This window comes from Rhodococcus sp. 5A-K4 (assembly GCF_046097995.1).
GTDB classification, from domain to species: domain Bacteria; phylum Actinomycetota; class Actinomycetes; order Mycobacteriales; family Mycobacteriaceae; genus Rhodococcus_F; species Rhodococcus_F erythropolis.
This window is the reverse complement of sequence record NZ_JBJURM010000006.1, coordinates 168,457-223,917: the sequence shown is the minus strand read 5'-3', so window position 1 is coordinate 223,917 and position 55,461 is coordinate 168,457. Positions and strand designations below refer to the sequence as shown.

The 55,461-nt window shown below is 62.6% G+C and carries 58 protein-coding genes and 1 pseudogene (2 of these 59 cut by a window edge); 29 read left to right on the top strand and 30 right to left on the bottom strand.

Features of this window, described 5'->3' with window-relative positions:
- The 6 genes from ACKAMS_RS10840 to ACKAMS_RS10815 form a co-directional block, all read right to left on the bottom strand.
- Positions 1-956 carry the 5' portion of an isopenicillin N synthase family oxygenase gene (locus tag ACKAMS_RS10840; RefSeq protein WP_223304565.1) on the bottom strand. The gene continues 103 nt to the left of window position 1, outside the view, so 956 of the gene's 1,059 nt are visible here — the first part of the coding sequence; it begins with the start codon at positions 954-956; the stop codon falls past the left edge of the window.
- Between the two features lie 170 nt (positions 957-1,126).
- Positions 1,127-2,230 carry an inositol-3-phosphate synthase gene (locus ACKAMS_RS10835; protein WP_003945979.1) on the bottom strand — a complete coding sequence of 368 codons (1,104 nt, stop codon included), beginning with the start codon at positions 2,228-2,230 and terminating at the stop codon, positions 1,127-1,129.
- Positions 2,223-2,786, bottom strand: a complete 564-nt coding sequence (locus ACKAMS_RS10830) for a PadR family transcriptional regulator (RefSeq protein WP_408989022.1) — start codon at positions 2,784-2,786, stop codon at positions 2,223-2,225. Before ACKAMS_RS10830 ends, ACKAMS_RS10835 begins: the two co-directional genes overlap by 8 nt.
- A gap of 116 nt (positions 2,787-2,902) precedes the next feature.
- Complete coding sequence (locus ACKAMS_RS10825) at positions 2,903-3,673, bottom strand: DUF1707 domain-containing protein (RefSeq protein ID WP_205907123.1); 771 nt, start codon at positions 3,671-3,673, stop codon at positions 2,903-2,905.
- Between the two features lie 8 nt (positions 3,674-3,681).
- Complete coding sequence (locus ACKAMS_RS10820) at positions 3,682-4,503, bottom strand: DUF1707 domain-containing protein (protein ID WP_408989021.1); 822 nt, start codon at positions 4,501-4,503, stop codon at positions 3,682-3,684.
- A 9-nt stretch (positions 4,504-4,512) separates the two neighbouring features.
- On the bottom strand, positions 4,513-5,352 hold the full coding sequence (locus tag ACKAMS_RS10815) for a DUF1707 domain-containing protein (protein ID WP_408989020.1): 840 nt from the start codon (positions 5,350-5,352) through the stop codon (positions 4,513-4,515).
- A gap of 128 nt (positions 5,353-5,480) precedes the next feature.
- On the opposite strand from ACKAMS_RS10815, the gene ACKAMS_RS10810 reads away from it, so the two are divergent.
- From ACKAMS_RS10810 to ACKAMS_RS10800, 3 genes are all read left to right on the top strand, one after another.
- On the top strand, positions 5,481-5,900 hold the full coding sequence (locus ACKAMS_RS10810) for a DUF5318 family protein (RefSeq protein ID WP_042448217.1): 420 nt from the start codon (positions 5,481-5,483) through the stop codon (positions 5,898-5,900).
- A 577-nt stretch (positions 5,901-6,477) separates the two neighbouring features.
- The gene (locus tag ACKAMS_RS10805) at positions 6,478-8,625 is read left to right on the top strand and encodes a transglycosylase domain-containing protein (RefSeq protein ID WP_019746057.1); all 2,148 of its coding nucleotides are present in this window, start codon (positions 6,478-6,480) and stop codon (positions 8,623-8,625) included.
- A 39-nt stretch (positions 8,626-8,664) separates the two neighbouring features.
- Entirely contained in the window at positions 8,665-10,242 is a 1,578-nt protein-coding gene (locus ACKAMS_RS10800) for a glycosyltransferase family 87 protein (RefSeq protein ID WP_070385320.1), read from the top strand.
- A gap of 2 nt (positions 10,243-10,244) precedes the next feature.
- Here ACKAMS_RS10800 and ACKAMS_RS10795 read toward each other — a convergent pair whose 3' ends face one another.
- Positions 10,245-10,544, bottom strand: a complete 300-nt coding sequence (locus ACKAMS_RS10795; RefSeq protein WP_019746055.1) for a LuxR C-terminal-related transcriptional regulator — start codon at positions 10,542-10,544, stop codon at positions 10,245-10,247.
- A 187-nt stretch (positions 10,545-10,731) separates the two neighbouring features.
- Here ACKAMS_RS10795 and ACKAMS_RS10790 point away from each other — a divergent pair, with 187 nt between their 5' ends.
- Complete coding sequence (locus ACKAMS_RS10790) at positions 10,732-14,574, top strand: helix-turn-helix domain-containing protein (protein WP_408989019.1); 3,843 nt, start codon at positions 10,732-10,734, stop codon at positions 14,572-14,574.
- A gap of 6 nt (positions 14,575-14,580) precedes the next feature.
- On the opposite strand, the gene ACKAMS_RS10785 is transcribed toward ACKAMS_RS10790, so the two are convergent.
- The 3 genes from ACKAMS_RS10785 to ACKAMS_RS10775 are packed head-to-tail and all read right to left on the bottom strand — an operon-like array spanning position 14,581 to position 17,345.
- Complete coding sequence (locus ACKAMS_RS10785; RefSeq protein WP_408989018.1) at positions 14,581-15,360, bottom strand: DUF4190 domain-containing protein; 780 nt, start codon at positions 15,358-15,360, stop codon at positions 14,581-14,583.
- Between the two features lie 45 nt (positions 15,361-15,405).
- Complete coding sequence (locus ACKAMS_RS10780) at positions 15,406-15,990, bottom strand: GNAT family N-acetyltransferase (protein ID WP_408989017.1); 585 nt, start codon at positions 15,988-15,990, stop codon at positions 15,406-15,408.
- On the bottom strand, positions 15,990-17,345 hold the full coding sequence (locus tag ACKAMS_RS10775) for a glycosyltransferase family 87 protein (RefSeq protein ID WP_408989016.1): 1,356 nt from the start codon (positions 17,343-17,345) through the stop codon (positions 15,990-15,992). Before ACKAMS_RS10775 ends, ACKAMS_RS10780 begins: the two co-directional genes overlap by 1 nt.
- Before the next feature lie 210 nt (positions 17,346-17,555).
- Between ACKAMS_RS10775 and rpsF the strand changes: the two genes are divergently transcribed.
- From rpsF to dnaB, 5 genes are all read left to right on the top strand, one after another.
- Complete coding sequence (rpsF, locus tag ACKAMS_RS10770; protein WP_003941237.1) at positions 17,556-17,843, top strand: 30S ribosomal protein S6; 288 nt, start codon at positions 17,556-17,558, stop codon at positions 17,841-17,843.
- A 64-nt stretch (positions 17,844-17,907) separates the two neighbouring features.
- Positions 17,908-18,432 carry a single-stranded DNA-binding protein gene (locus ACKAMS_RS10765; protein WP_003941248.1) on the top strand — a complete coding sequence of 175 codons (525 nt, stop codon included), beginning with the start codon at positions 17,908-17,910 and terminating at the stop codon, positions 18,430-18,432.
- A gap of 39 nt (positions 18,433-18,471) precedes the next feature.
- Positions 18,472-18,714 carry a 30S ribosomal protein S18 gene (rpsR, locus tag ACKAMS_RS10760; protein WP_003941245.1) on the top strand — a complete coding sequence of 81 codons (243 nt, stop codon included), beginning with the start codon at positions 18,472-18,474 and terminating at the stop codon, positions 18,712-18,714.
- Between the two features lie 18 nt (positions 18,715-18,732).
- A complete protein-coding gene (gene rplI, locus ACKAMS_RS10755) occupies positions 18,733-19,188 on the top strand; it encodes a 50S ribosomal protein L9 (RefSeq protein ID WP_007735531.1) in 456 nt (151 codons plus the stop codon).
- Positions 19,189-19,696: 508 nt separating this feature from the next.
- A complete protein-coding gene (dnaB, locus tag ACKAMS_RS10750; protein ID WP_019746049.1) occupies positions 19,697-21,103 on the top strand; it encodes a replicative DNA helicase in 1,407 nt (468 codons plus the stop codon).
- 98 nt (positions 21,104-21,201) lie between these two features.
- Here the strand turns inward: dnaB and ACKAMS_RS10745 are convergent, their stop codons facing one another.
- The 3 genes from ACKAMS_RS10745 to ACKAMS_RS10735 all read right to left on the bottom strand — a co-directional run bounded on the left by ACKAMS_RS10745 (position 21,202) and on the right by ACKAMS_RS10735 (position 23,798).
- Entirely contained in the window at positions 21,202-21,561 is a 360-nt protein-coding gene (locus tag ACKAMS_RS10745; RefSeq protein WP_408989015.1) for a hypothetical protein, read from the bottom strand.
- A 181-nt stretch (positions 21,562-21,742) separates the two neighbouring features.
- The gene (locus tag ACKAMS_RS10740; protein ID WP_408989014.1) at positions 21,743-22,204 is read right to left on the bottom strand and encodes an Hsp20/alpha crystallin family protein; all 462 of its coding nucleotides are present in this window, start codon (positions 22,202-22,204) and stop codon (positions 21,743-21,745) included.
- A gap of 628 nt (positions 22,205-22,832) precedes the next feature.
- Positions 22,833-23,798: a hypothetical protein gene (locus ACKAMS_RS10735; RefSeq protein ID WP_024488176.1), complete on the bottom strand. Its 966-nt coding sequence runs from the start codon at positions 23,796-23,798 to the stop codon at positions 22,833-22,835.
- A gap of 436 nt (positions 23,799-24,234) precedes the next feature.
- Between ACKAMS_RS10735 and ACKAMS_RS10730 the strand changes: the two genes are divergently transcribed.
- Entirely contained in the window at positions 24,235-24,522 is a 288-nt protein-coding gene (locus ACKAMS_RS10730) for a hypothetical protein (protein ID WP_256064139.1), read from the top strand.
- Positions 24,523-25,134: 612 nt separating this feature from the next.
- Here ACKAMS_RS10730 and ACKAMS_RS10725 read toward each other — a convergent pair.
- From ACKAMS_RS10725 to ACKAMS_RS10715, 3 genes and pseudogenes are all read right to left on the bottom strand, one after another.
- A complete protein-coding gene (locus tag ACKAMS_RS10725; protein ID WP_408989050.1) occupies positions 25,135-25,320 on the bottom strand; it encodes a hypothetical protein in 186 nt (61 codons plus the stop codon).
- 54 nt (positions 25,321-25,374) lie between these two features.
- Positions 25,375-25,529: pseudogene (locus ACKAMS_RS10720) on the bottom strand (alkyl sulfatase dimerization domain-containing protein); the annotation flags it as partial.
- Between the two features lie 52 nt (positions 25,530-25,581).
- Entirely contained in the window at positions 25,582-26,826 is a 1,245-nt protein-coding gene (locus ACKAMS_RS10715) for an MFS transporter (protein ID WP_408989013.1), read from the bottom strand.
- Positions 26,827-26,904: 78 nt separating this feature from the next.
- Here ACKAMS_RS10715 and ACKAMS_RS10710 point away from each other — a divergent pair, with 78 nt between their 5' ends.
- A complete protein-coding gene (locus ACKAMS_RS10710) occupies positions 26,905-27,276 on the top strand; it encodes a MerR family transcriptional regulator (protein ID WP_070386004.1) in 372 nt (123 codons plus the stop codon).
- A gap of 116 nt (positions 27,277-27,392) precedes the next feature.
- On the opposite strand, the gene ACKAMS_RS10705 is transcribed toward ACKAMS_RS10710, so the two are convergent.
- The gene (locus tag ACKAMS_RS10705) at positions 27,393-27,596 is read right to left on the bottom strand and encodes a hypothetical protein (protein ID WP_408989012.1); all 204 of its coding nucleotides are present in this window, start codon (positions 27,594-27,596) and stop codon (positions 27,393-27,395) included.
- Between the two features lie 473 nt (positions 27,597-28,069).
- On the opposite strand from ACKAMS_RS10705, the gene ACKAMS_RS10700 reads away from it, so the two are divergent.
- A complete protein-coding gene (locus ACKAMS_RS10700; RefSeq protein WP_408989011.1) occupies positions 28,070-28,930 on the top strand; it encodes an alpha/beta hydrolase family protein in 861 nt (286 codons plus the stop codon).
- A gap of 63 nt (positions 28,931-28,993) precedes the next feature.
- Here ACKAMS_RS10700 and ACKAMS_RS10695 read toward each other — a convergent pair whose 3' ends face one another.
- A complete protein-coding gene (locus ACKAMS_RS10695) occupies positions 28,994-29,482 on the bottom strand; it encodes a hypothetical protein (RefSeq protein WP_408989010.1) in 489 nt (162 codons plus the stop codon).
- Between the two features lie 68 nt (positions 29,483-29,550).
- Entirely contained in the window at positions 29,551-30,450 is a 900-nt protein-coding gene (locus ACKAMS_RS10690; protein WP_408989009.1) for a LysR family transcriptional regulator, read from the bottom strand.
- A 119-nt stretch (positions 30,451-30,569) separates the two neighbouring features.
- On the opposite strand from ACKAMS_RS10690, the gene ACKAMS_RS10685 reads away from it, so the two are divergent.
- From ACKAMS_RS10685 to ACKAMS_RS10665, 5 genes are all read left to right on the top strand, one after another.
- Complete coding sequence (locus ACKAMS_RS10685; protein ID WP_069145310.1) at positions 30,570-31,796, top strand: MFS transporter; 1,227 nt, start codon at positions 30,570-30,572, stop codon at positions 31,794-31,796.
- 39 nt (positions 31,797-31,835) lie between these two features.
- Positions 31,836-33,296 (top strand): amidase, encoded by a 1,461-nt coding sequence (locus ACKAMS_RS10680; protein WP_408989008.1) that lies wholly within the window; start codon positions 31,836-31,838, stop codon positions 33,294-33,296.
- A 54-nt stretch (positions 33,297-33,350) separates the two neighbouring features.
- Positions 33,351-33,869, top strand: a complete 519-nt coding sequence (locus ACKAMS_RS10675; protein WP_003943230.1) for a MarR family winged helix-turn-helix transcriptional regulator — start codon at positions 33,351-33,353, stop codon at positions 33,867-33,869.
- Positions 33,870-33,991: 122 nt separating this feature from the next.
- Entirely contained in the window at positions 33,992-34,492 is a 501-nt protein-coding gene (locus ACKAMS_RS10670; protein ID WP_070795434.1) for a hypothetical protein, read from the top strand.
- Positions 34,493-34,502: 10 nt separating this feature from the next.
- Positions 34,503-35,414 carry an NmrA family NAD(P)-binding protein gene (locus ACKAMS_RS10665; protein WP_408989007.1) on the top strand — a complete coding sequence of 304 codons (912 nt, stop codon included), beginning with the start codon at positions 34,503-34,505 and terminating at the stop codon, positions 35,412-35,414.
- Positions 35,415-35,456: 42 nt separating this feature from the next.
- Here ACKAMS_RS10665 and ACKAMS_RS10660 read toward each other — a convergent pair whose 3' ends face one another.
- Positions 35,457-35,702, bottom strand: coding sequence for a DUF3253 domain-containing protein (locus tag ACKAMS_RS10660; RefSeq protein ID WP_046379624.1), 246 nt, complete (start codon positions 35,700-35,702; stop codon positions 35,457-35,459).
- Between the two features lie 108 nt (positions 35,703-35,810).
- On the opposite strand from ACKAMS_RS10660, the gene ACKAMS_RS10655 reads away from it, so the two are divergent.
- Together ACKAMS_RS10655 and ACKAMS_RS10650 are read left to right on the top strand one after the other, a co-directional pair.
- Entirely contained in the window at positions 35,811-36,437 is a 627-nt protein-coding gene (locus tag ACKAMS_RS10655) for a class I SAM-dependent methyltransferase (protein WP_408989006.1), read from the top strand.
- Positions 36,438-36,552: 115 nt separating this feature from the next.
- Positions 36,553-37,020 (top strand): hypothetical protein, encoded by a 468-nt coding sequence (locus tag ACKAMS_RS10650; protein ID WP_408989005.1) that lies wholly within the window; start codon positions 36,553-36,555, stop codon positions 37,018-37,020.
- 19 nt (positions 37,021-37,039) lie between these two features.
- On the opposite strand, the gene ACKAMS_RS10645 is transcribed toward ACKAMS_RS10650, so the two are convergent.
- From ACKAMS_RS10645 to ACKAMS_RS10635, 3 genes are all read right to left on the bottom strand, one after another.
- Positions 37,040-37,477: an SRPBCC family protein gene (locus ACKAMS_RS10645; RefSeq protein ID WP_084324715.1), complete on the bottom strand. Its 438-nt coding sequence runs from the start codon at positions 37,475-37,477 to the stop codon at positions 37,040-37,042.
- Positions 37,478-37,573: 96 nt separating this feature from the next.
- Complete coding sequence (locus ACKAMS_RS10640) at positions 37,574-38,260, bottom strand: hypothetical protein (RefSeq protein WP_408989004.1); 687 nt, start codon at positions 38,258-38,260, stop codon at positions 37,574-37,576.
- Positions 38,257-39,177 (bottom strand): LysR family transcriptional regulator, encoded by a 921-nt coding sequence (locus tag ACKAMS_RS10635; RefSeq protein WP_081098452.1) that lies wholly within the window; start codon positions 39,175-39,177, stop codon positions 38,257-38,259. The genes ACKAMS_RS10640 and ACKAMS_RS10635 overlap by 4 nt, the downstream gene beginning before the upstream one ends.
- 95 nt (positions 39,178-39,272) lie before the next feature.
- Here ACKAMS_RS10635 and ACKAMS_RS10630 point away from each other — a divergent pair, with 95 nt between their 5' ends.
- From ACKAMS_RS10630 to ACKAMS_RS10620, 3 genes are read left to right on the top strand one after another with little or no spacing between them, the layout of a single operon-like run.
- Positions 39,273-40,475: a YbfB/YjiJ family MFS transporter gene (locus tag ACKAMS_RS10630; RefSeq protein WP_408989003.1), complete on the top strand. Its 1,203-nt coding sequence runs from the start codon at positions 39,273-39,275 to the stop codon at positions 40,473-40,475.
- A 45-nt stretch (positions 40,476-40,520) separates the two neighbouring features.
- A complete protein-coding gene (locus tag ACKAMS_RS10625) occupies positions 40,521-41,549 on the top strand; it encodes a nitronate monooxygenase family protein (RefSeq protein ID WP_021333259.1) in 1,029 nt (342 codons plus the stop codon).
- Positions 41,546-42,250, top strand: a complete 705-nt coding sequence (locus tag ACKAMS_RS10620) for a hypothetical protein (protein ID WP_408989002.1) — start codon at positions 41,546-41,548, stop codon at positions 42,248-42,250. The genes ACKAMS_RS10625 and ACKAMS_RS10620 overlap by 4 nt, the downstream gene beginning before the upstream one ends.
- A gap of 18 nt (positions 42,251-42,268) precedes the next feature.
- Here ACKAMS_RS10620 and ACKAMS_RS10615 read toward each other — a convergent pair whose 3' ends face one another.
- From ACKAMS_RS10615 to ACKAMS_RS10605, 3 genes are all read right to left on the bottom strand, one after another.
- Positions 42,269-42,523 carry a hypothetical protein gene (locus tag ACKAMS_RS10615; protein WP_408989001.1) on the bottom strand — a complete coding sequence of 85 codons (255 nt, stop codon included), beginning with the start codon at positions 42,521-42,523 and terminating at the stop codon, positions 42,269-42,271.
- A gap of 56 nt (positions 42,524-42,579) precedes the next feature.
- A complete protein-coding gene (locus ACKAMS_RS10610) occupies positions 42,580-44,415 on the bottom strand; it encodes an acyl-CoA dehydrogenase (RefSeq protein ID WP_408989000.1) in 1,836 nt (611 codons plus the stop codon).
- Between the two features lie 397 nt (positions 44,416-44,812).
- Entirely contained in the window at positions 44,813-45,835 is a 1,023-nt protein-coding gene (locus ACKAMS_RS10605; protein WP_408988999.1) for a zinc-dependent alcohol dehydrogenase family protein, read from the bottom strand.
- A 134-nt stretch (positions 45,836-45,969) separates the two neighbouring features.
- On the opposite strand from ACKAMS_RS10605, the gene ACKAMS_RS10600 reads away from it, so the two are divergent.
- The gene (locus ACKAMS_RS10600) at positions 45,970-46,866 is read left to right on the top strand and encodes a helix-turn-helix transcriptional regulator (RefSeq protein ID WP_279219823.1); all 897 of its coding nucleotides are present in this window, start codon (positions 45,970-45,972) and stop codon (positions 46,864-46,866) included.
- A gap of 27 nt (positions 46,867-46,893) precedes the next feature.
- On the opposite strand, the gene ACKAMS_RS10595 is transcribed toward ACKAMS_RS10600, so the two are convergent.
- Positions 46,894-48,102, bottom strand: a complete 1,209-nt coding sequence (locus ACKAMS_RS10595; RefSeq protein ID WP_408988998.1) for an MFS transporter — start codon at positions 48,100-48,102, stop codon at positions 46,894-46,896.
- A 178-nt stretch (positions 48,103-48,280) separates the two neighbouring features.
- Between ACKAMS_RS10595 and ACKAMS_RS10590 the strand changes: the two genes are divergently transcribed.
- Together ACKAMS_RS10590 and ACKAMS_RS10585 are read left to right on the top strand one after the other, a co-directional pair.
- Positions 48,281-49,366 (top strand): PQQ-dependent sugar dehydrogenase, encoded by a 1,086-nt coding sequence (locus tag ACKAMS_RS10590; RefSeq protein ID WP_408988997.1) that lies wholly within the window; start codon positions 48,281-48,283, stop codon positions 49,364-49,366.
- A 109-nt stretch (positions 49,367-49,475) separates the two neighbouring features.
- Positions 49,476-49,880, top strand: coding sequence for a DUF4259 domain-containing protein (locus tag ACKAMS_RS10585; protein WP_019745980.1), 405 nt, complete (start codon positions 49,476-49,478; stop codon positions 49,878-49,880).
- Positions 49,881-49,905: 25 nt separating this feature from the next.
- Here the strand turns inward: ACKAMS_RS10585 and ACKAMS_RS10580 are convergent, their stop codons facing one another.
- The gene (locus tag ACKAMS_RS10580) at positions 49,906-50,589 is read right to left on the bottom strand and encodes an SDR family oxidoreductase (protein ID WP_019745979.1); all 684 of its coding nucleotides are present in this window, start codon (positions 50,587-50,589) and stop codon (positions 49,906-49,908) included.
- A 77-nt stretch (positions 50,590-50,666) separates the two neighbouring features.
- Here ACKAMS_RS10580 and ACKAMS_RS10575 point away from each other — a divergent pair, with 77 nt between their 5' ends.
- The 3 genes from ACKAMS_RS10575 to ACKAMS_RS10565 all read left to right on the top strand — a co-directional run bounded on the left by ACKAMS_RS10575 (position 50,667) and on the right by ACKAMS_RS10565 (position 53,016).
- Positions 50,667-51,248 carry a TetR/AcrR family transcriptional regulator gene (locus ACKAMS_RS10575; protein ID WP_020971305.1) on the top strand — a complete coding sequence of 194 codons (582 nt, stop codon included), beginning with the start codon at positions 50,667-50,669 and terminating at the stop codon, positions 51,246-51,248.
- Between the two features lie 129 nt (positions 51,249-51,377).
- A complete protein-coding gene (locus tag ACKAMS_RS10570) occupies positions 51,378-52,259 on the top strand; it encodes an MBL fold metallo-hydrolase (RefSeq protein WP_060939802.1) in 882 nt (293 codons plus the stop codon).
- Positions 52,260-52,311: 52 nt separating this feature from the next.
- Positions 52,312-53,016, top strand: a complete 705-nt coding sequence (locus ACKAMS_RS10565) for an SDR family NAD(P)-dependent oxidoreductase (RefSeq protein ID WP_408988996.1) — start codon at positions 52,312-52,314, stop codon at positions 53,014-53,016.
- 49 nt (positions 53,017-53,065) lie between these two features.
- On the opposite strand, the gene ACKAMS_RS10560 is transcribed toward ACKAMS_RS10565, so the two are convergent.
- Both ACKAMS_RS10560 and ACKAMS_RS10555 read right to left on the bottom strand, forming a co-directional pair.
- Positions 53,066-53,443: a hypothetical protein gene (locus ACKAMS_RS10560; protein WP_020971303.1), complete on the bottom strand. Its 378-nt coding sequence runs from the start codon at positions 53,441-53,443 to the stop codon at positions 53,066-53,068.
- A 25-nt stretch (positions 53,444-53,468) separates the two neighbouring features.
- Complete coding sequence (locus ACKAMS_RS10555) at positions 53,469-54,839, bottom strand: APC family permease (RefSeq protein WP_371326911.1); 1,371 nt, start codon at positions 54,837-54,839, stop codon at positions 53,469-53,471.
- A gap of 154 nt (positions 54,840-54,993) precedes the next feature.
- On the opposite strand from ACKAMS_RS10555, the gene ACKAMS_RS10550 reads away from it, so the two are divergent.
- On the top strand, positions 54,994-55,461 hold the 5' portion of the coding sequence (locus ACKAMS_RS10550; protein WP_408988995.1) for a DNA alkylation repair protein. Its footprint extends 204 nt past the window's final position; 468 of the gene's 672 nt are visible here — the first part of the coding sequence; its start codon is at positions 54,994-54,996; its stop codon lies off the right edge, out of view.

Genomic DNA, 55,461 nt, shown 5'->3' with positions numbered 1-55,461 from the left:
TGGATCGGGTTGTTCGCGTCCACGGTGACGCCGGTGGCGCGCGCCGCCAGCTCGGGCGGTAGGTCGAACTCCGGGATCTGCGCTGCGTAGTTCGGGTTGAAGAAGAACGGCACCGAGATACGTTCACCGTCACCTTCGGGTGAAACTACCCGGTGCACAGTCGCTTTCAAGTAGCCGCCGGTAGCGACCTCGAGAAGTTCGCCGATGTTGACCACCAGCGCCCCGTCGATCGGCGGGGCGTCGATCCAGTCGCCGTCGTGCTCGACCTGCAGACCGCCCTTGCCCGGTTCGACATAGAGCAGTGTCAGTACACCCGCGTCCTTGTGCCCGCCGACGCCCTGGGAGCCGGCACCTTTCGGGCGGCCCGGGTAACGCACCACCTTGATGAGGATCGACGGATCGTGAGCGAACGCGTCGTCGAAGATGTTCGCATCCTGGCCCAGGGCTACCGCCCATTCGCGTAAGAGGCTCAATGCGATCGAGGTGAGTGTGTCGTTCCACTCGGTGATGACGTCGCGAAGTTCGGGAAGGGCGTCGGGCCACTGGTTGGGGCCCTGCAGGATCTCCCAGGCCGGTGAGGTGTCGGTGCGCTCGGCCGCGGGCTGTTCGGCGCCGATGTCGATCTGCTCGCGCCAGTCCTGCTTGCCTTCGGTCAGTTCGCCGCCGAGCCTGGTGTACCCACGGAAGTGCGGGCTGCGGACGTTCTCGATCGCGAGCTTCTCGGCAGTGGGAAGCGCGAAGAACTCGCGGGCGACGTCGAGGAGGCGTCGCTGCAATTCGTCGGGAATTCCGTGGCCGACCAGGTAGAAGAATCCGACCTCGTGGGTGGCCTCGCGGAGCTGAGTGCGGAACTGCTCGGCGGTGTCGGGGTTCTGCGCAAGCGACAGATCGAGCACTGGCAGCGACGTAATCGACATGGGGTCCTCGATCCGTGTGATGGTTCTGATGTCCATCATTCCACGCTGATCGGCACCCGGACCCGCGCAGCGATTCGGCAGCCGCAGGCGTGATTACCCGCGCGGATGCGGAAACACCCTGCGGATAACAGAATCGGGGCCTTGCGCCGTTGGCGCAAGACCCCGAATCAGCGTGAACCTAAATCAGGCCTCGTCGGCCCGGCGTCTAGCTACGCCTCATCGGCTCCGATGATGAACGCTTCGAGCTCGATGCGAGCCTTGTCGTCGGCCATCTGGACCGGCGGGGACTTCATCAGGTAAGCGGAAGCCGGGTAAACCGGTCCACCGATGCCGCGGTCCTTGGCGATCTTGGCTGCGCGGACGGCGTCGATGATGATGCCGGCAGAGTTGGGCGAATCCCAGACCTCGAGCTTGTACTCCAGGTTCAGGGGAGCGTCACCGAAGGCGCGGCCTTCGAGGCGGACGTATGCCCACTTACGGTCGTCGAGCCACTCCACGTAGTCCGAGGGACCGATGTGGACGTTGCGGTCGTGAACCTTGCCGGCAAGTGCGCCGGTCAGGTTGGACGTCACGGCCTGGGTCTTGGAAACCTTCTTGGACTCCAGGCGATCACGCTCGAGCATGTTCTTGAAGTCCATGTTTCCACCGACGTTGAGCTGGTAGGTGCGGTCCAGCACGACGCCGCGGTCTTCGAACAGCTTCGCCATCACGCGGTGGGTGATGGTGGCGCCGACCTGGCTCTTGATGTCGTCGCCGACGATCGGGACGCCGGCGTCCTTGAACTTGGCAGCCCACTCCGGGTCGGAAGCGATGAAGACGGGCAGGGCGTTGACGAATGCAACGCCTGCGTCGATCGCGCACTGTGCGTAGAACTTGTCAGCGTCGTCGGAACCGACGGGCAGGTAGGAGACGAGGACGTCGACCTGAGCGTCCTTGAGTGCCTTGACGACGTCGACGGGCTCGGCGTCGGACAGCTCGATGGTCTCGGCGTAGTACTTGCCGATGCCGTCGAGGGTCGGGCCACGCTGAACGGGAACGTCCAGGGGCGGGACGTCGGCGATCTTGATGGTGTTGTTCTCGCTCGCGAGGATCGCCTCGGAGAGGTCGAAGCCGACCTTCTTGGCGTCGACGTCGAACGCAGCGACGAACTGCACGTCGCGGACGTGGTACTTGCCGAACTTGACGTGCATGAGGCCGGGGACCGTCTGGGTCTCGTCGGCATCCTTGTAGTAGTGGACGCCCTGAACCAGGGACGAGGCGCAGTTACCCACGCCCACAATGGCTACGCGCACCGCGGTGCTGTTCTCACCCATGGTCGGGTTCTCCTTCTTTCCGGGATGTTCCTGTTGTCGATTGCTCGGCTGCGATCAATTCGTTGAGCCAACGCACTTCGCGTTCACTCGATTCGAGTCCGAGCTGATGGAGCTGACGGGTATAGCGGTCCAGCGATCCGCTGGCCCGACCGACGGCCTCGCGGAGCCCCTCACGGCGCTCCTCGACCTGGCGTCGCCTGCCTTCGAGGATCCGCATCCGCGCTTCTGCGGGGGTGCGGCTGAAGAAGGCGAGGTGAACGCCGAAACCGTCGTCGGTGTAGTTCTGCGGCCCGGTGTCGGCGACCAGTTCGGTGAACCGTTGCCGACCTGCCGGAGTGAGCTGGTAGACGCGACGCGCCCGACGCTTGAGCGTGCCGGTGGCAGTGTCGACGTCTTCCGAGATCAATCCGTCGGCTTGCATGCGCCGCAGTGCCGGGTACAGCGATCCGTACGAGAACGCGCGGAATGCGCCGAGCAGACCAGTGAGCCGCTTACGCAGCTCGTATCCGTGCATCGGTGACTCGAGGAGCAGCCCGAGGATTGCGAGTTCGAGCAACTGACAAACCTCCCGAGTCGTTGAACCTAACCGCTTGATGCGATAACCAACTATATCGCGCCGATATATAAAACCACACTGCGGCCCGATACGTGTACCAAGGTGTCACGGCTAGATCAGGGGGTGAACGGGTAGATCGACATGATTTCCCCGTCGAGGCCAGCGGTCAGGTACCCGCTTTCGTCGAGGTCGTTGCCGACGTGGATCTCGATGGTCGGCACGGTTTCGGTGCTTCCGACAGAGACGTACCGAGTGGTCGGATTTTGCACCGACGTTGTGGTTCCGGCGCCGTCGAGCAGGGCGATCACGATGCGAGGATCGAGCTGTGTGACGTCGATCTGTGTCACGTCGGGTTCGCGCGATCCTCCCGAAGTCGTGTCCTCGAGGTCGCCTCGGTAGTAACTGTCGAGGCTCTTGCGCTGCGCAGCAGGATCGGCGCGCGTTACGCGTGCATAAGTGGGATAGATGGTCATCTCGTCGACCAGTCCGCTGCCGTACTGCGTTTCGATGGCACGGAACATCGCCCCCAGGCCGTCGACGGTGTGCAACTGTGGCTCGGGGCTGGAGAAGATCGTGACGTCCGACGCCACATATTTGATTCCGAAGCCGATTGCCGACACCAGTGACAGAGCGATGATCACAAGGGCGATCAAACGCGTGTCGAGCGAAGGTTCTTTCCGGAGAACAGGCAGAGACGCTTCGGTCTGCAGATCGGACGTCAAATCTTCGAGATCGCCGAGAGTGACAGCCACCGCGGCGAGTTCGGTCAATTCGTCGTGCTCGGTCGCCGTGAGTTGCCCGTCGGCGAAGGCGGAGTCCAGCACTGCGCAGGTAGCCTCGCGATCGGCATTGCGAGCGCGGGTGGTCCTGGTCAGATCGTTCGGCATGTCCGGGCCTATCGAGGAGTGAAGGGAGACAAGCGGATCGGGCGTCCGTCAGGCGTCAGGTCCATCCACCCGCTCGCGCCGAGGTTGTTGCTCACGTAGATGGAGACGCGTGGATCATCGCTCGACGAACTCATGCTGATGTGTGTGATCTCGGCGTCGGGGACGTTGAGATTTGCGGACACTCCTGCCAGATATCCGGCGAGTTTGTCGATGTCGACGGCAGCGAGGTCGAAGGTGGCAGTGCTGGCCGCTCGAGTCGACGTGCTGTCACGTGGTGTGAAACCGCCTCGAAAGTCGATGTCCTCCTCCAGATTCGGCGAGATAGCGGCGGCGCGAGTAACGCTTGCATAGCCGTCGTAGAAGTTGACGGAATCGATTATCGTCGTGCCGTACTTGGTGCTGTATTTTGTGATAAATTCCCCGATCCCGCTTGCGGTGACGGTGTTCAGTGTCGAACTCACAATGGGGGCAAGCGGTTCGACGTTTTCGGCTGCCGCCGGTGGAGGCGGTGGGGGTGAATCGTCGGCGGACAAGGTGAGGAACCCGATCAGGCCCGCGAAGACAACCGATGCGGCTGCGAGGTACCAGATCTTGTCGATACGACGAACTTTGGCAACGGCGTTGCGCAGCGTTGCTTTCTGCAGATCGCGGACCAGTAGATCGAGCTGGCCGAGGGTGGTCGCGGTCATGGCCGCAGCCGTCCGGTTGGCGTGCTCGTCGACCGTGATCTGGCCGTCGGACAGAGCCGTATCGAGAACGGCGCAGGTATCGGAACGGTCGACGTCGCGCGCACGGGTGCGCGTAGAGGTAGTAGTCGGGGACCCACTCACCGGCTCACCCTAGCTCCCGTACGGGTAGGAACGAGAGATCTCGCCCCACGGCGTGACCTCGATTCGTCCTTGGTGGCCGAGTCCGTTCTCCGCATAGATCGCGATCTCCGGGAGGCCGTAGTTCGCGTCCACGATCAAGTGCGTGATCGTGGCGTCCGAAACATTGACGTAGGCGCCGATGTTCACCATGTACGGCGCGAGCTTGTCGATCTGGATGGAACCGAGATCGAAGGTCGGCTGGCCCGTCCGCCGCGGAGTGGATGTCACTTCCCGCTCGAAGCCGTCGCGAAAACTGATGGACTCGGCGCGAGCTGGAGCGTCGGGGACCGCCCGGCTCACCAGGGAGAAGTCGCCGTGGAAGCTGGCGTCATCGATGAACATGTCGCCGAACTCGTCGCGATACTTCTCGATAAATGCGCCGATACCCTCGGGAGTCAATGTGTCGATGTGTGCGATCAGGATCGGTTCGACGGTCGGCTCCGGCACCAGGGTGGTGGTCGGCAACGGTGGCGCGAGGGAAGTAGTGCTGGCATAACTGGCGGTGATGTCTTCCGAAGGCGTCAATGGTGAGCGACTCCAGGCCACCGCGGCGACCGCGCCGACGACGATCAGAGCAGCGCCACCGATGTACACGGCCTTGCGCGTCACCGACGTCCGAGGCGCCGTTGTGGTATCGATCTTCGGCACCTGCAGATCGTTGACCAGGCGCGCGAGCTCGAGCAGGGTTTTCGCGGACCTCGCCTTTTCGGTCCGTTCGAAGTAGTCCTCCGCGCTCAACTGCCCTTCGGCGTACGCGGCGTCCAACACATTGCACGTTTCGACGCGATCAAGATCACGAGCCCGCGTCATCGGGGAACGGGAAGACTTCACAGGAAGTGATCGTAATGGCTGGTCGCCATGCGTCCGGACCGCAAAATGTGTTCATCGTGACCCTCCCGAACCGTCCGTGGCGGCACGGACGCACGTACGCTGGTCAGGTGCGGATACAGCGGCAAGTTGTGGACTACGCGCTCGCGCGTCGGTCTGTGCTGGCCGAAGTGTCTGCGGGTCGGACCGACGTCAAGCAGGTGTGTGACGCCGATCCGTACCTACTCAGAGCCGCGAAGTTCCACGGCCGGGGCAGCGACGTCGTCTGCCCCATTTGCCGCAAGGAACAGTTGACGCTCGTGTCCTGGGTGTTCGGCGACAAGCTCGGTCAGGTTTCGGGATCGGCCCGAACCTCGGACGAGCTCGCTCGGCTTGCGGAAACAGCAGAGGAGTTCACGGTGCACGTTGTAGAGGTGTGCCGTACCTGCAGTTGGAACCACTTGGTGCAGTCCTATGTGCTCGGCGCAGTACCTGCGCCGCCGCGACCGCGGCGAGCACGCCCACCAAGCCGGCGCACCGCCAGCGAGTAACGCCACACCCGAAGAAGGGCCCGATCGAAGTCTGCACGTGATCGGTCCGTGACCACTGGAGATTTGATTCGTGAGTTCCCCCAGCAACAACAACCCGGGAGGCAACAACCCGGGTGGCCGTCCCGTCGGTCCCAACCGTCCCGCCGGACCTCCTCAGGGTCGTCCGCCGCAGGGACGTCCGATGGGTCCACCACCGCAGGGTCCGCCTCCGCAGGGACGCCCTCCGATGGGTCCGCCCCCTCAGGGTCGTCCGCAGCAAGGCCGTCCGATGGGACCCCCGCCGCAGGGTCGTCCGCCGCAAGCCCGACCTTCGGGCCCGCCTCCTCAGGGCCGCCCCGCCGGTCCCCCTCCTCAGGGTCGTCCGCCGCAAGGCCGACCTGCCGGCCCGCCGCCTCGGGATCGCGCCGCAGGCGCTCAGGCAAACGAACCGACCCAGCGCGTCGCGGCAGCAGCAGCGACCACCCGTACCAACGCGGGCACCCGCCCGCCGGTCGGACCTCCGCCGACGAAGCCGCCGACAGGTGGCTCCGGTGGCGGTGGCAACGACGGACAACCCCCGAAGGGAAGAAAGAGCACCGTGAAGAAGAAGTCCAAGTGGCGCACAGTTCGCCGCTCGGCCTACGTCTTGGTGGCGCTCGGTCTTGTTCTGCCCGTCCTTGCCTTCATGGCGGCGTACATCGTGCAGGACGTCCCCAAGCCAGGTGACCTCAAGACCAATCAGGTGGCGACGGTCTTCGCCGCCGACGGCACCACGGTGATCAGTACTGTCGTCCCGCCGGACGGCAACCGCGTCGAGGTTTCGCTCGATCAGGTACCGCTTCACGTTCGGAACGCCGTTCTGGCCGCAGAGGACCGCGATTTCTACTCGAACCCGGGCTTCTCGATCTCCGGTTTCGCACGCGCAGCCCGAGACAACGTCCTCGGTCGCGACAGTGCCGGTGGTGGCTCGACCATCACGCAGCAGTACGTGAAGAAGGCGCTCGTCGGCTCGGAGCGTTCGCTGACGCGAAAGATGAAAGAGCTCGTCATCTCCTCGAAGATGGCCAACGAGTGGTCCAAGGACGACATCCTCGCCGCGTATCTGAACACCATTTACTTCGGTCGCGGCGCATACGGCATCGGCGCAGCATCCAAGGCTTACTTCGGTAAGCCCGTCGACCAGCTGACCATCGAAGAAGGCGCCGTCCTGGCATCGTCGATTCAGCTTCCGTCGCTCCTCGATCCCGAGACCAACCCGACCGGCGCGAAGTCCCGTTGGGATTACGTGCTCGACGGCATGGTGTCCGCCGGCACGCTGGATCAGGCCGCGCGCACGCCGATGCAGTACCCCGCCTACATCCCGCTCGCCCAGGTCGACAACAGCAGCCAAGGCTCGACCGGACCCGAGGGCCTGATCAAGCGTCAGGTGCTCAAGGAGATCGGCGACGCTGGAATCAGCGAGCAGTTGCTCAACACCGAGGGCTTGCAGATCACCACGACCATCGACCCGCAGGCTCAGGCCGCAGCGGTCGAGGCAGCCCGTTCCAACATGGAGGGTGAGCCGGAGAACCTGCGCACCGCCGTTGTATCGGTCGACCCGAAGACCGGAGCCGTCAAGGCGTACTACGGCGGTGAGGACGGCGCGGGATACGACTTCGCGAATGCCGGACTTCAGACCGGTTCCTCGTTCAAGGTGTTCGGTCTCGCAGCCGCCCTGGATCAGGGGATCCCGCTCTCGCAGATGTACGACAGCTCGCCGCTGACCGTCAACGGCATCTCCATCGGCAACGTCGAAGGTGAAAGCTGCGGCACCTGCACCATCGCAGAGGCGCTCAAGCGTTCGCTGAACACCAGCTTCTACCGCCAGATGCTCAGCCTCGACGGCAACGGCCCGCAGGCAATCGCGGACATCGCACACCAAGCAGGCATCCCGAAGGACATCCCGGGCGTCGGCCCGTCGCTCACCGAGGCTGACGGTTCCGGTCCCAACAACGGCATCGTGCTCGGCCAGTACCAGGCCCGCGTGCTCGACATGGCGTCGTCGTACGCGACGCTCGCCGCATCCGGCACGTATCACGCACCGCACTTCGTCCAGAAGGTCGTCGCGGCTGACGGCACCGTGCTGCTGGACCGCGGCGCACCCGCCGGTGAGGACCGCATCGACGCTGCCGTGGCGGACAACGTGACGGCTGCGATGCAGCCGATCGCGGCGTACTCGCGCGGTCACAACCTGGCCGGCGGACGTCTGTCGGCGTCGAAGACAGGTACTGCGCAGCTCGGTGACACCGGAGCCAACAAGGACGCATGGATGGTCGGCTACACGCCGTCACTCTCGACCGCGGTCTGGGTCGGAACTCCCGACGGTGAAGCGATCACCAACTCGGGCGGCGCGATGATCTACGGCTCGGGTCTGCCTTCGGACATCTGGAAGGACACGATGGACGGCGCCCTCGACGGCACCGACAACGAGAAGTTCCCGACGCCGGGCAAGATCAACGGCCAAGCCGGTGGTGTTCCGGAGTACACGGCACCTGCACCGCCCAAGACGTCGGCGCCGCCGACCACCGCACCGACGACGACGGAAACCACTCCGCCGCCCGTGGTGACGACGACGCAGGTCGAGGTTCTGCCGGGCATCACCATCCCGATTCCGGGGATCTCCCGGCCGACGACAACCACGCCGCAGGTACCAGGGGCAGGCGAGACCACCGAGGAAGAACCGGCAGGTGTGAGCCCCGGCCAGTAGTTGGAGGGTGGTCGGTTCGAAAGACGGTAACCTCGCGGAGTGGCCGCGAATGCTGATGATGCCGAACCGACCTCCCCCGCTCCGCTGGCCGAAGATCTTCGTTCGGCGGATTGGCGGGACGTTCCCAGTCGCAACGACGCGATGGTGTCTGCGCTGTCGGGAACCGTCGGCGGTCCGGTAGGTCGTCACGCACTGATCGGACGCACTCGCTTCTTCACCCCGATGCGAGTGATCCTTCTGCTCGCCGTGGTGTTCTTGGCTTTCGGCTGGTTCGCGAAGGCCGGCTGTATTCAGCAGGCGCCGGTCGGCGAGAGCGGGCAGGTCGGCCTCGACTGGAGTGGCAGCCGTCAGTACGTGGCCATGTGTTACTCCGATACCGTTCCGCTGTACGGGGCCGAACGCCTCGATCAGGGAGCATTCCCGTACAAGACGTCGTGGGAAGAAGTACGCGGCGACGGTTCGATCCAGATGCGGTACATGGAGTATCCGGTCATCTCGGGGCTCTATCAGTACGGCGCGATGAAGGTCGCCAAGGCGTGGGATTCGATCACCTGGCTGCCGGGCGCGATTCAGGTGGCGCTCTATTTCAACGTCGTGGCGTTCGGGTTGGCGTTGGCGTGGCTGGTCACCGTGTGGGCGAGCACCCTGCTGGCCGGACGACGAGTGTGGGACGGCGCGCTCATCGCGTGTTCCCCGTTGGTGATCGTGCACGTGTTCACGAACTTCGATCCTCTGGCGACCGCGTTCGCGGCCGGTGGGTTGTTGGCGTGGGCACGCAAGCGGCCCGTGCTCGCGGGAATCCTGCTCGGCCTGGGCGGCGCCGCGAAGCTCTACCCGCTGCTCCTACTCGGACCGCTTTTTGTCCTGTGTCTGCGCGCGGGCAAGACGAGGGACTGGCTGGTGACCGCACTCAGTGCCGTCGCGGCATGGCTTGCGGTGAACCTGCCCATCGCCGCGCTGTACCCGCATGGTTGGTACGAGTTCTTCCGGCTCAACTCCGAGCGCGGGGCCGATCCCGATTCCCTCTACAACGTGATCGCGTCGTTCACGTCGTGGAAGGGCCTCGACGGTCCTCTCGCACAGGGTGAGTCACCGTCGAATCTCAACGCCGTCTCTCTGCTTTTGTTCGTGGCCGTCTGCATCGGTGTCGGATACGTCGCCCTGACGGCGCAGCGTCGTCCGCGCGTTGCGCAGTTGTGCTTCCTGTTGGTGGCGGGCTTCTTGCTCACCAACAAGGTGTGGAGCCCGCAGTATTCTCTGTGGCTGGTGCCGCTGGCCGTGTTGGCCTTGCCGCACCGCAGGCTCCTGCTCGCGTGGATGACCATCGACGCCCTGGTCTGGGTTCCTCGAATGATGTATTACCTCGGGGTGTCCAACAAGGGGCTGCCCGAGCAGTGGTTCACCGGAACCGTCGTGATCCGGGACATCGCGGTACTCGTTCTGTGCGCGCTGGTGCTCCGGCAGATCTACCGGCCGTCGGAGGATCTCGTGCGGTACGGGTTCATCGACGATCCGGCGGGCGGTGTTCTCGATCAGGCTCCGGACAAACAACCTGCCTGGCTACCCGGTTGGTTGAAGCCGTCTAAGGCGAAGGATCCGGAACCCGTCGCGGTCTGAGGTCACCACTCGTCGAGGGTGGTGTACCCGTCCTGGACCGCGCGGGCGAACAACGCTGCCTTCGTGGGAGCCGGCCGCCCGACGTCGCTGTATTTCGTGCGTACCCGAGTGATGTGTGTGTTGACGGTGCAGACGCGTAGGCCGAGTGTCTCGGCGACCTCGGACTTGGAATCCGAACGAAGCCAGGCGAGAAGTACTTCGATCTCGCGGACGCTCAGCTTCGGCTTGTGCTTGCCGTGCTTGGGGTTGCCGACTCGGGACACGTTTGCCTCGATCTTCGGAGAAATGCCGATTGAAGACATGCGAGTAGCGCCTTTCGACGGCGGGAATGGGCGTCGACTGCCGTATTTGCAGAAGGGCTGCTGAGATGGGGCGCGACTGAGAACGAGTATTTCGATCGAGGCGACTCAGTGGAACGGGCGCAACTCTCTCGATACAGAGTCCATACAACGGACAAATCCCCTACCTGCTCCGATAGAGTGCCTCGCTATGAACTCGAAGGCGGAAGCCGGTAGGCACAATCAGGTCGATCCGGGCCAGATCGAGTCGCGTGGACAGTTTGCTGAGGCGCTCACGGCGTTGCGGAAGGCAGCCGGACTGACGGTTCGCGAAGCGGTCGAGCGTTCGGGTGGTTTGCACGGAACCGTCAGCGGATGGTTTGCCGGCCAACACCTGCCGACGCCGGCGAGTACCCCGATGTTTTTCGCGCTCCTCGAGGCGTGCGGCGTCGATTCCGAGGATGAGCGGCAGCGCTGGATCAGTGCGGTGCAACGAGTGAGGCAGTTGACGGCCAGACGACGCGGCGACGCCACCGTTCCGTACCGAGGTCTCGAATCTTTCCGACAAGAGGACGCCGAGTGGTTCTTCGGTCGAGACGAACTCACTGCCAACTTGGCCCAACGGGTGGCGTCGGCGATACGAGGTGTCGGCCGCCGTCAGTTCATGGTGATCGGTGCTTCCGGATCGGGTAAGTCGTCGTTGCTGCGGGCCGGGCTCGCCCCCAAGGTTGCCGAGGGCGATTCACGGTTCGACGGCTGGCGGGTCGAAATTCTGCAGCCGGGTACGGGAGGAATTCCGTCGTCGATTTCCGACGAACCAACCGTCTTGATCCTCGACCAGTTCGAGGAACTGTGGACGCAGTGCGACGGTGATCGGCGCGAGGAAATACTGCGGACTCTCGCGGAACTCGGTGAGAACACCATCGCCGTCATCGGAATGCGCGCCGACTTCTACGGTCTCGCGGCGGAGGAACCGCTTTTGGTGCCGCTGCTCGACGATTCGCCGATGGTGGTCGGGCCACTGACCGACGAACAATTGCGCGAGGTGATCGTCGAGCCGGCGATCAAGGCCGGGATGACCGTGCAGAGCGAATTGGTTCAGGTTCTGGTATCCGAGCTGACACCACGCGGCTCGCGTACGGCGAGCGACCCCGGAGCTTTGCCCTTGCTGTCACACGCACTGTTGGGGACCTGGCAACGGTCGACGCGTAAAACTCTGACCGTCTCGGATTACTACGCCACCGACGGGATTGCCGGAGCCGTCCAGCAAAGCGCGGAGGAAGTGTACGGCGAGCTCACAGAGCGGCAGCAGCAGTTGGCGCGCAGGATCTTCCTGCGATTGGTCAACGTCGACGAAGTGACGCAGACGCGTCGGCGTGCACCGCGCACCGAACTCTTCCTCGGTGACGACGTCGACGACGTGAACACCGTCATCGACCGGTTCGCCTTACGGCGCCTTCTCACCGTCGACGAAGAGACGGTCGAGGTTTCGCACGAGGTCTTACTGTCAGCGTGGAGTCGGCTTCGCGATTGGATCGACTCGGACCGCGCCGGCCTGGCGGTGCATCGCCGGTTCACGTACGCGGCGCAGGTGTGGGAAGACAGTGGACGCGACCCCGGCGCGCTGCTCGGACCCGCACGTCTTCACCTGACGGAAGAATGGCTGAACTCGGTTGAACTCGGTCTCCCACTGGAACCGAGTCGGACCCGCGCCGCCGACCTCAACGCCACCGAGCGGGAGTACCTCGCTGCGAGCATCGAGCATCGTGATCAGCAGGAATTTGCCGATCGCCGACGTACACGCGTTCTGCGACGGCTCGTGACTGCGTTGGCAGCCGCGTCGGTGATCGCTCTGGTGTTGGCGGTGGTTGCGACCGTCGCCGGTATCGGAGCGAATCGTCAACGTGTCCAAGCAGATACCGCGCGAGACGAGGCGATGTCGCGTCAGGTGGCCACCGAGTCGATCAGGATGCGCGAGCGGGATCCGTCGCTGGCGTCGCAGCTTGCTCTGGCGGCATTTGCGGTCAACGAAACGACCGAAGCCCGCTCGGCATTGCTGGATGCGTCGGGCGTTCATTCGGCTACTCGCATCATCGGACCGCCCGGCGCGATGAAGGCCCGGATAAACCCAGCCGGAACTGTTGTGGCGGTGGGTGGTTCGGATGGGAAGGTCAGACTTTATCCGATGGTGGACGGTGTGGCCTCAGCTGTTCCGCAGGCGGAGTTCCTCGGAGTCTCGGAGGGCACGGCGCTCTTTGCCGTCGCCTACAGCCCGGACGGACGGCTGCTTGCGACCGGTGGCGCCGGCGGCGCTGCGCTGTGGGACGTGTCGGATCCCGAGAATCCGGTCCGTGGAACTCTTCCCGTCGACGGTGAACGCGTAGTGCAGGACATGGAGTTCAGTCCAGACGGAACCAAGCTGGTCGCCGGTACCTCGACGCCTGACGTCCTGCGATGGAACATCGACGTTTCGGCGAATGCCGTTGCCTTGCCTTCTCTTCCGCACCCAGCCGATGGCATCGTCACCGCGACGTTCAGTCCTGACGGACGTTTCCTCGTGGCGGGCGGGCGTCAATCGACACTTCGTGTGTGGGACGTCGCGAAGTGGGGTGAGGAATCGGCGCCGATCTTCGCGACCGAGCCGAACGGCACCACCGTCCACTACCTCGGCGTCGCCTTCAGTCCGGACGGACGCGAGCTTGCGGCGGGAACCACTGGCAGGGAGGTGGTTCGGTGGGACATGAGCGATCCGGCGCGCCCCACTCCCCTGCCGGCGCTGACGGGATTTTCCAGCTACGTCAACGAACTCAACTACGGCAAAGACGGAACACGTCTTGCCGCAGGAAGTTCCGACAACTCCGTGCGCGTGTGGGACCCCCGAACCGGGGCGCTGATCGAAACACTTCCGGACAGTGGGGCGGTGACCACCGTCGACTACAGCGACGACGGCCGCAACCTGGTCACCGGAGGACTCAACGGTGTGACTCGCGTGTGGGCTCTACCGGGTCCGGTCTGGGCGGGAGCTCGGGACACGATTTTCACCAGTCCCTTTGCCGCGGACGGCTCGCGTCTGGTGGCCGGCGTCGGGGCCAGGGGCGGCGCGATGTTGGCGTGGAACACCGAGGATCTCGATCGCCCCGCGGTGATGCCGGAGTTGAAACCGCAAGGGGCCGACTCTTTCAGCGGTGCATCGGCGGTGTCGGCAGACGGGAACCTGGCTGTGAGCGGCACCGGCGGCGGCGGTGCCTATCTTTGGGACCTGAGTGATCCGGCGTCGCCACGGATCTACAGCGAACCCGCGGTGTACGTGAAGGGCATCGTGGCGGTCGTCGCGTTGAATCCCGCCGGAGATCTGCTGGCGGTGTCCTCGCAGGACGACAACAGCATTGCGTTGGTCGACGTTTCCGATCCATCGGAACCGAAGCTGCTGTCGTCGACCGATGTCGGCTCTTACCCGCAGATGATGGCATTTCAACCGGGCGCCGACATACTGGCGATCGCGAACGCCAAGAACGAAGTGGATCTGTGGGATGTGTCGAACCCAGCGTCGCCCCGGGTGGCGGCGACGGTGGGTGGATTCGAAAGTTACGCATTAGCAGTGTCTTTCAGCACCGACGGAACGCTGTTGGCCGCCGGAAGTGCGGATCACAGTGTCGCCGTGTGGGACGTACGCACACCGTCGGCACCCGAGGAGCTCGCTCGTCTTCTCGGTCCCGAGGGCGCAATCTATTCGATCTCGTTCAACCGCGCCGGTGATCGGCTCGCTGCCGGTGTCGGCGACGGAACCGTCTGGCTCTGGGATATCGAGACGCCCTCGCAGTCAACACGATTTGCGACGCTGTCCGCCTACCCGGGTCGCGTCAACGACGCTCAGTTCGCCGGCGAGAGTGACATGATCGCGGGCAGCGGGTCGGACAAGACCGTTCGCTTGTGGGGAATCGACCCCGACAGCGTCGTTGATCGATTGTGCCGCACCGCAGGATCTCCCATCACGGAAGCCGAATGGGAGCGTTACCTGCCCGGTGTTCCCTATCAGGATCCGTGCGCCGGCTGACGTGGGTCAGTTCATCCAGAACTCGAGCGCCGGTTCCCGACCCAGCTCGCCTCCGCTGCCGGTGATCACCAGTCCGGCGGAGGTGAGCTGGTACGTCACGTCCTTGTTGGTGACGGTGAATCCGTTGCCGGTGGGCGTCGGATCGTCGAGTTCGATGGTGGCGCCGTCGCTCAGCCGTTGACCCTTGTAGTAGTAGCGGCCGACTCCCGTTTCGCAGATGACGATTCGTGATCCGGTCGTGACGGCGATGGCGACGGCAGGATTGGTGGAGTTGCAGCTGGGGCCGCCGGAGATGAAGCCCTGACGGTTGGTGCCAGAGACGGTCGGCGCCGGGCCGATCGAGGTTGTGACGCGTGGTGGCGTCGTCGTTTTCGGCGCTGTGGTGGGTGCACTCGGTGCCCGAGTCGTGGTCGTGGAGTACGAGTACGGCGTCGTGTAGGTGAAACTCCGCGAACTCGCTTCATCGGCGGCGTTGCCGAAAGCGGCGGCAAGCAGCCCGAAGAATGCGATCCACACGATCACGGCCAGGATGCCGAGTGCGGTGAAGATGTAGCCGATGATCAGTCCGGCAAGGGCGAGTCCGTCGCCTTCTTCGCCGGTCCGTTTGATCTGGCCGCGAGCGATGTGCCCGAAGACGATCCCCAACGGCGCGATGAGGAACGCGAAGACGAGGGCGAGCACCGCGAGTGTGTTCGTCGGGCGCCTGCCGTACGGATCGGGCTGCCCGTACGGAGCCGGTTGCCAATTCTGATTGCCCTGGTACCCGTACCCACCCTGATCGCTCATGAGGTGAATCTTGGCATGGACTTGGCCGAAGAGTGCAGGTGATCGCTAGTTTCGGGTACGTGTCTCGAGCTGAGGTGCGATGGTCGGCCAATCGTCGTCGGTCATCGCGAACAGCGCTGTTGTACGCCAACTGCCGTCGACGCGGCGCCGGTGCTTGCGCAGCAGGCCCTCGAACTGAGCGCCGAGCTTTGCGATCGCTGCCCTGGACTGTTCGTTGAACTCGTCCGTGTGCCACTCGACGCGTACGGCTTCGAGCTGGTCGAAGGCGTGACGAAGCAGGAGCAGCTTCGATTCGGGATTGATCCCGGTTCCCTGAACCGATCGCGACAACCACGTGTATCCGATTGCAAGACTGCGGTTTACCGGGTCGATCTGGTACATGGACGTAGTGCCGACCACGGCGTTCGTCGCGATGTTCACCTGCGCGAAGGCGATCCGATTCGGGTCGTCGGTTGCTGCAGCGATGTACTTCTGCGCCTGTTCCCGATCGGTGATGGGCGATGCGGTCCAACGAAAGATCGCCGCGTCGTCGGCCGCCGCGAGCAGAGCGTCGGTGTGCGCGACGCCCAGGGGTTCGAGTCGGACACGATCACCGGTCAGCGTCGGTGATTCGAACCATGATGCAGTCATCAGGCTTGCTCCCGTGAGTGAGTCGGAAGGTTGTTGTCGGAGTTCGCAATCTGATCGGTCCCACCGGCCAGCGGATACCGCAACGGGACTCGCAGGAACAGGAAGAAGAACACGGCGAGCAGGAGGACGTGGCCCCACACACTCGCCTGGACGACGGCTTCGTACTTGCTCGGATCGAGATTCATGTCCAGTTGGTAGAAGTACCGGAAGATGCCGATACCCAACGCCGCGTCGGCGATCAGATAGGCGACGATCCAGAACCACCGGATCTTGAACAGTACGAGGAAAGGCAGGATCCACAGTGTGTACTGCGGTGAATTGACCTTGTGCAGCAACACGAATCCGCACAGCATCGCGGCACTGACTGCAATCCACGGAAAGTAGCCGTCGCGGACGTAGCGGCGCCAACCCAGATACATCGCGAGCGCGAACGACAACAGGATCATCACCGGAGACAGGATGCTCACCAGTGCGTCGTAGTCGGCGTTGAGCTCGCGAACTCCGAAACCGTAGAACGGGCGCAAACCCCAGAACCACACCGAGTTGGTGGTGATGTCGGCGCTTCGCTTCTCCTGGAAGCTGAACGACGCGCGCCAGCCTTCGTAGGAAATGAGGGCGAACGGCAGGTTGACGAGGACGACGGTGACGATCGCCGCGCCCGCCGTCATCAGCGCCCCACGAACGTCGTAGCGCTTGCCTTCGGTGCCGCGTAGAAGCACGTAGGCCATGAGCGGCAGCACGAACATTCCCGGGTACAGCTTCAAACAGAAACCGATCGCCAGGATGACGGCCGCCAGAACCGCGCGAGTTCGCAGCGGGATCCGCTCGAACGTCATCAGGAAGATCGCGCCGACGCTGGTGGCCACCACCGGGAGCTCCCAGTTGTGGAATGCGTACAGAACCAGGGGCGGAGTCGCCGACCACACGAGCGCGTACGCGCCGCTCATCTTGCCGAGCATCCACGCCGTGAGCAGTCCGAAAGGAGCCAGGATCAGGGCCGAGTGCAGAAGGAAATCGGTGTCGGTGTGTGAGCCGATACCGCCCAGCCACATCAGAATTCCGCTGAGCACCGGGTATTCGACGGTTCCGCCGGTCAGGAATCCTTCGGGCGTTATCCCTCCGGTGACGAAGGGGAACAGATGCTGATCGATACCTCGTCCGAGCCAGAGCAACTGAATGTCGGAGTAGCAGACGTCGATGTTCTTGTTGACGTCGAAGTTCAGGCTTCGGCCGTCGGGCGCGAACGGTGCACCGCCGCATCTGGCCTTGTTGAAATAGCCCAGCGCCATCGTCAGCCCGCACAATCCGACGACCAACGCCAGGATCGACGCCGGGGTCTTGCGGTCTGTTCGCATGATTCTCACCCTAGGGGGCGCAGTGGCTCGCGGGGTGATGCGTCTGCACCACGCGTCGCGCATCGATCTGGTGGTCTTCCCGGAGGGCCGGGACGATTTCCCTGGTCAAGGCCCCTCGTGTAACCTACGAGGGTTGCTGACGCAACGACCCTCCTGCCACGGATAGTCCGTGGCCGTTTTCACTTAGTCCACAGGAGGTGATGAGGTCTTATGCGTCATTACGAATTGATGGTCATCCTTGACCCCAGCCTGGACGAGCGCACTGTCGCTCCTTCACTGGATACGTTCCTCAATGTTGTGCGCCAGCACGGCGGCACGATCGACAAGGTCGATGTCTGGGGTAAGCGTCGTCTCGCCTACGAGATCCTGAAGCATGCTGAAGGTATCTACGCGGTGATCGACATCAACGCCACTCCCGCCACCGTCGCTGAGCTCGATCGTCAGCTCGGTCTGAACGAGTCGGTTCTGCGCACGAAGGTTCTGCGCCACAACAAGTAATTACTGTCGGTAGCGAGCTCTACTCTCGCGCCCAACGGTCTTACATCAATGCAGGAGGAACCACATGGCTGGCGACACCATCATCACCGTCATCGGAAACCTGACGGCTGATCCTGAACTTCGTTTCACCCCGGCGGGTGCCGCGGTTGCAAACTTCACGGTTGCTTCCACGCCCCGCACCTTCGACCGTAATTCCAATGAATGGAAAGACGGCGATGCGCTGTTCATGCGTTGCAACATCTGGCGCGAAGCAGCCGAGAACGTCGCGGAGAGCTTGACCCGTGGTTCACGAGTAATCGTGAGCGGCCGGCTCAAGCAGCGTTCGTACGAAACTCGCGAGGGCGAAAAGCGAACTGTCGTCGAGCTCGAAGTCGATGAAATCGGTCCTTCACTGAAGTACGCCACGGCAAAGGTCAACAAGGCCAACCGTGGTGGCGGCGGTGGAGGCGGCAACTTCGGCGGTTCCTCCGGCGGATCGGGTGGCGGACGTCCGAGCGCTGCACCTTCGGGTGGAGACGATCCTTGGGGCAGTGCGCCTCAGGCTTCGGGCTCCTTCGGTGGTGCGGGCAGCGACGAACCGCCCTTCTGATCCGTACCTGATCAGGAACATCCAGAAAAGAGCAAAGACATGCCGAAGCCGCCCTTGCGCGACAAGGTTATGAAGAAGAAGGTCTGCACCTTCTGCAAAGAGAAGAACACGCAGATCAACTACAAGGACACGACGTTGCTTCGTAAGTACGTCAGCGATCGCGGAAAGATCCGTGCTCGCCGTGTCACCGGCAATTGCGTCCAGCACCAGCGCGACGTTGCCATTGCCGTCAAGAACTCACGTGAGGTAGCACTGCTGCCTTACGCCACCGTGGCTCGCTAAGGAAAGGGAGGAAAGAACATGAAGCTCATCCTCACCGCTGACGTGGACAACCTCGGTGCGCCTGGCGACACCGTGGAGGTCAAGGACGGCTACGGCCGTAACTACCTGCTCCCCCGCGGACTGGCAATCGTCGCCACCCGTGGCGCCGAGAAGCAGGTCGAGGGCATCCGTCGTGCACAGGAAGCGCGCGCTGTGCGCGGCCTGGATCACGCCAAGGAGCTCAAGGCAGCTATCGAGGGCCTCGAGTCCGTAACGCTGACGGTCAAGACCGCCGGTGGCTCGGGCAAGCTCTTCGGTTCGGTTACTGTCGCTGACGTCGCTGCTGCGATCAAGGCTGCCGGTGGACCGGTTGTCGACAAGCGCTCCATCGTGTTGCCGAAGGCTCACATCAAGAACACGGGCAAGCACGCCGTGGTCGTGAACCTGCACCCCGATGTGGTTGCCAAGTTCAACCTGAACGTCGTCGGCGCATAGTCGACTGTTCGTCTCGCCGGGCCCCGCACACTTCGGTGTGCGGGGCCCGACGTTTTGTTTCGGGGTGCGGTGTGCCGCCTGACAGCGTCCCGAATCGGACCTGGGGATAACTCTCACACTGTGATGTTCGACTTGGTGATCAGTGACGAATCGGGCGAGGCAACACGCCCGACACGCCGACGCGCCGACTGTGGAAAAACTATTTTCATCAACAGGCCTGTGAAATTGTGGATAGCCATCTACCTGGTCTTTTGTAGTTACTAGGCAAAGTAGTCCCCAAATGCTCCACAGGCGGTGCACACCGTGGGGCGGGAGTTTCCACAAAGCATCCACAGGTTTATCCACAGTCCGGTTTGTATGCGGACCTACTAGTCCCTAACGTCATCTCGGCGTCTATCTACAGCCCGGCCGAATGCGGCTAGGGGATGTCGGTGGGGGCAGGTACAAATGATGAGGGCGCTGCGGTTTCTGGCAGTGTCGTCGAGTGTTTTACGGGAAGGTCTCGCTTGTGGCTGTTGTAGATGATCGAGGACCTTCCGACTTCTCAGGGCCGGACTACCCGGGCCCTCCCGAGGCCGAGCCCGACCAGGAGTTCGGACGCCAGCCACCTCAGGACATGACTGCCGAGCAGTCGGTGCTCGGCGGCATGCTGCTGAGTAAGGACGCCATCGCTGACGTCCTCGAGGTACTGCGTCCGGGTGACTTCTACCGGCCCGCCCACCAGTCCGTCTACGACGTGATCCTGGACCTCTACAGCCGTGGCGAGCCCGCCGACCCGGTGACGGTCTCCGCCGAGCTCGACCGTCGAGGTGAGCTCCGCCGTATCGGTGGTGCTGCCTACCTGGTGACGCTGACCCAGACAGTGCCCACAGCCGCCAACGCCGCCTTCTATGCCGAGATCGTGGCCGAGAAGTCCGTGCTGCGTCGTCTGGTCGACGCCGGTACTCGCATCGTCCAGTACGGCTACGCCGGCACCGAGGGCCAGGACGTGGCCGAGGTTGTCGACCGCGCGCAGGCCGAGATCTTCGAGGTCACCGAGCGTCGAACCACCGAGGACTTCGTACCCCTCACCGAGCTCCTCCAGCCCACGATGGACGAGATCGACTCCATCGCCAGCCGAGGCGGAATTTCCCTCGGTGTGCCCACCGGATTCAAGGATCTCGACGAGATCACCAACGGCCTTCACGCTGGTCAGATGATTATCGTCGCGGCTAGACCTGGTGTGGGCAAATCGACCCTTGGAATGGATTTTTTGCGTTCCTGCTCCATCACGCACGGCATGGCCAGCGTCATGTTCTCGTTGGAAATGAGCAAAACCGAGATCGTCATGCGTCTGCTGTCCGCAGAGGCAAAGATCAAGCTCGGCGACATGCGCTCCGGAAAGATGACCGACGACGACTGGACCAAGCTCGCGCGTCGCATGAGTGAGATCAGTGAGGCGCCGCTATTCATCGACGACTCCCCCAACCTCACTATGATGGAAATTCGCGCAAAAGCGCGGCGGCTCAAGCAGAAACACGACATTCGCCTGATCGTGATCGACTACCTCCAGCTGATGAGCTCAGGTAAAAAGGTCGAGTCCCGTCAGCAGGAAGTCTCCGAATTCTCCCGTAGCCTAAAGCTTTTGGCGAAGGAGCTCGAAGTTCCGGTTGTCGCGATCTGTCAGCTCAACCGTGGTCCCGAACAGCGAACCGACAAGCGTCCGCAGGTCGCCGACCTTCGTGAGTCCGGATCGCTCGAGCAGGACGCCGACATGGTGATTCTGCTGTACCGCCCCGACGCGACCGAGCGAGACGATCCCCGTGGCGGTGAAGCCGACCTGATTCTGGGTAAGCACCGTAACGGCCCAACCGCGACAATCACTGTGGCGCACCAGCTTCACCTGTCCAAGTTTGTGGACATGGCCCGGGGATAGTGGCTGCCGCCATCGCCTGAAGGTGGGACGGATTTCAGATCTTGTGAGATCCTGCTACAAGCACCAATTCGATTCCACTAGTGCAAAATTCGGTTTTTCTACAGGTGGGGTAGTGCTGCGGTGAGGAAGACGATGCCGAAGGCGACACCGGCAATGCCGGTGAGGATTCCGACGATACCGGCGCTGCTGTCCCCCGGATCGTGTCCGGGGGTGTCGGGTCGGCGAGCAGCCAGTGCGGTTCCGATGGCGGCGGCACCGAGGAGGATGCCGAGGCCGAACATCCAGAACGTCAGGATCGAGAGGGCACCGAGCATCAACGCCATGTCGCTGTATTCGTCGCTGTTGATCGGGCGGTGGTGATCCCACCAATCGGGCGAGGTGTGCGGGCGGGATTCGGTGTTGTCGGTGTTGCCGGTGTTGTCGGATTGTTCGTGCGGGGGGATGGTGGATGCAGTCATGGCAGCTAAAGGGTTCTCGCGCTGATTCTTTCGTGTGGTGGATGGGCCGATCGGCCATACGGGCGCAGAGGGGATCGAAAGAGCGGTGGGGATCGAACGGGCGGTGGGGTGAGTCCCGAGCACGCATCGCGTGTCTTCGGAACGCACCCCACCGTGGGAACGCTCGTCCGGGCCAGCAGGATCAGGCTTCGACCTGCACCTGCTTTGTCGCTTCGATGGTTTCGGTACGTGAGGGCGGTCCGGAGGAGACCTCGATCCGCCGCGGTTTCGCCTTCTCCGCGATCGGCAAGGTCACCGTCAATACGCCGTTGTCGTACGAGGCGACGATCTGTTCGGCGTCGATGTCGTCGCTGATGGACAGCTGCCGTTTGTATGTTCCAGCGAAACGCTCACTCGCCAGCCAGCTCACACCCTCTTCGGAGAGGGCGGTGCGGTGCGCGGTCAACGTCAGGGTCGAGCCGTCGATGCGGACGTCCACTGATCCTGGGTCGACGCCGGGAAGATCGGCGTGCAGGACGTACTGGTCCTCGACCTTGTAGAGGTCCATCGGCATGAACCGTGGACTGCGTCCGTTGCCGGTTCCCGCGGCGAGTACGGACTTGGTGATCGCGTCGATGTCGGTGAAAGGATCGAAACGAAGCACAGCAACACACCTCCCATGTCGTGAAAAGAAAGGTCACCGCCACTGTGGCGGTTGACCGAACTTACTGTGCGAGAACATGATAACCACACGAATTAGCACTCTGCAACTGAGAGTGCCAGATTTTTTCGAGGAGGGTCTCGGCCGCGAACAAGGCAGCATCGGAGCAGGAACAACGGCGGTTGCCAACCCCATGGGGTGGGGGCGGAACGGGAATTGCCGGTGTCGAGATGCTGTCAGCTGCCGGTCGAGTTCGTGCGGGATTACGACTGCCGCTGCGCCCAGCAAGATCGATGTTCGCGTACAACGGCGATTGCTTCAAACCCGTATTCTTGCAATGTGTTTCGATTCAGAAACTGCCGCGTCTCGTAGATTTCGAGCAGACAGGCGCGTTCTTCCATGGTGAGTTTGCGCTGACAGCCCTAAACTGCAGAAACGGCGGCGGGGGCTGACTTTGATGCGTGGTCAGCCCCCGCCCCGTATGCCCGGAACCTGTCGTGATGAACGAGTATCGCCGATTTCGGGAGTGCTTTGTAGTTGTGTTCGGGGCGGTCTGGCCTTGCTCGGTTCTTCGGGACACGAAGCAATGCAGAGGCTGTTTTCTCTCGCCCTCCTCAGGCGGATACGAAGGTCAGTTAATTCCGACGACTTCCTGGGCGATCGCCGCAAGTCTTGCCTGTGCAGCGGATACGACGCCGTGTCGGTTCTTGTGCGCTTCCTCGTACGCAACGATGTCTCGTACCTGTGCGGCGTCGGCCAGTTCCTTCACCGCGGAGACGGCCTGGGTGACGTTGAGTTCGTCGAAGTCTTCGATGGGAAGTTCAGCGGGGTCGAGTAACCCACTCGACTTGCGTACCGAACGGAAGACATCCGCGGCACCGTCAGCACCTTCTCGGCGAGTGACTTTCTCAGCCGTGGCGATGGCCGCATCCCTACTGGCCGACAGTGTTTTCACAGTCACGTCACCGGCATATGCGCCCCAGCTGATCAGCTCACCCAATACCGGCGGCGACGTGCGAACAGCGTCGATGGCACGGTCGAGACTGCGGGTGGACCAGGAGACCGGAACGTTGACCAGTCGAATGGCTGCTCCGGTGGCCGCTTGGAAGGGAGTGCGACGCAAAGCTGCCGGCCCCCCGAGTGCCTCCTCGGCAAGGACGGTGGTCAGCCAGTCCACAGTCGCGGAGTGTGCAGTGATGAGGCGGTCGGCCAACGCCGCGACGGTCTGATCGCCGCCGGCAGTGGCCAGGGCCTTGAGGTAGCGGGAGCGGTCGAGGAGTTGATGTTCGAGCGCAAGGTCTCCCAGTACAGCTTCGTCGAAGGGCTGGGCCTGTTCGACCATCGCTTTCACTCCTGCTGTCGCTCGTCCGAGGAACGGACCGACCGATTCCGGAACGCCACCCAGATCGCGAATCGTGGACTCGATGGAACTGGCCCTTTCTCGACCGTTCTCTGCGTTTTCCGTGAGTTCGCGTCGAACCGCTTCGGTTCTGGCCTGAGCGACGCGTGTTTCGGCGACCTGGATCTCGGCATGTGTCAGACCGAGGATGATGCGCAGCTGGTTGATCAAGGCGGACGTGGTTTCGGAGTTGCTCATATCGGGGTCGTCCCTTCGTCGGTGCGTGCTTTACATGATGTTCAGCTTGTGCTCGACGAGTGCTCCGCGGACCGCGGAGCCACCGCCGATACGCGGGCTACCCCGACCTACCGCCTAGTAACCACCGCAACTTCGCTGCGGATGTCGAACCGCATCGACGAGTAATTGGGCCAAGGGTGGCGAGGGCCGATTTCATGGTGGGGCGGCCTGATCCGTCCGCGAGGCTCTCGCAGTCCCTGTACCACCGCGCGTGTAGGTCGTTGGATACCGCGGACCAACATTCCGGATTCGCCGTGCGGCGGACGGGGTACGTCCAATGCGTCGTGACCCCGCAACTGATATGTCGACGAAACAGGCTGCCGAGCAACCCGTTCGAGTGTCGGCAGGTTGCCTGAAGCGACGACCGGTCGGTGTCGATGCAGAGAGTGGGATACCAGTGAACGTGGAAAGTTCCGGGCACGTTGATGCCGGCCAAGAGGGTACGACTGGATCCGAAACAAGTCCCGACACCGCTGACGGGGCGAAAGAGCTCGCGGACGAGATGGACAAAAGATACGAGCCTGGATCGAGAGAGACGGTCACGGTGCCCGGGACCGGCGGCACAGTCGCCGGGACAGCTTTCGCCGACCACGTCACGGAAATGTCGGACGAGAAGGTCGAAAACCTCGACGAACAGTTCTCGGAATTCCAGGCTCGTGCTGACGACAGGCATCATGAGGACTGACGGTCCAACCGCCCTACCACCGGCGCGCGGCCCGACGGTTCTCACTCAAACTGCGGTTCGAGAGTGCACCGGGTTTTGCGTAGTGGTTGGCCATGCCAAAGTTTTTCGAGAGGAATTGTGGATTTCTGTGGATTGGTAGCAACCGAAGTTCGATGCTGTCGGAACGACTGTGTCGACCTCATTGTGAGTCGACGCACCAGATGTCATCACGGATTCCCGGCCAGATCGAACGCAGGGTCAGCTCACAATGTTCAGCACTGCAGTCCGCGAGCCACGTAATGTTTGACGCCCTGGGTCCGTGGGCAGTATCGGATTCGGCCTCTCGGACAGACGTCACATGTAAGTCTTCACATGTAAGTCTGATGGGCCGCCCCGACTGCGTGCCCCCGATTTCGGCAAGGTGCGCATGGTCCGCCGACTGGATGTTCACAGCTGATGTCGGCGGACCACTCAGACCGCGGTTCAAACGGCGCGCTCGGGCCGTTCCGGTTCAGTGCGCGGCCCGGAGCGGACCACCGAGCACTGCGAACACCGGGACTGCGCATTTCCCCGCGGGATTCTCATTGGCAGAGTACGAATACAGTTGGAAACCTCTGGGCGACGAAGACCCGCTCAGTCGTTGACGGATACCGGATCCGTGTCGGTGACCACGAATCCCGCTGAGGCGGTGGTTCCTTCGGCCTTGTTCGGGTCGATCCGGAATCGCAATCCCTCTAGTAGCGCGGCGGCGGGGAGGGCTCCGATCTGATCGGGGGCGTTGATGTCAATGGCGAGGGAGTAGTCGATGGTGCCGTCCAACTCGCGGGCGGCGGTGAGATACCAGTTGCGCCAGTTGCTATTGGGGGTGCGATATCCGATCTGGCGAAGTTCCTCGGCTTTGAGCTCTCGCGCCTCGAAGTCGTCAGGATCGACCCGGACACGTGCCGCAGAAGTTCTGCCGACCGCTTATGGTCACCTTGCCCGGCAACGGTTTTCGCTTCCTGGACGACACGGTCACGTCCGCCCATGAGAGCGAGATACCGACGCGACGCCTCGACCGCGTGCACCTCCACACGGTTCTTATCGAACTTGTGTTGTCGGATGGCCGAGTTCAGGCATCGTGTCGTTTTTGAGTGCACGTCTGGGAAACCCGTGTCGACGTGCTCCTATGACGATCACGAGTGCTGGGGTCACGAGCACGACTGTGATCCAGCTCAGGGCTGGGGTTCCCACTGCGCTGAGGGCGATGCCGCCAGTAATCCCGCCCGCGGCGATCCCGATGTTCCAGCACGTTGTGAGGAGTGCTTGTGCGACGTCGCCCGCGGCACCTGCGGCATCAGCGATCGCAGTCTGCAGCAGAGTTGAGGTCCCGCCGAATGCGAGTCCCCACAGTGCCGCGCTGACATACACGAGAACAGGGATGCCTGAGAATACGCTCAGGACAAGGGCAGCCGCGGCCAGGAATGCGCAGGCCAGGATCATGAGCGTGCGCAGGTGCTGATCGATGAGGACACCGGTGATCCAGATGCTCACCAGCGAGATCAGGCCGAAGGTGAGTAGCACCGAATCGACATCACCGGTCATGTCGAGCGGGGCGAGGAAGGGCGCGATGTAGGTGAAGAGGATGTTGTGTGCGAACACGAACGTCAACGTCACGACGAGGATCGGAGCGACGCCGGGCAGGCGGAACGTGCTCGCCAGCGGCAGCCGGGCGTCCGAGTGCTGGCCGGGGAAGTTCGGAACGGCTGCGATGACCCACACGATCAGTGCGAGTGACGCCAGTGTCATGATCCCGAAAGCGAATCGCCACTCCACGACTTTCGCCAGGAACGCTACGGCAGGAACTCCGACGGAAAGAGCAACGGTCCCGCCGGCCATCGCGATGGCCATGGCCTTGCCGCGCTGATGCGGGGAAACCATCCGCCTCGCGTACCCGGCCAGAAGCGCCCACAGCAGGCCGCCGACGATCCCGCCTAGGAATCGTGCTGCCAGGGTGAGTGAAAAATTGCTGGAAAGTGCTGTGACCGTGTTGGCGACGGCGAACCCTGAGATCGCGAACAGCAGCAGGTGCTTGCGTTGCCAGCCGATTGTGGCTCGTGTGAGCGGAACTGCCGCGAGAATCGCTCCGATCGCGAAGACGGTGATGCCCTGCCCCGCCGCCGACTCACTTACTCCGAGGTCGTGACTCATCTGCGGCAGCATTCCGGCAGGCATGGTCTCCGTCAGGAGCGTGATGAAGCCTGTGGCAGCCAGAGCCAGCAGGCCCGCGAGAGGGAATCGGGTGTCAGCGACAGAAGGAGGTGGTGGGGTATCGGTTCGTGTCATATCCTTATCATCGATGTATGACATTAATGTGAGGGTCAAGTTCGGCCGTAGCGCGGGCCAGATAGAAGAGGAGTGGCGATGAGGATCGGCGAGCTCTCGCAGCGCACGGATACGCCGGTGCGCCTGCTCCGCTACTACGAAGAGCAGGAGCTGATCCATTCCGACCGGCTCCCGAACGGGTACCGAGATTACGAGGGCTACGTTGTCGACCGCGTACTGCAAGTCCGGGGCCTGCTCGATGTCGGTCTGCCCACCCGGATCATCAAGCAGATCCTGCCCTGCCTGAACAGTTCACAGGCGATTCACATGCCCTACGTCACCCCAGAGATGATCGCGACCCTCGAACACGAACGTGACCGAATGGCCGAGAAGATCGAATGCCTCACGAAGAATCACCGAGCTATCAACGGCTACCTCGAGGCTGTGAGCCGCGAGATCCGAGCTTCGTAACAAGAACACACGCCGACGACTAGTCGGATGCGCACAGCGAGCGGAAAGTTCCCGCGAATTCACCCCGCGGTCAGCACCCGGATTTTCCCCATCTCGACCGACGAAACCGAGGACACTCAGTCGCATAAACGGCGGCACCCGCACGCGGTAGGCGCAGCGGCAAGAGTTGCCAGGGAAAGAGCCGCGACGGTCGTTGCGGCCCGTGCTTTCGACTTGGCCATGAGTATCTCCAACTTCGATGTACGTATCACCGTCATGGCCGGCACCGCTGACGTGGCAATAATGGAGTCGCCGCCCACCGGCGTTCCCGGGACGCGCATGGTGCGCCTTCCGGACCACTGCCCGGCACTCCGTCACCGGTGGGCGGGTACTCATCGGCGAAGACCTCATGCACATCGGCTTGGTCGTCGCACCGAGGTTCGAAACTTTCGATGTCTATCGCCATCTGCGTTCGATCGAACCGCGAATCGACCACGCCTTCGTGATGAGGTCACAGCATCGCGATGCCTTCGCGTATTTCGCATACGAAGGGGTCGGTGCTGTCTCCTCGAACTCTCCAGTGCTGAGCGAGCATCCGAACGCGGCTGCACTGTGGGCGAGATACTCGAACTGCCACCACGCCGTGGGACACCTGGGTGTTTGCGTCGGCTGCTCATACGCCGAGAACGATGATTTTTGTCTACAGACACAACACTTCTGGGATAGTCCGTTTCCTGGGACAAAGCCGACGGGTTGCCTTCCCGTGAATATGTAATACACGTCACTCCGGATCAACTTCGAAAGGTTGACTTTCATGCGAAAGTCTCTGAAACATTTCGTGAATGCTGCAGCGGCGGTTGCGTTGTGCGCGACGCTAGGACTCACGGGCGCAACCGGAACAGCGGCTGCCGATACGCCCGGCATCCCGAGCGTCGGGCACGACTGGGCGAGCGCAGGGCCGTACACGCCGAATGTCTCGATCGGGCTGGTGCACACTCTGTACTACCCGCGCCAGCTCGGCGCGCGCGGCGAGAAGCACCCTGTTGTGATCTGGGGGAACGGGACCGGTGTGCTCCCAGGTGCGTACACCTCCTTGTTGCGCCACTACGCCAGCCACGGATTCATCGTGGTCGCCGCCAATACCCCGGCAAGCAACTTCGCCATCACCATGCGGTCGGGAATCGACCTCATCGCGGACAAGGCGGCCAGCCCGTCGAGCGTCTTCTACGGCAAAGTCGACCTGGAACACATTGGTGCGGTGGGGCACTCGCAGGGTGGGTCTGCGGCGATCAACGCGGCGATCGACGACCGCGTCGACACCGCCGTCGCGATCCAGCCAGGCCCGCTCAATGATGTCGATCTCATCGACGAGCCCGTTCTCTATCTGGCCGGCCAGGCCGACGCAATCGTTTGGCCGGCGATCGTGCGGGCGATGTACGAGGACGCAGACCACGTGCCTGCCGAGTATCTGGAACTGCGCGGTGCCACGCACTTCGGTACGGCGATCACCGGTGGCGATATGCGCGGGCCGAGCACGGCGTGGCTGCGGTACTGGCTACTCGACGATCCGAACGCCCGCACCGAGTTCTTCGGAGCGAGCTGTGGATACTGCACTGACACCCAGCAGTTCTCCGACTTCGACCGCAACGATCTGGCCATGCAGATCCCGGGGTGACGGTCAGATCCGGAGTTGTCGAAGACGAACAGCCTTCCAATCAGGTCGGCGGAGTCGCAAAGCTCAGATGACGACGTAGCCGTACATCCGTTCGCCCTGAGCCACAGCTCTGGTCGCTAGTTCGGCGAAGGCGGTCAGGAACGGCACTGAGTCCTCCGACGGTTCACTCGTCTCGTCGATCGCCCAGGCGGCCGCAGCGGCCGCGACGCCTTCAGCGTTCAATTCCGCTAGTGCATCACGCAATTCGTCGGTAACCGTGAGCACGAGGGTGTCGCCGTCGTCGCTCATTGCGACGAGTTTCCCGCAGCGTGGACCTTTTGCGACCTCGTTGTAGGGGCGAGCGGTGAGGGCTGCCTCCAGTCGGCCGAGCGCGACAACTGGATCGACGCCTTTCGCCTGCAGAACTGGAGTCCCATCCGCAGCCAACTGAACCCGCGGGCGAGAGGCATCGTTCGCCTCGATCACCGCTGGTTCCAAGTCGACGAGACCCTCGAGGGCGGAGGTGGCGTGCTCATCCGTGCGCGCGGTGAAGTAGTCGGTGATCGCAGACATGGCGCGATCATCCCACACACGATGCATCCCCACGTCCCGGAGTCCTTCCGCGACTTGACTGATCACCGTCAGGCGGAACAGGTGTGTGCTTCCTCGATCGCTTTCGCGAAAGAGCGGAGTCGTGGGCTTTCGAGATCGGTACGCCACACGAGGCCCAAAGCAGATTCGGGTAATCCGTTGATCGGTACGAATGTGATGTCCGAGCGCTGGCTGTATGTAGCGGTTGCTGCGCACAGGATGAGGCCGACCTGACTGAATGCGACCTGCGACAGGCCTTCCTGAACGGTGCTCGCCCCGCCCTGCGTGGGAATCGTGGCTCCGCCCGGCGTCGTGCTCGGGGAATTCACACGCTGCCAATAGTCGGGGGCGGGTCCGGTGATGGGTACCAGACAGATCTGCGCCAACTGCTCGGCGTCGATCACGCCCAGTTCACTGAACGGGTGATGGACTGAGACGGCCAGCATCTGGGGCTGTCGAGAAAAGACGAGCCCGGTTGTCAGCTCGGGCTCATCTACGGGGAGAAGTGCCACTGCCGCATCGATTCGCCCGGCGAGTACATCACTGAACGGATCACCCAGGGGTAATTCTTTGATGGTCACGCAAGTTTGCGGATGTTGTATCTCGAAGCGAGAGACAGCAGCCGCGATCGAATCGTAAATTGCTCCTTGGAAACCCACCCGAAGCGGCGTCGGCATGTTGCGTGCTCGTGACTGAGCGTCCTCGATTACTCCGACAAGCGCACGATGCGCGGGAGCCAACGACGCAAGAAATTCGGCGCCGAATTCAGTCAGGTGTACGCGGCGACTGGTGCGCGCCACCAGGCTGGTGCCGATACGGCGCTCCAACCCGCTGATCAGCTGACTGACTCGGCCCTGGGAGATGAACAGTCGTTCGCCGGTGCGACCGAAGTGCAGTTCTTCAGCGAGAACGAGGAAACACTCGATCTCACGCATCGGAGGCTCCGACATTTTCACTCCGACCTTCGACTCATTCGACCACTCCATCATGGCTCATCGATGAATTGAGCTAATGGTTGGATGAGCGATTCGCCGTTGATCCTTGGGCGTGCGGGAGCTTCTCTGGTTACATGCCACATTCCGCGCCCGGGCAGAACAGCCCCGCGCCCACGTCCTCAACCCACGCACACACCATCGAGAACCACTGGGCTGCGGTCGCCCTGATCGCAGCGTCCACCTTCATCGTTGTCGCGGCAGAGATGATGCCGGTCGGGCTACTCACCCCGATCGGTGCTGACCTGGTGGAAAGCGAAGGGACCATCGGGCTCTCACTGGCCATTACCGGGTTGGTGGCAGCGGCCACTGCCCCGTTTGTGCCCATCGTGACCCGGCGCTTCGATCGTCGGTCGACGCTTATCGTCCTGATGTTTGTAGTCGCCGCGGCGAACGCCCTCACGGCTCTCGCACCAAGCTTCGCTGTGCTCGCTGGTGCTCGCGTCCTACTCGGTGTGAGCATGGGCGGAGTCTGGGCACTCGCCGCTAGCCTGGCACCCAAATTGGTGGGTTCCAGATCCGTCGGGTTGGCGACCACGATCATCTTCAGCGGAATCGCTGTTGCCTCAGTTCTCGGTGTCCCTGCGGGGACGTATATCGGAGCAGCGGCCGGGTGGAGCGTGGCATTCTGGACTCTCAGCTGCGCCGCGACGCTGATCGCGCTCGCCATGTTCGCTGTCCTACCCGTGATGCCAGCTGATCAAGCTTTGTCGCTCGGGAGTCTCGCGGCGGCTTTTCGGAACCCGGGAGTCCGGGTCGGAATCGCGATTACCGCGCTCATCGTCACCGCTCATTTCGCGGCGTACACCTATGTGCGTCCGGGGCTGGAGCTCTTCGCAGGATTGCACCCTGCGCAGATCGGCACGATGCTCTTGATCTACGGGGCTCTGGGCGTTGTCGGCAACTTCATAGCCGGGCCATCTGCCACCAAGTCACCGAAGACTGTGGTCGTCATCCTCAGCGCGGGAGTAGCGATCACCCTTGCCCTGTTCCCGATCTCGGCTACTACCTTGATCACAGCTGCTCTGCTCATGGCGGCTTGGGGCCTCTTCTACGGTGGTGTATCGGTGAGTACTCAAACATGGATCGCACAAGCAGCCCCCGTTCACCGAGAGGCCGCTGCGGCTCTGTGGGTTGCAGTCTTCAATGCAAGCATCGCCCTCGGCGCGTTCGCGGGTGGACGCATTCATGACCACTCCGGTTCCGAAACGGTCTTCTGGATAGCCGCGGGAATCGCCACTCTCGCAATGCTGCTCGCCACATTCCGCAATCCCGTCGTTGCAAAGCACGAACTGACAACCTAGCCGCCGACACAAAACCTTCATAGAGGCAGGACAACAGATATGCGCCAGGCACCCGTTTCGACATTCATGGATGTGACCGAGATGCTCGAACGCTACCGGGACAAATCGCTGTCTCCGGTGGAGGTGCTCGAGTCCACCATCGAACGTATCGAGGCGCTCAACCCGACCTTGAATGCAGTGGGACACAATTTCTTCGATACTGCACGGGTACAAGCGAAGTCAGCGGAACGCCACTACGCCCGCGGTTCGGATGTCAGCCTTCCGCTCGCCGGTGTTCCGGTTGTGGTGAAAGAGGATGAACCGGTGCAAGGCCAACCGTGGACTCAAGGGTCCAAGGTCTATGAGGACTTGATCGCCACCCACACTTCGACTTTCGTGCAGCGGATCGTCGACGCCGGTGCCATTGTCCACGCGCGATCGACGGCCCCGGAATTCTCCTCGGCCGCGTTCACACAGTCCGAGTTGTGGGGCGTCACTCGCAATCCGTGGAACACGAAATACTCCTCCGGCGGGTCTTCCGGTGGATCGGCAGTCGCACTTGCCACCGGTATGACGCACTTGGCTACCGGTTCCGATGTTGCAGGATCGATCCGAACTCCGTCGTCTCTCAACGGAATTGTCGGGTTCAAGCCACCGCACGGCCGTGTCCCCGTCGATCCGCCCTTCAATCTCGATCGCTACTGCCACTGCGGTCCGATGGCTCGCACCGTAAGTGATTGCCTCACAATGCAGTCGGTCATCGCGGGACCGACCTCCACTGACATTGTCTCGCATGTACCGGCATCGCCGCTGTCCGGCCTCGCAACGCATTCGTTGACAGGAATGCGTGTCGCCGTGATCCCCGCGTTGGGTGACTGGCCGGTTGATCCGGACGTTGCCGCCAACACCGCCAAGTTGGTGGACACCCTCACTGCGCTGGGCGCACGCGCGGAGATCATCGAAGTCGACCTGTCACGCGCTGCAATCATGCGTGCGGCCGCCATTCACTACGATCACGTGTTCGGTGCATCGATCTCCGCCGAAGCGTCCGCGCACCCCGACAAGGTCACGGAGTACGCGAAGGAATTCGCGCGATGGGCACGCCGCACCCGTGGTGACGCGACTTTCCTCGACGGACTCGCGATCGAAGCCGAACTTTATTCGTCGATCGGATCCCTGTTCGACACCTATGACGCGTTGATCACTCCGGCAGTGGTGACGGAGGGCTTTCTTGCCGGCGACGACTACGTCGGGCACGGAATCAATGTGGCTGGAACAGAATTGGAGTTCTACCTCGAGGCTGTCCCGGCCATCACCTTCAACATCCTGAGCAGCTGCCCGGTGCTGACAATCCCCACCGGTTTCGCTCGGAACGGAATCCCCACCGGTACACAGATAGTCACGCGGCCGTACGACGACCAGACGGCCTTTGCGATTGGGCTCGCCCTCGAGAAGGTCCTGCCGTATCCCGGCAATCACCCGGACTGCCATGCGGCCCCGCAGGTATTGTTTGGCGTTTGAAGCTAGCTCTGGTGGAGGGTTGACCAGAATGTAGTTAGGTGCCATATTAGTTGCATGGCAGTGGACGGAACCGATCACGACTCACCCACGTTGGATCAGGCGCGGCGGCAGTTGGAGCATTACGGCCTCGGGTCCGATCCGCAGGCGGTGCTGGTTGCGGTGCGGTTGATCTCGGCGGGCGCGCGGCTCGGTCGAGCGACTGAGGTTCACTTCGCGAGGTATGGGCTGTCGACCGGCCGTTACCGACTGCTTGCGGATCTGGAAGACCACGACGGGGAGAAATCTCCCTCACGTCTGGCGGCTGATCTCGGCGTCTCGCGGGCCACGGTCACCGGCTTGGTCGATGGGCTTGAGCAGGAGGGTTTGGTCGCTCGACGTCCGTCCGCGGAGGACGGGCGTGGTGCGGTGGTCGTCCTGACTGCTCGCGGCGCTCAGCGTTTACGTGACATGGCGCCCGAACACTTTGCTCGTCTCGAGGAAATGGTCGACGAGCTCACTGTCGACGAGCGTGCGGTTTTTCTGGATCTGCTCTCGCGGGTCGTTCGCGGTATCGGTGCGCTGACTGCGGAGTAGTCGGCTGGGATTCCAGGCATTCGTGTAGCGATTTCGAATCGTCGTCAATTCTCGACAGAGGCTTCTCCTTCCATGCCCAAATAGTTAGCCACCTAATTATAAACGGAAAGTTGGTCTCCTTCATGTCCGGACTCACCCCGCCGATCCGTCGCGAAAACAAAAGGGAGATAACCGATTCCAATCGACGCGTCCCGGTTGCCGATCGTCGCGCCGCACGACCTTTCGCCCTGTGGAGAGAGGTGCTGGTCGCCTACCTTGCCCCTGCGCTGATGGCGGGTGCGGGCGGAGTCGCATCCGGCCAATCGGGCCTCACGATGGCGGCATTTACGTCCATTGCGGGTACGTCGGCAGTGGTGGCGTTGCTGATCGGCTCCTGGCTGCAGCGTCGCGGGAGGTCACGGCCGTGGACCACGGCCCTGCCTCGCGTCATGGTGGCGGCAATTCTTGCCGTCGGAGCCGCTGTGATTGCTGGTCTCGTCGGGTGGTTCGCCTCCCGTTGGCTACCAGCTCACACGAGTGTGGTCGACACCGCTCGGCTTGCTCGCCTGCAACTCGATCTACCGATATCTGCCGCTGTGGCTGCCGTCATCGTCAGCTGGCGATGGCGCCGTCAGAACCCCTGACAGACAACATATGTCAAAGATCCCCGGCTTCGCGGGGAAGACCGAAAGGAACACGATGATCGTCATCATGGGAGCGTCCGGAACCACAGGCGGCGCGTTGCTACGCAGTCTCGCATCCTCGGGTGTGCCGAGTCGAGCGCTGTCCCGCGACCCGGACAGGCTGCGCGCCCACCTCGGCGATTTGGCCGACGGTTTGGTCGAAGTAGTGCCGGCCGATGCCGCAGACCCAACTTCGCTACGCGCGGCTTTCGAAGGGGCCGAACAGCTTTTCCTCGCCATGGCCAACGGCCTCGAACAGGTCGAGTTCGAAACGCGTGTGATCGACATAGCCGCCGAGAGCGGCGTCGAACACATCGTCAAGATCTCCGACCCCGCCGCCGCGGCCGACTCCCCCATCGCGCTCTCCCGTGGCCACCACGCCGTTGGTGAACACCTGCGCGCATCCGGGATCCGCCACACTCTGCTCCGCCCCTATGCGTTCATGCAGAATCTGTTGCTCCTGGCTCCGGCGGTGGCTGCGCAAGGGGTGATTCTGGGCGCGATGCGGGACGCGCCGTGCAACTGGATCGACTGCCGAGATATCGGCGACGTCGCCGCGGCCGTGCTCACACGCGCCGACCTCGCCGGCGGTACCTACGTCCTGACGGGTAGCGAGGCAGTCGGCTACGGCGGCATCGCCGATTCTCTGACCCGCATGCTCGATCGCCCCGTCCAATATATCGACCTGCCGCCGCACGAACTACGGCAAAACCTCGTCGATCATGCCCACATGCCTCCGTGGCTGGCCGAGCACATTCTGGAGATCCAGCAACTTGCCGTCTCGCGCCCGGAGTCACCCACCGACACGGTGGCACGTGTCCTGGGGCGTGAGCCACGAAGCCTGGATGCGTTCCTGCGTGAGAATCTGGACCGTTTCCGCTGATTCACGCTGCGAGAGCAGCGCCGCCAGAAGTCACGCGGTTGATCAACGAGCCCACCGAATCCTGATCGGACCTCGTACGGATTCCGGGTCGACGACTTCGCCGCCCTGGGTGATCTGTACTTCGCCGTCGGCCACCATGTGGCGGGCAGCCTCTCGGACGGGGTCCATCAGCGGACGCCAATTGTCGGGTGCCGCTGCGCGGGCCACGTCGGAGGGGCAGATGCTCGACTCGGCCGATCGGGCACTGAGTAGTTCGCGGATCTTCGCCGCCAGTTCTTTCTCTTCCACCGTGTGACCTCAGTTTCCGGTCGTGACCGTAGGCCTTCAACAGAGTATGAACCTTCGGTTCGGCGAGTTGTGGCGAAGGAATGGTGCACATCGATAATTATTGACGGCGTGGAGAATTCGAGTGCAACGCGCCGCGACGTAGTCCGAAAGTCGTATTCGGCCAGATCCCAGGAGTACGCGGACCTCTTCGGCTCGATGGATTCGACGCACGTATCTGATCGGGCCCTGGTGACCAGCTGGGCTGCCACTTTGACCGGCCCCGTGCTCGACGCCGGGTGCGGGCCGGGGCAGTGGACAGACTTCCTGGCCCAGGGCGGGCTGGATGTGTGCGGGATCGATCTCGTGCCCGAGTTCGTCGAACGAGCCCGCACCCGATACCCGGATCTTTCCTTCGAGGTCGGGGGCTTCGAGGCATTGGACGCGAAAACGAATTCACTGGGCGGCGTGCTGTCCTGGTACTCGCTCATTCACCATCACCCGCAAGATATCGAGGCACCGCTCGCTGAATTCGCGCGCGTGATCCGCCCAGGTGGTGGGTTGCTGGTGGGCTTCTTCGAAGGCGCGACCGTAGAGCCTTTTGATCACGCCGCGACGACTGGTTATCGATGGCCGGTGACCGAACTTGCCGAGGTGCTGGTCACAGCGGGCTTCGACGTGATCGAGACCCATACCCGGACGGGGAGCGGCTACAGGCCGCACGGCGCAATCACTGCCAGCCGGCGCGGCGGCGAATAGCGGATCGAGACAGAGCTAGCAATCCTCTTTCATTCATTTCGTGTCAGTGGTGTGCTGGATGAGTCACTCCCCGGCTTTTTCAGCACCGGATCATCCACAGTTGAAAGAAGGCGCCATGACCACGATCCATCTTCACAAGACGACCACTGCGACGCCCGAACAGGTCCTTGCCGGCCTGACCGACTTCGGCCCGGGCCGTGAGGAAATCTTCGGCCGCAGTGCGGACAGCTACCTGAAAGTGCACCAACAAGGACCCCACGATGCTGATGTCACCGAGGGCTCCAGTGGTATCTGGGAGCGTCTGCACTACGACTGGACCGACCCGCACCGCGTCGTGATGACAACCACCGACTCCAACCTGTGGGGCGGGGCGTCGAGCCATACCTACACGCTGACCCGGCAGCCGACGGGCCTGACCGATGTCGATGCCGTCGTGGTCCGGGACGGCAAGAACCTCAAGGGAAAGCTCCTGGCGTCGGTACTCGGACTCGTCGGCACCCAAGTGCTGGGAAAGTCGTTCACGAAGTCCATCGATGCCATCGAAACTCGCAACGGTGGCGCGAGCGGCGGCAACACACAGTGACAAGAACCTGACGGACTTGTCAGAGCGCTTCGAGGGCTTCCGTCATCTTCTTCACCGTCTCTGGTGCCACTTTGGCTTCGAATCCCGCCTTCAGGAGAGGCGACGCAATCTTGGCGGCACCGTTGAACTCGACGTTCGCGTGATATTCGATCTCGGTCGAGTTCGGACTCACTGAAGTCAAGGTGATGTCGTCGGTACTGGTGGCAGTCTTGTTCTTTCCTTCGAGAACAACGTGATTCAGCTCGTCGGTCACCAGCGTGTACGTCAGTTCCGTGGTGACGCCGAATAGCTTGGACACGTTGTGCCACTGAGTTCCGACGCCGACAGGACCGTCGGAGATCTGTGTGCAGCTCTCGGTGCCCGGATCCCACGTCGGCGCATTGGCGAAGTCGCGGAGAAACGCCGCAGCCTTTTCGATCGGTGCCTCGGCGGTGAATTTGCGGGTGACGTCAACCATGCGGTGGGCCTTTCGGTTCATTTTTCGGCGGTAGTGCCGCGGTGAGAGTTCGTTCCGACGCCCGGGCTACCCAAACTCGACAAACGGTAACCACCTTCAGAAGACTGCGCGGTCCAGTGGACGCGGAAGCGGGTCGAGTGCGCCGGTCTCGCGCAGGCGCTCGTACGCCCGAACGACCCCATCGATGGCCCCGATCTGTAGCAACACGCCGCCCGGTAACGCGGCAACGCCTGCTGCGAGGTCACCCGGGATCGCGTCAGCGCGAGCGGACGAGAGGTAGCCGACTCGGCCGATCACGGGATCACCGACGCGATAGTCGGACTCGTCTTCGAGAGCGTCGAGGAAGTTGTCGTCGGTGACGTCTCCGAAATCCGGTTCCCACACCGCGGCGAGCATCCGAAGTAGTTCTGTCTCAGGAACTTCGGCGGCGTCCGGCGCGCTGACGGCAATAATCATCGACTGAAGGACGATTTCAGGTTCGCCGCCCGCCAACCCGGAGAGTTCGAGCCCCCATTCGGACCCTCCACTGGATGCGAGCCTCAATCCGATTCCCAGACGATCCGACCAGTCTTCGGCGGCCTGCGCGTTCTCGAGGACCTGTGCCAACTGGTCGACGGTCACGGCAGTAGCAGGTCCAGCGGAATGGATCTGTTGCCACGACCCGCCGACCACCTCGGGCAAGAGGGATTCGACTTGCTCCAACGTCCGACGCCACCGGGAGGCCACGGCCTGCACCGATTCCGGCCGTCGTCCCCAGAAAACTCGAATAGCGCGTCGTGTCATCGAATCCTCCGGTAAGGATCGTCCATGGGTAGCCATATCCCGTCTTCGTGGATTTCGAGATCAGTGACGCCGCGGGTGAGAGCGTCGACGGCCGCGAGAACTGCAGGGCGCGTTTCGTTCTCGCGGCACAGGAGTGACCACGTCCAGATCGCCGCGGGGTCGATCACCGGACGTGCAGTGAGATCGCTTGGCAGCGTGATGGTCTGCCCTTTGGGCGAGTTGACGACCGGACGGCCGACGGCACGGACGTGATCGAAGAATGCCGGACCGGTGATACCACCGTCGTTGATGCGCAGGATCTGTGCGCCGGTATCGCGAGCGAATTCTTCGGCGTAGACGTTCCACGAATACCAGGAGGTGGTGTCGTCGTCGACGAGTACGACGACGTCGCGTGCCCGCACCGGTGTGGTGTCCTCTCCGGTGGAGACCGCGTACAGCCGATCCGCACCGAGCAGTTTTGCGCTCAGAGCATGTTGGGCGACATCGGTTTTCCGCACCCAGGCGATCGCCAGGTCGAGGCTGCCGTCCGCTACCCGCGCGGCCTGCGCGTGCGAAGGCACCACCCAGGCGTCGACGTGCAGTTGCGCGACCCCTGAAGTGCGCGCGATCAGATCCGTGGGGAGCCAATTGACGTAGCCGATCCGGACGGGCTCCGCTCCGGACAGACGCTCCGCGCGGCGTCGCAGATTCTCGGCACTCTCGAGTAGCGCACGGACATCAGGGAGCAGGGCCGCGCCGGCTGGCGTCAGAGCGACGGAACGGCGGTCGCGGACGAACAGCTTGACGCCGAGGTCGCGTTCGAGTGCCATGATCTGCTGCGACAATGACGGCCCGGCTATCAGTAGCCGCGCCGCGGCTCGGCCGAAGTGCAGTTCCTCGGCGACGACCTCGAAATATCTCAGCTGACGCAGCTCCACGATCCTTCATGCTACGTGCGGTGGGAGGTTGTGCCTATCAGTCAGGAGCAAAGCGGTCGTGGCGGTCCGGCGCGGCCGGGGCACACGATAAGACCATGACCACAATCCACAACGGCGTCTCCTCGCGAGCGCACGCTGTCCAAGCTGCCGCTGCGCTGGCGGCGAGCATGGGAATCGGTCGATTCGTCTACACACCGATTCTGCCGTTGATGCACACGCAGGCCGGTCTGTCCGCCTCGCTCGGCGCCACCCTGGCGACGGCCAACTATGTCGGGTACCTGATCGGCGCGCTCGCGGGAATCCTCATTCCCGGCGTGGTGCGCTCGGCAGCGGTGATGCGTACGTCGTTGGTGGTCCTCATCGCGACTTTGGCGCTCATGCCCACTACCCACGACGGATCCATCTGGTTCGCCCTGCGGCTCGTCGCAGGCATTGCCAGTGCCCTCGTCTTCATGATCGCCGTCAGCGCTTTGCACGCGCACCTTCGGGGGCAGTCCCAATTCCTGGCCGGATGGGGATTCGGCGGAGTTGGGTTGGGTATCGCCCTGTCCGGGGTCCTCGTGTTGGTCGTCCGCTTCATCGGTACCTGGAGTACAGCCTGGCTGGCATCTGCGGCCCTTGCAGTGGTGTGTGCGGTCGCAGCCTGGGGATTGACGCCGGAACCGCGTCCGACCATCACACCGGACGCGCCGGGAACTCCCAGTTCCCAACGCTGGTTCACTGCCTTGTTCATCAGTTATTTCCTGGAAGGCATCGGCTACATCATCGCGGGCACGTTCCTTGTTGCCGCAATCGATCTCGCCGCTCCAGAATGGGTCGGCAGCGGCGCTTGGATAGTGGTCGGTCTGGCCGCATTTCCCTCGTGCGCCCTGTGGGCTTGGCTCAGCCCGCGTTGGTCGAGGCCGACTCTGCTTCTCGTTGCCCTGTTGATTCAGGCGGTGGGCATAGCGCTTCCTGCTGTGATCGGAGGCGTCGGCCCCGCACTGATTTCAGCTTTCCTGTTCGGTGTCACCTTCCTTGGTATCGGGTCAATTGTGTTGGCAATCGGCGCGCACCTGCAGTTCCCACGCGCCGTGGCGTTGCTGACCGCTGGATACAGCGTCGGTCAGATTCTCGGCCCACTCGTTGTCACTCCGTTGCTGCGAGACGGGTATCGCGACGCTCTGCTGTTGGGTGCGGCCGTCGTTCTGGGCGCGGCAGTGGCCGCCGCGGCCTTGCGGTTCCGATTCCCTTCCGATCTCGATGCGGACCCTCGGACGGCCACCTCGACTGAGGAGGTAGTTTTTGATGTCAGATGACGAAACCGCCGGAGCACTACCCGACGTAGGACTGGAGATGTTCGAATGAGCGCACTCACAACCGATCTCGACCTGAAGGTCCCTGTCATCGCAGCGCCCATGGCCGGCGGCGCTTCCACACCGGCACTTGTTGCTGCTGCCTCTCGCGCAGGCGGTCTCGGATTCCTCGCCGCCGGGTACAAGACGCCTCAGGCTCTGTCCGACCAGATCGACACCGTGCGCGCCGAGGGAGTGTCGTTCGGTGTCAACGTCTTTGCGCCCAACCCGGTGCCTGTCGACGTCGATGCCTACCGTGCCTATACCAGGGCGATCCAGGTCGAGGCGGATCGCTACGGCATCACACTGGCTGACGGTGAGCCGGTCGAAGACGACGACTACTTCGAGGACAAGATCGATCTGCTCCTGGCCAGCCCGGTTCCGGTGGTCAGCTTCACTTTCGGCTTTCCCGCACCCGGCGTCATCAAGGCGCTGCGCGCTGCCGGTTCACTTGTCGTCCTCACTGTGACTTCGGAGGCAGAGGCGCTCCTTGCCGTCGACGCCGGTGCCGATCTGCTTGTCGTGCAATCGTCGGCTGCCGGCGGCCACTCCGGAACGCTCACTCCCCTGCAGGTTCCGGCAGAAACACCGATCACCGAACTGATCGCTCAGATCCGTCACCGCACGTCGGTTCCGCTATTGGCGGCCGGTGGACTGGCGACCTCCGCCGACGTCGCTGCAGCCTTACGTGCCGGAGCGGACGCGGCAGTGGTCGGTACCGTACTGCTGCGCACCGAGGAGAGTGGTGCCTCGGCTCCGCACAAGGCAGCTCTGGCCGACACGTCACGCGGGAACACGGTCGTCACAAGAGCTTTCACGGGACGTCCTGCACGGGCACTTCGGAACGAGTTCATCGATCACTACGACGCACAAGCGCCCATCGGGTATCCGGCCATCCATCACCTGACCAACCCGATGCGCAAAGCCGCTGTTGCGCAGGCAGATCCCGAGCGAATGCACCTGTGGGCCGGCACCGGCTATCGCCACGCGACGGAGGAACCAGCCGGGGTAGTGCTTTCGCGATTGGCTAACCTGTGACGGCGCGGACACCGGAAGCCGGATTGCCGGAAGTAGTGACATACGACGGGTTGCCCGGGTCCGCCGGTGGTGCACACTCGCTTCGAGTCAAGCGTCCCGATGTTGCATTTCAGCGGCTGCAGACATTCCTGGAATCCTGCACCGAACCAGTGTCTTTGCCGTCGTGGACGTTCGAGATCTACCAGAGTGGGCCATCCGAGCCGACCGCGCAGTTGTCATCGTTCGCTACCGAACTCTTCGGTGGGCCCCGCTACAAAGCGCAAACCCATACCGAATGGAACGTCCCACCTGGTTCTGTCAACGAAGCGCTCGATGCCCTCGTTGGTTGCGATGCGGTTACAACCCACGGACGTTCTGTGGCGGCACTGACCTGCAGCGCGCCCGTACGCCTGATCGACCCCGACACCCGCGCGCCGTACCCCGACATCACCCCCGACACGTTCGGCCGTTTTGCCGTGGATGGATACGGCCGGATTCTCGGCGAGTCAGGCATACGCGCAACCCTCGGCAACGCCGCATCCTCACTGTCCCTGTGGCTCAACCTGCCTGCAGACGAACGGTTGTCGTCCGGTGCTCGTCACCTACAAGACCATCTCCCGTTCCGGCTGTCCGCGAAACACTGGCGTCTCTGGCGGCCGAACCGGAGCGGAGACTCGTATCGTTCCAACAAGATTCCGTCACCGGTTCACGACCACGTTTGAATCACGCAGCAAGCATTTTCATCTCGGGCAGAGTTCGCCGATCTCGGAGACAATGCGATCAGCGCTGCGAACCACCCATACCGCGCGTCCGTCTCGTAACGAAGGCATCAGGAATCGGTCCTTTTCGATGGGCCAGTGCACAAAGGGAAATCCGCCGGCCAGCTCGTCCTGGACTTCGCCGGCGATCAGGGGACTGGTTCCTGCACTCTTGCCCTTTGGCCGTGGTCCAGCGTCGAGCGCGAGGTGGCAGTGGCCGTCATCGAGCATAGACACCGTCCACACGCAGTACTGCATGTACGTATCAGGGATGCTTTCACTGTGGCACGTTGTCAGAATGCGTCTTCCTCGAGTTCCATGATCTCGTTGTCGAGGGAACCCAGGATTTCTTTCATCGACGCCAGGATAGGCAGGATGTTCTTGGCGAAGTACGACGCGATGACCACCTTGCCCCGATAGAACGACCGGTCCTTTGCCGACGCGTCACGGTCCAAGGCTGCCAACGCGACTTCCGCTTGCACCAACAGGCGCCATCCGATGAGCAGGTCGCCTACCGCGTACAGAAAGCGCACCGAGCCGAGGCCTATCTTGTACAACTCGGAGGGTTGGTCCTGGGAAGCCATCAGATACCCGGTGAGCGTCCCGGCCATCTCCTGCACGTCGGTCAAGGCGGTCTCGAGTAGGACTCGCTCGGCCTTGAGTCGACCGTTCCCGGCCTCACTGTCGATGAACTCTCGTATGCGACCGGCTACGTGAGCGAGTGCAACGCCGCGGTCGCGTGCGATCTTTCGAAAGAAGAAGTCCTGCGCCTGGATCGCCGTGGTGCCCTCGTACAGGGTGTCGATCTTGGCATCGCGGATGTACTGCTCGATGGGGTAGTCCTGAAGATATCCGGAGCCGCCCAGGGTCTGCAGGCTCTCGGTGAGCAGTTCGTAGGCCTTCTCGGAGCCGACGCCCTTGACGATCGGCAGCAGCAGATCGTTGACCCGCGCCGCCAATTCGGCATCCGCACCCGAAACCAACTCGGCGACATCGGCATTCTGGTGTGCAGCGGTGTAGAGGTAGACCGCTCGGAGGCCTTCGGCGTAGGCCTTCTGCATCGCCAGGCTGCGTCGGACGTCGGGGTGGTGCGTAATGGCCACACGGGGCGCGGTCTTGTTTGTCAGCTCGGTGAGGTCTGCGCCTTGAATTCGTTCTTTTGCGTACCCGAGGGCGTTGAGATAGCCGGTGGACAGTGTTCCGGTAGCCTTGGTGCCCACCATCATTCGAGCATTCTCGATGACCTGGAACATCTGGGCGATACCGTTGTGGACATCACCCACGAGCCAGCCGACGGCAGGAACGTCCGTCGCTCCGAAGGTGAGCTCGCAAGTTGGGGAAGACTTGAGGCCCATCTTGTGCTCGACGCCGGTGACGTACACACCGTTGCGCTCTCCCAGTTCAAGTGTGTCCGAGTTGAAATGGGACTTCGGAACGTAGAACAGGCTCAAACCTTTGGTTCCTGGACCGGCTCCCTCGGGCCGGGCAAGCACCAAGTGGAAGAGGTTCTCGGCCGTGTCTCCGACGTCACCGCCGGAGATGAATCGCTTGACGCCCTCGATGTGCCACGTGCCGTCGTCCTGCGCGATTGCCTTTGTTCGGCCTGCGCCTACATCGGATCCGGCGTCTGGTTCGGTGAGCACCATCGTTCCGGCCCATCCGCGTTCGAATCCTTCTTTGGCCCAGTGTTTTTGCTGTTCGTTTCCGATGGTGTAGAGCACGCTCGCCATCAGTGGACCCATGTTGAAAAAGCTTGCGGATCCGTTTGCCGCGACCAACATTTCGCCGATCGCCCAGACCAACGGCGCCGGAGCAGGTACACCACCCATGCCTTCTGGTAGGCCGAGTCGCGACCAACCGGCTTCGTTCACCGCCTCGACCGTCTTGCGTAGAGGTTCCGGGACCACAACTGCGTGATTGGGTGCGTCGAATTCGACAGGGTTCCGATCCGCGTCGGCGAAGGACGCTGCGACCGGGCCTTCTGCCAGTCTCGCTACTTCCGCAAGAATGTTGCGCACAGTGTCGGTGTCGAGGTCCCCGTATGCGCCGGCATCCAACAGTTCGCCGATCCCGAGCACCTCGAACAGATTGAACTCGATATCACGCACGTTGCTTTTGTAGTGACCCATTGTTCTCCGACCTTGGTTCGTCAGCAATACGATTCGTCAGCAGATACGGCTCGTCAGCAGTACACAAGAAAGCCTGCCCCACAAGGAATTCAGTACGCAACCGTAGGTAGAGACGAGTTTCGTTGCTACAAAGTAGCGCCGAGTCGCTCTCATTGAAACATTCACTCGTACAATCGGTTTCCGTTGGTGGGGGTGCATATCAGTCGCGTAGCATCCTCTTGGGTCAAAGCAGCTGCGCACCAATCGAAGTGCCCATCCTGACCTTCGGCGTCAAACGCATTCGCTGTGATCAGTGAACATGCTGCTCGGTAAACCAAGAGCGCCTCTCGTTGGTAGCCGAGACGTTCCTCGATCGGCGTGGAGAGCCCAGTTCTGTCTCGTGAGCCTTTGGTATCGGTCAGAGGGTGAGTAGCACTTTGGTGGCGCGCCGCTCGTCCATCGCCTGGTAGCCGGCGGCGGCGTCCTCCAACGGGAGAGTGAGGTCGAAGACGATGCCCGGGTCGATCTGGTCGGTCATGATGAGCTCGATCAGTTCGGGTAGGAATCGCCTGACCGGCGCGGGACCGCCGAGCAGGCTCACCGTCGCGAAGAACAGGTTCATGACGTCGAGTTCGACGCCGTGGGATACCCCGACGTAGCCGACATGTCCGCCGGGGCGGGTAGCTCCGATAGCCTGCATCATCGATTCTTGGGTGCCTACGGCTTCGACGGTCGAGTGGGCGCCGTAGCCGCCGGTGAGTTCCTTGATCTTCGCGATGCCCGCGTCGCCCCGCTCTTCGACGATGTCGGTGGCGCCGAATTGCGTGGCGAGTGCCTGCCGGTCGACGTGACGTGACATGGCGATGATCCGCTCGGCGCCGAGTTGTCTGGCAGCGAGGATCGCCAGGAGTCCGACTGCGCCGTCGCCGACGACGGCGACTGTTTTGCCTGGTCCGGCTTCCGCAGCTACGGCGGCGAACCAACCGGTGCCGAGTACGTCGGAGGCTGCAAGGAGGCTGCGAGCCTGCCGCTCGGTCGGCTCTCCGCGGACAGGGACGAGGGTGCCGTCCGCGAGCGGGATGCGAGCGTATTCGGATTGGGTGCCGACCGAGCCCATCATGACCTGGTGGATACAGCGAGACTGAAAGCCCGCCTCGCAGATTTCGCAGGTGTTGTCCGACGCGACGAACGAGCCCACGACGAAGTCCCCAACTTCGATGTCTTTGACGTCAGGGCCGACCTGTTCGACGACGCCCACGTATTCGTGTCCCATCGGCGTCGGGCCATTCAGCTTTTCGATGCCGCGATACGGCCAGAGGTCGGAACCGCAGACGCAGGTGGCTGTAACGCGAATGATCGCGTCGGTCGGTTCGACGATCACCGGCGCATCGATCTCTTCGACCCGGACATCGCCGGGAGCATGCATGACGACAGCGCGCATGACGTGGCTCCTCACCATCGGTTTCTTCGTGTCACTTCAACCTGATCACGATTTGGCGGCGTGCGGGAGTCCCGCGCGATAGTGGTACTGCGAGGGACTCCCTCGCTACCGGTCACTGACTTACGCTCGATGGCATGGACGATCGAGCGCAAGTACGCGAATTCCTGACCTCGCGGCGCGCCCGAGTCACGCCCGAACAAGTTGGACTGCCGGCCGGATCGAACCGCCGCGTGGAAGGTCTGCGTCGAAGTGAAGTGGCAACCCTCGCCGGAGTGAGCGTCGAGTACTACACCAGGCTCGAGCGCGGAGCGATCAGCGGCGCATCGCCCGGAGTGCTCGACAGTATCGCGAAGGCCCTACGACTCGACGACGCCGAGCGCGCCCACCTTTTTGATCTCGCGCACGCGGCAAGCCCGGTAGCCAGGCCCCCGCGTCGGCGAAATACGAAGGGCTGGAAGCCCCATCAGAGCCTCCAGTGGACGCTCGACGCAGTCACCGCAGGACCCGCTTTCGTGCGGAACGGTCGCATGGATCTTCTTGCTGTCAACCCACTCGCGCGTGCGTTCTACAAGGACCTCTACGACATGCCGGGGCAGCCCCCGAACATCGCGCGCTTCACGTTCCTCGACGAAAGGGCTTTCGAGTTTTATCCGGACTGGAACGCGTTTGCCGAGGTGACCGTCTCGATTCTGCGAACCGAGGCTGGGCGAGATCCTCACAACAAGGAATTGCACGATCTGATCGGTGAACTCAGCACTCGGAGTGAGGAATTCCGGCGTCGGTGGGGCGCGCACGACGTCCGCCATCACGGCACCGGATTCAAGACTTTTCACCACTCCGCCGTGGGGGAGCTGACGCTTGCCTTCGAAGGTTTGGAGATGGCCGCCGAGCCGGGGTTGACGCTCACGATCTACACCGCAGAGCCGGGATCGCCCTCCGCGGAACGGATGCAGCTACTCGCCTCGTTGGCAGCCAGTGAGAATGCGGACTCTGCTCCTCACGTGTCGGAGCGGTCGCTGACGGACGGCTGACGAACTGCGCGACGGTTGATCGGGTCGTCAGTTGACGACTTCGACGGTGGTGCGCTTCGTGCGTTCCTTGCGCAACAGGATCATCAGCGGCAGAAAGTAGAGAGCGGCAACGCCGGTGCCTACCAACACCGGCCCAGTGGCACCGAGACTCGAGGCGAACGCGAACCCGGCGATCCAGGAGCCGACCGCCGTGCCCAGATTGAACGACGAGGTGCTGAGAGCAGAAGCCATCGTCGGCGCCTGATCGGCATAACGCACAGCCATCCCGATCAGGATGGGATTGGTCGACATGCCGAATAGTCCCAGCATGACTACGAGAATCACCGTCACGATCACGTTGTGCGAGAAGAGGCAGAGCGCCCCGAGTACGAGAAACGTCATCGCTGCCGAGACGAACAAGACCCCGTACTGATGCTTCGCACCGAGTCGACCGCCGAGATTGGAGCCGACGAACGCACCGAGTCCGTAGCCGACAAGCACTAGCGGCACTGCCGACGCAGCAAGTCCCGTGTTCTCGGTCAACAGCGGAGAGATGAAGCTGTACGCCGCCAGCGATGACCCGCACACGACGGCGCAACCGGACAGAACGAGCCAGATGCGTCCGTCCCGTAGGCTCGCGATCTCCGCTCGCCAGGACGGCACCGCGCCGGAGTCGGTGTCGGCGGGTACCAATCGGTGGACGACGGCCGCGGCGACGAGTGCGAGGGCGGCGAGGGCCCAGAAAGGACCACGCCACCCGATGCTCTGACCGGCCAGAGCGCCGAGCGGAACACCGATGACGTTCGCGAGCATGCCTCCGCCCAAGACGATGCCGAGCGCGCGCGAGGAAGACGCCGGGCCGGCCGCTTTTGCTCCGACCACTGCGGCGACTGCCCAGAAGGCGCCCGTCGCCACGGCTGTGAGGAAGCGGGCGCCGAGAATGAGTCCGAAGTTGGACGAGAGCGCGACGATGACGTGTCCGATCGCGAAAACAATCAGAGCCGAGCTCAAGGTCACGCGTCGGGGAACCCTGAGTGTCACGATCGCCATCGCCGGCGTGCCGACGATCATTCCGATCGCGAAGACGGTGATCATCAGGCCGACGTTCGCGATCGACGTACCGAGGTCACCCGCGATTTCGGGAAGAATGCCGGCGACGACGAATTCGGTTGTGCCCATCAAGAAAACTCCGACGGCCAGCACGTAGATCACGAGCGGCAGGCGGCCGGTTTCTTCGACGGTCGGGGCGGAAATCATGAGGTGGTCAGTTCTCTTTCTGTTGACGACGCGCATGTCGTGGCGCACCCGTCCAGGGCATCACGCCCGTCGCCTGCGAGGGAGTCCCGGTCGTTGGTGGTACTCGAAGGGACTCCCGGTGTGGCCGATTGCGCGCTACCGTCGGCGCAAAGACTGCCTGAACCCGGGAGACGCGCCCATGACACGACGACAGATCCGAGGACTGGGCGCCGCCGTGCTCGTCTCGGCCTTCCTGACGGCCTGCGGTAGCGAGGATCCTGAAGGGCCCCGTCCGCAGGCAAGCACGACAACACGATCGGCGCCCGCCGCGGCCTTCGGTGAACCCGAGACCGTCGCCGACGGCTTGGACGCGCCCTGGTCGATCGCATTCCACGGCGACACACCACTTGTCAGTGAGCGCGGCAGCGCGCGAATCCTCGAACTCGACGCCGGCGGAAACAGCCGCGAGGTGGGAGTCGTCGACGGCGTCAGCCCAAGAGGTGAGGGCGGTTTACTAGGGATCGCAGTACGTGAAAACCGCCTGTACGCGTACTTCACCGCGAACGGGGAGAACCGGATCGAACGCTTCGACATCATCGGTGCTCCGGGGGAATTCGCGCTCGGGCCGGCCGAGACGATTCTCGACGGGCTCGCTTCGGCCAACTACCACAACGGTGGTCGCGTCGCGTTCGGCCCGGACGGGATGCTGTACGTGACCGTCGGTGATGCCGGTAGTCGAGACAGGGCTCAGGACCTCGACTCGATGTCCGGGAAAATCCTTCGAATGACTCCGGATGGCGATGTGCCGCTAGATAATCCATTTCCGAACTCGTTTGTCTACAGCTACGGCCACCGCAACTCCCAGGGCATTGCCTGGGCAGGGGACGGCACGATGTACGCCAGCGAGTTCGGGCAGGATACCTGGGACGAGCTCAACAAGATCGAAGCAGGCGGAAACTACGGGTGGCCCGAGGTCGAAGGGATTGCGGGTGAAGACGGATTCATCGACCCGCTCCAACAATGGTCACCTGACGATGCCAGCCCCAGCGGAATCGCCACCCACGACGGCACGATCTACATCGCCAATCTTCGTGGTGAGCGACTCCGCACGGTGCCCTTGACCGATCCCGCGACCGCCGACGAGCAATTTGTCGACGAATACGGGCGCCTCCGTGATGTTGTAGTCGCACCGGACGGGGCGCTCTGGATGCTGACGAACAACACCGACGGACGCGGCGACTCCAACCCCGGTGATGACCGCATCATTCGGGTGCCGTTGCGCTGACGTCGATTTCCGGCGAACGCAGTACTTCCAGCCCGAGGAACCTCGCCGAAGCCGGTGATTCACTAATATCGTTACGACAGATGACGCGGGTACGGATCGGAGAGACAGCATGGGGACTTGGGGTTCAGGACCTTTCGACAACGACGTAGCGGGCGACCTGCTCAGCGCGGTACAGGCGGGTGACTACGATATCGACGATTACGCACGCCACCCCGACGACGGCTACCTCGATGCCGATGATGCTCAAACAGCTATTGCCGTCGCCGAGATCCTTGCGGTTGCGCACGGGGTTGCTCCGGCGCCTGTGCAGCTGGCCGAGATTGATGCCGCCGGGTACGCCGGAACCTTGAGTCCGGAGCAGAAGGCATGGGTCCTCACCGCACTCGAGCGTGCCGTCGCAGACAGCGACACGTCGGAGTTGTACGAGTTGTGGGAAGAAAACGGTCCGGAAGACCTCGCGGCTTGGCGGGCACCGATCCTGGGCAGATTGGCGAGTCTCAAAACGGTGGGATGAGTGTCACTCGTCAACAGTCCCTTGGTTACTCGGAGTTCGAAGACGACAGACTCCCCTTGACATACCGGGTGGTGTCGTCGGCGAGGATCTCAGCCAGCCCACGTTCGATGCCGTCCAGGGCCTGCGCGGCGACATCGGCCGGAGCGATCTTCTGTTCGGCCGGTACGCCCGCAGCCATGTCGGTATCCATGTATGCAACGTGCAGTGCCGAGACGGCGATTCCCCGCGGCGCCAGTTCTTCTCGAACGGCGTCGGTCATCGCCCACGCCGCTGCCTTCGATGACGCGTAAGACCCGAGCGCAGCCGGATGGAACCAGGACAGCACCGAAAGAACATTGAGTACTGTTCCGCCTCCGTTGTTTTCGACGACCGGAGCAAACGCCCGGGTCACGGCAAGCGGGCCGTAGAAATTGACGTCCATCTCGCGGCGAACGTCATCGATGTCGCCCCCGATCAAGGGTGCCGAGGTAGAGATTCCGGCGTTGTTGACCACCAAGGTCACATCCGATGCGATTTGCGCTGCGGCGGTGATCGATTCGGCGTCCGTCACGTCCAACCTCAGGGGGATGACGCCGGGCAGATCGACAGTTTCCGGATTGCGGGCAGCCGCGTACACCTTCGCGCCGCGCTCGACGAGCCCTGCGGCCAGATGGCGGCCGAGTCCGCGATTGGCTCCGGTGACGACCGCAACCGTCTTGTTCAGGTCCATGATTCTCCCAGGGTTGTGACTGTCGGTGACATTTAGATTATGAATCAAATCTAAGTGTGGGCTAGGATAGATGTCAAGTGAAATCCAAACTGGAAGGCGTTGTGATGGGCCGCGTATCGCAGCAACAAGCGGAAGAGAACCGTCGGCGCGTCGTGGAAACCGCAGCTCGTCTGTTCCGAGAGAAGGGCACTCACCTCAGCGTCGCCGACTTGATGAAGGCGTCGGGGCTGACCCACGGTGGTTTCTACAAGCAGTTCGCGTCCAAGGATGCGCTCATCGACGAAGCGACCACCCATGCCTTCGCGGAACTGGCGCAGCTGCACGCAGCAGGTCTCGAAAGGCATGCAGGGCAGCGTGACGAGGCTCGACAAGCCCTGATCGACAACTACCTCTCCGTGGAGCATCGCGACAATCCGGCAGACGGATGTCCCGCTGCTGCACTCGCCGCCGACATGGCACGCGAGCCGGCAGACAGTGAGGCCCGTCGGGTGTATGTCGAGGGGGTCGGTGATTTTGCCAAGGCGCTCGCGGATGAGGAGCATGACGGGCTGGTGCGTCTCTCGACCATGATCGGCGCTCTGGTCCTCTCGCGAGCCACCAAGGGATCGTCCCTCTCCGAGGAAGTCCTTGTCGCTGCTCGTGAAGAGCTCACCGGGTAGTCCAGGATGATCCGCGTACGGCCCGCTGACCCGGCCATGCATACTGGCTGAGGTCTCTGTCAGCGATACCTTCGATTGCTTCGAGATCTGCAACGTCACTACCCGATGGCCGCAGGGGAGAAGCGAGAGATGTTCACACCCAGAGAATTTGGCAAAGTCTCAGTGCTGGTACCAGAGAACGGTGGGACCGTCCCCTTCGGAAACACCGTGGTCGTGCACGGATCCGAACGCACGCTGGTGATCGACCCGTCCCTCTCCCTCGACCGAGATCCCGTGGGCGCAGACCTCGTCTTCATCAGTCACGGCCACGAGGACCACGTTGCCGGTCTCCGGCATTTTCAAGCACCGACGTACGCGCACAACCTCGACGCACCGTCGGTCGCCTCCCTTGACACGATGCTCACAAATTACGGCCTCCGCCCCGAGGAGCGAGCTGAGGTCGAACATTCAATAGCAGCGCAGTACGGCATTCCCCCGACGCACGATGACGTTTCCGGGATCGCCGACGGACACGTCTTCGACCTCGGAGACCGCACGGCGACGGTCATTCACCTACCTGGTCACACTCCCGGACATTGTGGCCTCCTCATCGAGCCCGACGGCTTCTTCTATGTCGCCGACATCGATCTCACCTCCTTCGGCCCGATGTACGGCGACCTGGGCAGTAGCGTCGACGACTTCCTTGCCTCCATCGACCGCGCCGCGGGCATCGACGCTCGGTGGTACGGCACCTTCCATCAAAAGGGCGTCGTCGAAGGCAGCGACGAGTTCCGTCGCCGGCTGACCGCCTACCGCGACAAACTGCTCAGCCGCGAAGAAAGACTCGTCCAATTTCTCGGTGAACCAAGGCAGTTGGAAGACATCGTCGCGCATCGCCTCGTCTACCGTCCGCACGTCACCGCGCCGTACGTCGATGCAGTCGAACGTCGAACTGCGCAGCTGCACCTTCAGCGGCTCGTGGCGGCCGGTGCCGTTGTCACGCTCGAGGGCAACGTATTTCGGCGTGCATGAATGTGTCGTGTCATCCATTGGATGTGAACAGAGCGGGCAGAAGGGTGTAATTGTGGCGAGGGTAGTTGTTGTCGGCGCGAGCCGGGGACTTGGTCGTGCATTGATCGAGGGTCTTAGGAGCGATGGTCACGACGTTGTCGGTATTTCTCGTCGGCGCCCTGACGGGTTCGACGTCTCCGAGTGGATCGAAGCAGATCTGACCGACCCTGTTGCGGCAGCGAACTCGATCGACCAGGAGCTTGTCGGAGGTGTAGACACCCTGATTTGCAACGTCGGAATTTGGGAAGGGGACGCCTTCACTTCCGATTATGTGTTCACAGATCAATCCGACGTCGAAATGCTGGAAATGATCAACGCCAACATCACCGGCACGATCCTTTTGTCGAAGCGCCTGATCCCGCGGATGATCGGGCGTCCTCGACCTCGGATTTTCTTGACCGGTTCTACCTCGGGGCTCCCGCGAAGCGGTAGGCCGGAAGTTGCGTTCGGCGCATCGAAGTCCGCGATCAACGGCATTGCCGACGCCTTGAGAGAGGGCAACCGGAAGGACCGACTCGCAGTGACGGTCCTTCACCTCGGATATCTCAACACGGAAGATGGACTCGATGTGCCCCGAGACATCGCTGCTGCCCCCGGAGATGGGTCTCTGGTTCCCGTGCACGACGTCGTGGATACCGTGCGCTCCATCTTGAATCTGTCGTCTTCGTCATCGGTTCGAGAAGTGGTCCTTACTGCCATCGACGACACACGATTCTGAACGACAGCTACCGCTTCGGTCTGTGAATCCGATTGCCGAACAGATGTATTCAGAGAATATTGCCCTCGATGAAGATGAAGGCTCCCGCCAGGTACACCAGGGTGAGCCCCGTCAGGAGCCACGCCATGTACGGCCGGATGTAGAGGCGCCGCAGACGGTGCAATCGCAGGGAGGCTCGCAAGAACGCGCCTACGGAGCCGAGTAGCAGCATGAGGCTCGGGACGAAGACGGCCAGTCGGCGATCTTTCTGTGAGCACAGCAAGGTGTCGGTACCGAAGCATTCGCCCCGCCGGGAGCCCAACCAGACGATCGCGACAACCAGTGCCGCGGTAGCCAGAACGACGGACAGGCCGTACGTCAGGGTTCGCCTGTTGATCTTTCGCTCTCGACGCTGAATTACATCTGGTGTGTCAGAACTGTCGGTCATCACACCCCCTTTCGAACATCGCACCTTACTTCGTGGATCGACGGCGGGAGAGGGCGTACAGCACTACTCCGACCGCCAAGAGTAATGATGCGCGCAACCACGTTGCGGCGCTCTGCTGGGTGAGCAACGCAACGCACGTACCGAGGGCGAGGATCGGAAAGATGATCGGTGTCCGGAAATGACTGTGTTGCACTGCGTCACGACGCAGAACCAGGACCGCGATATTGGTGCTGATGAATACGAAAAGCAGCAGGAGTACCACCGTCTCTGCCAGGGCTGACAACGATCCGGTGACGCAGAGAGCCATGGCAACGGCTGTGGTTGCGATGATCGCCACCCAAGGGGTCCGGCGCCGCGGCAGCACGCGCGCGAATGCGCTGGGGAGCAACCCTTCCGACGCCATTCCGTACGTCAGCCTGCTTGCCATGATCATTGTCAGCAGTGCGCCGTTGGCGACGGCTACCAGAGCGATCAGGCTGAACAGGCGAGGCGGAACACCGACGTCGGCGGCTGACACCACTGCCAGTAAGGGGCCGGAGGACGCGGCGAGCTCGTCGGCGGGCAGCACCACCGAGACAGCCAGGCCGACAAGGACATAGGCGGCGCCCGCCGTCAACAGGGCTCCGAACAGTGCGCGTGGGTAGACCTTGCTCACGTTCTTCACTTCTTCGGCGACGTTCGCCGAGGTTTCGAAGCCGACGAACGAGTAGTACGCGAGGAGCGCCGCTGCCAACACGGCGAGTGCAGGCGATCGACTGTCGTCGAACTCCACGACACGGCTCAAGGTTCCGTCGCCGTGCCCGAGAACTACGCAGGCGAGGACGACAACCATGACGAGGCCGGTGACCTCCACGACTGTCATGACGACATTTGCGCGCATCGACTCCTTGATGCCTCTGGCATTGAGAAGCCCCACCAGGAGGAGGAAGACGAGCGCGGCTGGAACGGTCGGGACGTCAATGAAGGCTTTGAGATAGTCACCCGAGAATGCGAGGGCGAGTCCTGCTGCACTCGTGACACCGGCCGCCAGCATCGAGAAGCCGACGAGGAATGAGATCAGCGGTTTCCGATACGCCCGTTGGGCGAATACTGCTGCACCGCCCGCTCGCGGATATTTGGTGACCAGTTCGGCATACGACGTTGCTGTCAGCAATGCCATGACGAGCGCTACGAGCAGTGGTACCCAGACGGCTCCACCAACTTCACCGGCGATGACGCCCACCAATGCGTAGATACCGGCGCCCAGGACGTCTCCGAGGATGAACACGAAAAGGAGTGGGCCGGTTATAGCCCGAGTGAGAACATTCTTACTGCCGCCTTCATCTCCGCCTGCGGTTTCGTCCACGTTCTCGGCACCCGCGGCGCGTCGCATATGCAAGGTTCGTCCTGTCTTCATGGTGACGTGCCGCCACCTCAGGAGCAGACATGTACCCATTGGTCGAAGTTTCAAACGCGGGTCGGACGTGGATGCGTCGGCGCGTGCCGTCCCGTGCTTTCCTTGTAGGTGACTTGCATTGGGTGAATCGCAGAAGTAGTGACTGGAGGACGACGTGGCTGAATCGACGGTTGCCGAGGTGATGGACGAGTTGGCTGCGCTCGAGGATCCGAAGGTGCGCGCAGTGAACGAGAAGCACGGTGACGATCACGGTGTGAACCTGACAAAACTGCGGGCAGTCGCGAAGCGACTGAAGACTCAGCAAGAACTTGCACAACAACTTTGGGCGACGGGCGATACCGCAGCGAGGCTGCTTGCCCTCTTGATCTGTCGCCCGAAGGCGTTCGGGCGTGACGAGTTGGACGTCATGTTGCGTGAGGCTCGTACTCCCAAGGTGCATGACTGGCTCGTCAACTACGTGGTGAAGAAGAACCCGCACGCGGAGGATTTGCGGGTGGCCTGGACCGCCGACTCCGATCCCGTGGTTGCGAGCGCCGGTTGGGCCCTGACTACCGAGCGCGTAGCGAAGAAGCCCGAGGGCCTTGATCTTTCAGGATTGCTCGACGTCATCGAGGCGGAGATG

Excerpts from the sequence above, each read along its gene's own strand:
- ACKAMS_RS10835 (WP_003945979.1), bottom strand. The coding sequence starts at position 2,230 with ATGGGTGAGAACAGCACCGCGGTGCGCGTAGCCATTGTGGGCGTGGGT.
- ACKAMS_RS10825 (WP_205907123.1), bottom strand. The coding sequence starts at position 3,673 with ATGCCGAACGATCTGACCAGGACCACCCGCGCTCGCAATGCCGATCGC.
- ACKAMS_RS10815 (WP_408989020.1), bottom strand. The coding sequence starts at position 5,352 with ATGACGCGGGCTCGTGATCTTGATCGCGTCGAAACGTGCAATGTGTTG.
- ACKAMS_RS10795 (WP_019746055.1), bottom strand. The coding sequence starts at position 10,544 with ATGTCTTCAATCGGCATTTCTCCGAAGATCGAGGCAAACGTGTCCCGA.
- ACKAMS_RS10790 (WP_408989019.1), top strand. The coding sequence starts at position 10,732 with ATGAACTCGAAGGCGGAAGCCGGTAGGCACAATCAGGTCGATCCGGGC.
- ACKAMS_RS10785 (WP_408989018.1), bottom strand. The coding sequence starts at position 15,360 with ATGAGCGATCAGGGTGGGTACGGGTACCAGGGCAATCAGAATTGGCAA.
- ACKAMS_RS10780 (WP_408989017.1), bottom strand. The coding sequence starts at position 15,990 with ATGACTGCATCATGGTTCGAATCACCGACGCTGACCGGTGATCGTGTC.
- ACKAMS_RS10775 (WP_408989016.1), bottom strand. The coding sequence starts at position 17,345 with ATGCGAACAGACCGCAAGACCCCGGCGTCGATCCTGGCGTTGGTCGTC.
- rpsF (WP_003941237.1), top strand. The coding sequence starts at position 17,556 with ATGCGTCATTACGAATTGATGGTCATCCTTGACCCCAGCCTGGACGAG.
- ACKAMS_RS10765 (WP_003941248.1), top strand. The coding sequence starts at position 17,908 with ATGGCTGGCGACACCATCATCACCGTCATCGGAAACCTGACGGCTGAT.
- rpsR (WP_003941245.1), top strand. The coding sequence starts at position 18,472 with ATGCCGAAGCCGCCCTTGCGCGACAAGGTTATGAAGAAGAAGGTCTGC.
- rplI (WP_007735531.1), top strand. The coding sequence starts at position 18,733 with ATGAAGCTCATCCTCACCGCTGACGTGGACAACCTCGGTGCGCCTGGC.
- ACKAMS_RS10745 (WP_408989015.1), bottom strand. The coding sequence starts at position 21,561 with ATGACTGCATCCACCATCCCCCCGCACGAACAATCCGACAACACCGGC.
- ACKAMS_RS10735 (WP_024488176.1), bottom strand. The coding sequence starts at position 23,798 with ATGAGCAACTCCGAAACCACGTCCGCCTTGATCAACCAGCTGCGCATC.
- ACKAMS_RS10715 (WP_408989013.1), bottom strand. The coding sequence starts at position 26,826 with ATGACACGAACCGATACCCCACCACCTCCTTCTGTCGCTGACACCCGA.
- ACKAMS_RS10710 (WP_070386004.1), top strand. The coding sequence starts at position 26,905 with ATGAGGATCGGCGAGCTCTCGCAGCGCACGGATACGCCGGTGCGCCTG.
- ACKAMS_RS10705 (WP_408989012.1), bottom strand. The coding sequence starts at position 27,596 with ATGCGCGTCCCGGGAACGCCGGTGGGCGGCGACTCCATTATTGCCACG.
- ACKAMS_RS10700 (WP_408989011.1), top strand. The coding sequence starts at position 28,070 with ATGCGAAAGTCTCTGAAACATTTCGTGAATGCTGCAGCGGCGGTTGCG.
- ACKAMS_RS10695 (WP_408989010.1), bottom strand. The coding sequence starts at position 29,482 with ATGTCTGCGATCACCGACTACTTCACCGCGCGCACGGATGAGCACGCC.
- ACKAMS_RS10690 (WP_408989009.1), bottom strand. The coding sequence starts at position 30,450 with ATGTCGGAGCCTCCGATGCGTGAGATCGAGTGTTTCCTCGTTCTCGCT.
- ACKAMS_RS10685 (WP_069145310.1), top strand. The coding sequence starts at position 30,570 with ATGCCACATTCCGCGCCCGGGCAGAACAGCCCCGCGCCCACGTCCTCA.
- ACKAMS_RS10680 (WP_408989008.1), top strand. The coding sequence starts at position 31,836 with ATGCGCCAGGCACCCGTTTCGACATTCATGGATGTGACCGAGATGCTC.
- ACKAMS_RS10675 (WP_003943230.1), top strand. The coding sequence starts at position 33,351 with ATGGCAGTGGACGGAACCGATCACGACTCACCCACGTTGGATCAGGCG.
- ACKAMS_RS10670 (WP_070795434.1), top strand. The coding sequence starts at position 33,992 with ATGTCCGGACTCACCCCGCCGATCCGTCGCGAAAACAAAAGGGAGATA.
- ACKAMS_RS10665 (WP_408989007.1), top strand. The coding sequence starts at position 34,503 with ATGTCAAAGATCCCCGGCTTCGCGGGGAAGACCGAAAGGAACACGATG.
- ACKAMS_RS10650 (WP_408989005.1), top strand. The coding sequence starts at position 36,553 with ATGACCACGATCCATCTTCACAAGACGACCACTGCGACGCCCGAACAG.
- ACKAMS_RS10645 (WP_084324715.1), bottom strand. The coding sequence starts at position 37,477 with ATGGTTGACGTCACCCGCAAATTCACCGCCGAGGCACCGATCGAAAAG.
- ACKAMS_RS10640 (WP_408989004.1), bottom strand. The coding sequence starts at position 38,260 with ATGACACGACGCGCTATTCGAGTTTTCTGGGGACGACGGCCGGAATCG.
- ACKAMS_RS10630 (WP_408989003.1), top strand. The coding sequence starts at position 39,273 with ATGACCACAATCCACAACGGCGTCTCCTCGCGAGCGCACGCTGTCCAA.
- ACKAMS_RS10625 (WP_021333259.1), top strand. The coding sequence starts at position 40,521 with ATGAGCGCACTCACAACCGATCTCGACCTGAAGGTCCCTGTCATCGCA.
- ACKAMS_RS10610 (WP_408989000.1), bottom strand. The coding sequence starts at position 44,415 with ATGGGTCACTACAAAAGCAACGTGCGTGATATCGAGTTCAATCTGTTC.
- ACKAMS_RS10605 (WP_408988999.1), bottom strand. The coding sequence starts at position 45,835 with ATGCGCGCTGTCGTCATGCATGCTCCCGGCGATGTCCGGGTCGAAGAG.
- ACKAMS_RS10600 (WP_279219823.1), top strand. The coding sequence starts at position 45,970 with ATGGACGATCGAGCGCAAGTACGCGAATTCCTGACCTCGCGGCGCGCC.
- ACKAMS_RS10595 (WP_408988998.1), bottom strand. The coding sequence starts at position 48,102 with ATGATTTCCGCCCCGACCGTCGAAGAAACCGGCCGCCTGCCGCTCGTG.
- ACKAMS_RS10590 (WP_408988997.1), top strand. The coding sequence starts at position 48,281 with ATGACACGACGACAGATCCGAGGACTGGGCGCCGCCGTGCTCGTCTCG.
- ACKAMS_RS10585 (WP_019745980.1), top strand. The coding sequence starts at position 49,476 with ATGGGGACTTGGGGTTCAGGACCTTTCGACAACGACGTAGCGGGCGAC.
- ACKAMS_RS10580 (WP_019745979.1), bottom strand. The coding sequence starts at position 50,589 with ATGGACCTGAACAAGACGGTTGCGGTCGTCACCGGAGCCAATCGCGGA.
- ACKAMS_RS10570 (WP_060939802.1), top strand. The coding sequence starts at position 51,378 with ATGTTCACACCCAGAGAATTTGGCAAAGTCTCAGTGCTGGTACCAGAG.
- ACKAMS_RS10560 (WP_020971303.1), bottom strand. The coding sequence starts at position 53,443 with ATGACCGACAGTTCTGACACACCAGATGTAATTCAGCGTCGAGAGCGA.
- ACKAMS_RS10555 (WP_371326911.1), bottom strand. The coding sequence starts at position 54,839 with ATGAAGACAGGACGAACCTTGCATATGCGACGCGCCGCGGGTGCCGAG.